General features: G+C 48.4%; 52 protein-coding genes and 2 pseudogenes (2 of these 54 only partly in view). 26 read left to right on the plus strand and 28 right to left on the minus strand.

Features of this window, described 5'->3' with window-relative positions; all coding sequences use genetic code 11:
• On the minus strand, positions 1-72 hold the start of the coding sequence (locus tag QJT81_11350) for a hypothetical protein (GenBank protein WGZ92476.1). Its footprint begins 348 nt before the window's first position; 72 of the gene's 420 nt are visible here — the first part of the coding sequence; it begins with the start codon at positions 70-72; its stop codon lies off the left edge, out of view.
• 13 nt (positions 73-85) lie between these two features.
• Positions 86-925 carry an SDR family oxidoreductase gene (locus QJT81_11355; protein ID WGZ92477.1) on the minus strand — a complete coding sequence of 280 codons (840 nt, stop codon included), beginning with the start codon at positions 923-925 and terminating at the stop codon, positions 86-88.
• Positions 926-1,040: 115 nt separating this feature from the next.
• Here QJT81_11355 and QJT81_11360 point away from each other — a divergent pair, with 115 nt between their 5' ends.
• From QJT81_11360 to aspS, 4 genes are all read left to right on the plus strand, one after another.
• Positions 1,041-1,298, plus strand: coding sequence for a zinc ribbon domain-containing protein (locus tag QJT81_11360; GenBank protein ID WGZ92478.1), 258 nt, complete (start codon positions 1,041-1,043; stop codon positions 1,296-1,298).
• Between the two features lie 158 nt (positions 1,299-1,456).
• The gene (locus QJT81_11365) at positions 1,457-2,101 is read left to right on the plus strand and encodes an outer membrane beta-barrel protein (protein ID WGZ92479.1); all 645 of its coding nucleotides are present in this window, start codon (positions 1,457-1,459) and stop codon (positions 2,099-2,101) included.
• A 92-nt stretch (positions 2,102-2,193) separates the two neighbouring features.
• On the plus strand, positions 2,194-2,757 hold the full coding sequence (locus QJT81_11370) for a porin family protein (protein WGZ92480.1): 564 nt from the start codon (positions 2,194-2,196) through the stop codon (positions 2,755-2,757).
• A gap of 131 nt (positions 2,758-2,888) precedes the next feature.
• Entirely contained in the window at positions 2,889-4,658 is a 1,770-nt protein-coding gene (gene aspS / locus QJT81_11375; GenBank protein WGZ92481.1) for an aspartate--tRNA ligase, read from the plus strand.
• Between the two features lie 162 nt (positions 4,659-4,820).
• Here aspS and QJT81_11380 read toward each other — a convergent pair whose 3' ends face one another.
• The gene (locus tag QJT81_11380) at positions 4,821-6,116 is read right to left on the minus strand and encodes a hypothetical protein (protein ID WGZ92482.1); all 1,296 of its coding nucleotides are present in this window, start codon (positions 6,114-6,116) and stop codon (positions 4,821-4,823) included.
• 172 nt (positions 6,117-6,288) lie between these two features.
• Positions 6,289-8,424 (minus strand): bifunctional 23S rRNA (guanine(2069)-N(7))-methyltransferase RlmK/23S rRNA (guanine(2445)-N(2))-methyltransferase RlmL, encoded by a 2,136-nt coding sequence (gene rlmKL, locus QJT81_11385; protein ID WGZ92483.1) that lies wholly within the window; start codon positions 8,422-8,424, stop codon positions 6,289-6,291.
• A gap of 100 nt (positions 8,425-8,524) precedes the next feature.
• Here rlmKL and QJT81_11390 point away from each other — a divergent pair, with 100 nt between their 5' ends.
• Positions 8,525-9,415, plus strand: a complete 891-nt coding sequence (locus tag QJT81_11390; protein ID WGZ92484.1) for an NAD(P)-binding domain-containing protein — start codon at positions 8,525-8,527, stop codon at positions 9,413-9,415.
• On the opposite strand, the gene lptE is transcribed toward QJT81_11390, so the two are convergent.
• The 4 genes from lptE to QJT81_11410 all read right to left on the minus strand — a co-directional run bounded on the left by lptE (position 9,405) and on the right by QJT81_11410 (position 15,646).
• The gene (gene lptE / locus QJT81_11395) at positions 9,405-9,899 is read right to left on the minus strand and encodes an LPS assembly lipoprotein LptE (GenBank protein ID WGZ92485.1); all 495 of its coding nucleotides are present in this window, start codon (positions 9,897-9,899) and stop codon (positions 9,405-9,407) included. The two genes, QJT81_11390 and lptE, sit on opposite strands and share 11 nt — an antisense overlap.
• Positions 9,899-12,490 (minus strand): leucine--tRNA ligase, encoded by a 2,592-nt coding sequence (gene leuS, locus QJT81_11400; protein WGZ96474.1) that lies wholly within the window; start codon positions 12,488-12,490, stop codon positions 9,899-9,901. The genes lptE and leuS overlap by 1 nt, the downstream gene beginning before the upstream one ends.
• Positions 12,491-12,600: 110 nt before the next feature.
• Positions 12,601-13,206: a hypothetical protein gene (locus QJT81_11405; GenBank protein ID WGZ92486.1), complete on the minus strand. Its 606-nt coding sequence runs from the start codon at positions 13,204-13,206 to the stop codon at positions 12,601-12,603.
• Positions 13,207-13,222: 16 nt separating this feature from the next.
• Positions 13,223-15,646, minus strand: coding sequence for a Tex family protein (locus QJT81_11410; GenBank protein ID WGZ92487.1), 2,424 nt, complete (start codon positions 15,644-15,646; stop codon positions 13,223-13,225).
• A gap of 223 nt (positions 15,647-15,869) precedes the next feature.
• On the opposite strand from QJT81_11410, the gene QJT81_11415 reads away from it, so the two are divergent.
• Complete coding sequence (locus tag QJT81_11415) at positions 15,870-16,397, plus strand: YfbM family protein (protein WGZ92488.1); 528 nt, start codon at positions 15,870-15,872, stop codon at positions 16,395-16,397.
• Between the two features lie 61 nt (positions 16,398-16,458).
• Here QJT81_11415 and QJT81_11420 read toward each other — a convergent pair whose 3' ends face one another.
• Positions 16,459-19,686, minus strand: coding sequence for an efflux RND transporter permease subunit (locus QJT81_11420; protein ID WGZ92489.1), 3,228 nt, complete (start codon positions 19,684-19,686; stop codon positions 16,459-16,461).
• A complete protein-coding gene (locus tag QJT81_11425) occupies positions 19,679-20,770 on the minus strand; it encodes an efflux RND transporter periplasmic adaptor subunit (protein ID WGZ92490.1) in 1,092 nt (363 codons plus the stop codon). The genes QJT81_11420 and QJT81_11425 overlap by 8 nt, the downstream gene beginning before the upstream one ends.
• 101 nt (positions 20,771-20,871) lie before the next feature.
• Here QJT81_11425 and QJT81_11430 point away from each other — a divergent pair, with 101 nt between their 5' ends.
• Positions 20,872-21,507 (plus strand): DUF4124 domain-containing protein, encoded by a 636-nt coding sequence (locus QJT81_11430; protein WGZ92491.1) that lies wholly within the window; start codon positions 20,872-20,874, stop codon positions 21,505-21,507.
• Between the two features lie 450 nt (positions 21,508-21,957).
• Here the strand turns inward: QJT81_11430 and QJT81_11435 are convergent.
• Positions 21,958-22,999, minus strand: a pseudogene (locus QJT81_11435) (IS630 family transposase).
• 127 nt (positions 23,000-23,126) lie between these two features.
• Here QJT81_11435 and QJT81_11440 point away from each other — a divergent pair.
• Genes QJT81_11440 through QJT81_11450 form a run of 3 tightly spaced genes read left to right on the plus strand, consistent with a single transcriptional unit; the run spans position 23,127 to position 25,977 of the window.
• Positions 23,127-23,906, plus strand: a complete 780-nt coding sequence (locus QJT81_11440; GenBank protein WGZ92492.1) for a chemotaxis protein CheB — start codon at positions 23,127-23,129, stop codon at positions 23,904-23,906.
• Between the two features lie 25 nt (positions 23,907-23,931).
• On the plus strand, positions 23,932-25,263 hold the full coding sequence (locus QJT81_11445; GenBank protein WGZ96475.1) for a CheR family methyltransferase: 1,332 nt from the start codon (positions 23,932-23,934) through the stop codon (positions 25,261-25,263).
• A gap of 24 nt (positions 25,264-25,287) precedes the next feature.
• Entirely contained in the window at positions 25,288-25,977 is a 690-nt protein-coding gene (locus QJT81_11450; GenBank protein ID WGZ92493.1) for a PAS domain S-box protein, read from the plus strand.
• Here QJT81_11450 and QJT81_11455 read toward each other — a convergent pair.
• Positions 25,919-27,243, minus strand: a pseudogene (locus QJT81_11455) (UPF0236 family protein). The gene QJT81_11450 and the pseudogene QJT81_11455 sit on opposite strands and share 59 nt — an antisense overlap.
• 125 nt (positions 27,244-27,368) lie before the next feature.
• Between QJT81_11455 and QJT81_11460 the strand changes: the two are divergent.
• From QJT81_11460 to QJT81_11470, 3 genes are read left to right on the plus strand one after another with little or no spacing between them, the layout of a single operon-like run.
• The gene (locus QJT81_11460; protein WGZ92494.1) at positions 27,369-27,548 is read left to right on the plus strand and encodes a hypothetical protein; all 180 of its coding nucleotides are present in this window, start codon (positions 27,369-27,371) and stop codon (positions 27,546-27,548) included.
• A gap of 8 nt (positions 27,549-27,556) precedes the next feature.
• The gene (locus QJT81_11465; protein ID WGZ92495.1) at positions 27,557-27,769 is read left to right on the plus strand and encodes an ATP-binding protein; all 213 of its coding nucleotides are present in this window, start codon (positions 27,557-27,559) and stop codon (positions 27,767-27,769) included.
• Positions 27,766-28,386: a response regulator gene (locus QJT81_11470; protein ID WGZ92496.1), complete on the plus strand. Its 621-nt coding sequence runs from the start codon at positions 27,766-27,768 to the stop codon at positions 28,384-28,386. Before QJT81_11465 ends, QJT81_11470 begins: the two co-directional genes overlap by 4 nt.
• Positions 28,387-28,400: 14 nt before the next feature.
• Here the strand turns inward: QJT81_11470 and QJT81_11475 are convergent, their stop codons facing one another.
• The 3 genes from QJT81_11475 to QJT81_11485 are packed head-to-tail and all read right to left on the minus strand — an operon-like array spanning position 28,401 to position 33,176.
• Positions 28,401-29,936 (minus strand): SpoVR family protein, encoded by a 1,536-nt coding sequence (locus QJT81_11475; protein WGZ92497.1) that lies wholly within the window; start codon positions 29,934-29,936, stop codon positions 28,401-28,403.
• Positions 29,936-31,225, minus strand: coding sequence for a YeaH/YhbH family protein (locus tag QJT81_11480; protein WGZ92498.1), 1,290 nt, complete (start codon positions 31,223-31,225; stop codon positions 29,936-29,938). The genes QJT81_11475 and QJT81_11480 overlap by 1 nt, the downstream gene beginning before the upstream one ends.
• Positions 31,226-31,250: 25 nt before the next feature.
• Positions 31,251-33,176, minus strand: coding sequence for a PrkA family serine protein kinase (locus tag QJT81_11485; GenBank protein ID WGZ92499.1), 1,926 nt, complete (start codon positions 33,174-33,176; stop codon positions 31,251-31,253).
• A gap of 384 nt (positions 33,177-33,560) precedes the next feature.
• Here QJT81_11485 and QJT81_11490 point away from each other — a divergent pair, with 384 nt between their 5' ends.
• Entirely contained in the window at positions 33,561-34,091 is a 531-nt protein-coding gene (locus QJT81_11490; protein WGZ92500.1) for an SCP2 sterol-binding domain-containing protein, read from the plus strand.
• A gap of 150 nt (positions 34,092-34,241) precedes the next feature.
• Positions 34,242-35,543, plus strand: coding sequence for a cell envelope integrity protein CreD (creD, locus tag QJT81_11495; protein ID WGZ92501.1), 1,302 nt, complete (start codon positions 34,242-34,244; stop codon positions 35,541-35,543).
• Here creD and QJT81_11500 read toward each other — a convergent pair.
• The gene (locus QJT81_11500) at positions 35,497-36,186 is read right to left on the minus strand and encodes a methyltransferase domain-containing protein (GenBank protein WGZ92502.1); all 690 of its coding nucleotides are present in this window, start codon (positions 36,184-36,186) and stop codon (positions 35,497-35,499) included. The two genes, creD and QJT81_11500, sit on opposite strands and share 47 nt — an antisense overlap.
• Positions 36,187-36,271: 85 nt before the next feature.
• Between QJT81_11500 and QJT81_11505 the strand changes: the two genes are divergently transcribed.
• The 7 genes from QJT81_11505 (at position 36,272) to QJT81_11535 (ending at position 43,125) form a co-directional block, all read left to right on the plus strand.
• A complete protein-coding gene (locus QJT81_11505) occupies positions 36,272-37,336 on the plus strand; it encodes a methyltransferase domain-containing protein (GenBank protein WGZ92503.1) in 1,065 nt (354 codons plus the stop codon).
• Positions 37,337-37,443: 107 nt separating this feature from the next.
• Positions 37,444-38,790: an NAD(P)-binding protein gene (locus QJT81_11510; protein ID WGZ92504.1), complete on the plus strand. Its 1,347-nt coding sequence runs from the start codon at positions 37,444-37,446 to the stop codon at positions 38,788-38,790.
• The gene (locus QJT81_11515) at positions 38,787-39,548 is read left to right on the plus strand and encodes a DUF1365 domain-containing protein (GenBank protein WGZ92505.1); all 762 of its coding nucleotides are present in this window, start codon (positions 38,787-38,789) and stop codon (positions 39,546-39,548) included. Before QJT81_11510 ends, QJT81_11515 begins: the two co-directional genes overlap by 4 nt.
• Positions 39,548-40,765 (plus strand): cyclopropane-fatty-acyl-phospholipid synthase family protein, encoded by a 1,218-nt coding sequence (locus QJT81_11520; GenBank protein WGZ92506.1) that lies wholly within the window; start codon positions 39,548-39,550, stop codon positions 40,763-40,765. Before QJT81_11515 ends, QJT81_11520 begins: the two co-directional genes overlap by 1 nt.
• Positions 40,762-42,129 carry an MFS transporter gene (locus QJT81_11525; protein ID WGZ92507.1) on the plus strand — a complete coding sequence of 456 codons (1,368 nt, stop codon included), beginning with the start codon at positions 40,762-40,764 and terminating at the stop codon, positions 42,127-42,129. The genes QJT81_11520 and QJT81_11525 overlap by 4 nt, the downstream gene beginning before the upstream one ends.
• Positions 42,119-42,589, plus strand: coding sequence for a DUF3833 domain-containing protein (locus tag QJT81_11530; GenBank protein ID WGZ92508.1), 471 nt, complete (start codon positions 42,119-42,121; stop codon positions 42,587-42,589). The genes QJT81_11525 and QJT81_11530 overlap by 11 nt, the downstream gene beginning before the upstream one ends.
• 11 nt (positions 42,590-42,600) lie before the next feature.
• On the plus strand, positions 42,601-43,125 hold the full coding sequence (locus QJT81_11535) for a chalcone isomerase family protein (protein WGZ92509.1): 525 nt from the start codon (positions 42,601-42,603) through the stop codon (positions 43,123-43,125).
• Here the strand turns inward: QJT81_11535 and QJT81_11540 are convergent.
• The 12 genes from QJT81_11540 to QJT81_11595 form a co-directional block, all read right to left on the minus strand.
• Positions 43,112-44,356 carry a GIY-YIG nuclease family protein gene (locus tag QJT81_11540; GenBank protein WGZ92510.1) on the minus strand — a complete coding sequence of 415 codons (1,245 nt, stop codon included), beginning with the start codon at positions 44,354-44,356 and terminating at the stop codon, positions 43,112-43,114. The genes QJT81_11535 and QJT81_11540 overlap by 14 nt on opposite strands.
• Positions 44,353-46,728, minus strand: a complete 2,376-nt coding sequence (locus tag QJT81_11545) for an ASCH domain-containing protein (protein ID WGZ92511.1) — start codon at positions 46,726-46,728, stop codon at positions 44,353-44,355. Before QJT81_11545 ends, QJT81_11540 begins: the two co-directional genes overlap by 4 nt.
• Positions 46,729-46,731: 3 nt before the next feature.
• Complete coding sequence (locus tag QJT81_11550; GenBank protein WGZ92512.1) at positions 46,732-48,294, minus strand: AAA family ATPase; 1,563 nt, start codon at positions 48,292-48,294, stop codon at positions 46,732-46,734.
• Positions 48,291-49,856, minus strand: a complete 1,566-nt coding sequence (locus QJT81_11555) for an AAA family ATPase (GenBank protein ID WGZ92513.1) — start codon at positions 49,854-49,856, stop codon at positions 48,291-48,293. Before QJT81_11555 ends, QJT81_11550 begins: the two co-directional genes overlap by 4 nt.
• Before the next feature lie 171 nt (positions 49,857-50,027).
• Entirely contained in the window at positions 50,028-52,676 is a 2,649-nt protein-coding gene (locus QJT81_11560; GenBank protein WGZ92514.1) for an N-6 DNA methylase, read from the minus strand.
• Positions 52,677-52,710: 34 nt separating this feature from the next.
• Positions 52,711-53,130, minus strand: a complete 420-nt coding sequence (locus QJT81_11565; protein WGZ96476.1) for a nuclear transport factor 2 family protein — start codon at positions 53,128-53,130, stop codon at positions 52,711-52,713.
• On the minus strand, positions 53,130-53,876 hold the full coding sequence (locus QJT81_11570; GenBank protein WGZ92515.1) for an SDR family NAD(P)-dependent oxidoreductase: 747 nt from the start codon (positions 53,874-53,876) through the stop codon (positions 53,130-53,132). Before QJT81_11570 ends, QJT81_11565 begins: the two co-directional genes overlap by 1 nt.
• Positions 53,873-54,334, minus strand: a complete 462-nt coding sequence (locus tag QJT81_11575) for a DUF3429 domain-containing protein (GenBank protein ID WGZ92516.1) — start codon at positions 54,332-54,334, stop codon at positions 53,873-53,875. The genes QJT81_11570 and QJT81_11575 overlap by 4 nt, the downstream gene beginning before the upstream one ends.
• A gap of 22 nt (positions 54,335-54,356) precedes the next feature.
• A complete protein-coding gene (locus tag QJT81_11580) occupies positions 54,357-54,884 on the minus strand; it encodes a lipocalin family protein (GenBank protein ID WGZ92517.1) in 528 nt (175 codons plus the stop codon).
• 16 nt (positions 54,885-54,900) lie between these two features.
• Positions 54,901-55,278 (minus strand): DUF2237 domain-containing protein, encoded by a 378-nt coding sequence (locus QJT81_11585; GenBank protein ID WGZ92518.1) that lies wholly within the window; start codon positions 55,276-55,278, stop codon positions 54,901-54,903.
• 50 nt (positions 55,279-55,328) lie between these two features.
• Positions 55,329-55,892, minus strand: a complete 564-nt coding sequence (locus QJT81_11590; protein WGZ92519.1) for a hypothetical protein — start codon at positions 55,890-55,892, stop codon at positions 55,329-55,331.
• Positions 55,893-55,902: 10 nt separating this feature from the next.
• Positions 55,903-56,112, minus strand: coding sequence for a TIGR03643 family protein (locus tag QJT81_11595; GenBank protein WGZ96477.1), 210 nt, complete (start codon positions 56,110-56,112; stop codon positions 55,903-55,905).
• 151 nt (positions 56,113-56,263) lie between these two features.
• Between QJT81_11595 and QJT81_11600 the strand changes: the two genes are divergently transcribed.
• From QJT81_11600 to QJT81_11615, 4 genes are all read left to right on the plus strand, one after another.
• Entirely contained in the window at positions 56,264-56,419 is a 156-nt protein-coding gene (locus QJT81_11600; protein ID WGZ92520.1) for a DUF2256 domain-containing protein, read from the plus strand.
• 78 nt (positions 56,420-56,497) lie between these two features.
• A complete protein-coding gene (locus QJT81_11605) occupies positions 56,498-56,620 on the plus strand; it encodes a hypothetical protein (protein ID WGZ92521.1) in 123 nt (40 codons plus the stop codon).
• A 126-nt stretch (positions 56,621-56,746) separates the two neighbouring features.
• Entirely contained in the window at positions 56,747-56,965 is a 219-nt protein-coding gene (locus QJT81_11610; GenBank protein WGZ92522.1) for a hypothetical protein, read from the plus strand.
• A 2-nt stretch (positions 56,966-56,967) separates the two neighbouring features.
• Positions 56,968-57,671: the 5' portion of an SDR family NAD(P)-dependent oxidoreductase gene (locus QJT81_11615; protein ID WGZ92523.1), read on the plus strand. It continues 31 nt past the right edge of the window; the window shows 704 of its 735 coding nt (coding positions 1-704); its start codon is at positions 56,968-56,970; the stop codon falls past the right edge of the window.

Raw genomic sequence — 57,671 nt, forward strand, 5'->3', positions numbered from 1 at the left:
CTCATGTAATGTATCAATAAATTGATCGGCGATAGTTTGTGTAAAAAAAAGGTATTCTAGTACTTCATTCATAATAACATTCAACCTATTGATTTTCTTTACTTGAAATGCGAATTAATAATTGGTCTAGCCAAGTTGTAGGTAGAATCCTACGCAATGTCCAGAATAAATGCGCTGGTACAGTGACTGGATAACGTGCTTTAGGCTTAGGACTTTCCAGTGCATGAATAACTTTCGCCAACACGGCTTCTGGTGGCAGCGTAAACGGCGCAGCAGCCCCTTCTTTTTCTAAGCGGCGTATTGCACCTTGGTATTTATCTCGATGCACGCTTTGATCAATACTTACATGTGTTTTAAGTGACTGCAATGCATTAGACCTAAAACGGCTTTCAATGGGGCCTGGTTCAATCAAGCACACTTTGATATCCGTATCGGCTAGTTCTAAACGTAAGGTGTCTGCGATACCTTCTACAGCGTATTTGCTGGCATTATAGGCTCCCCGAAACGGCAATGCCACGTAACCTAGCAAAGAACTGTTATAAATGATCCGCCCTTCATTGCGCTGGCGTAACAATGGCATGACCATCGTCGTCAATTGATGCCAGCCGAACACATTGGTGGCAAACTGTTGCTCTAGGGCTTCACGTGATAAATCTTCCAATGCACCTACTTGACCATAAGCACCATTATGAAACACCGCATACAGCTCACTGTTAGTACGTAGCATCAACTCATATACGGCATCTTTTACACTTTCAGCGTCAGCCAGATCCAATTGTAGTGTTTTAAATCCCTCCCCTTCCAAGCGTTCAACATCCTCTGCTTTACGGGCAGAAGCAAACACTTGGTAGCCACGTTCGCGTAAACCTTTTGCTACACAGTAACCTATTCCGCTAGAACAGCCAGTAATTAACACATTGCGCATATTTTTTGAGCTCCTCTACACATCAGAAGAGAGAATGTAACGTGATTCATTGAATTCAAGCAACTACGCCCCTATTATTATGAGCTGCTAATATACACAGACTGGAGTCTAAAATATGCCAATTTACGCTTATCAATGTAGTGCTTGTGGTCATGAACTGGAAGCATTACAAAAAATGTCAGATGCCCCGTTAACTGAGTGCCCTGCTTGCCATGCATCCACTTTGGCAAAAACAGTGACCGCCGCCGCCTTCCGTCTCGGTGGTGGTGGTTGGTATGAGACTGACTTCAAAAGCGGCAACAAAAAGAATCTTGCCAGCACGGATGCTCCCTCTTCTGCTTGTGGGACAGGCGCCTGTCCTGCCTGTAAGTAAATAGTTTAAATAGTTGTAGATATCTTCCCTCCTCCTGCGTGAAGAGGCGAAGAAATCTTATCTTGTCAATCCACTCATCGGAAAAAGCATAACTCTCACGACAGACCAGAATAAAATAATCATGGTTGCTTAATTAAAACAATAAAAGGGTACAGACCATGATGAAAAAATCTATTCTGCTTGCGGCAGTCATCGCTACTATTTCACATTCACCGGTATTTGCAGGCGGTTCTTTGTTTGGTGGCTCTGAAAGTGGTGATGCTGGTGCTATTTATGGTGGGGCAAGTATTGGTCAATCCAGTGATAGCACTTGTGACTCTGTTATCGACCAAGCGGGGGCGTTACTGGGCGATTTTGAGTGTCCCACTCCCAGTGGCTGGAAGGTATTTGGCGGTTACAAAGTAACACCAAATCTGGCTGTTGAAGGCGCTTATGTTGACTTTGGTGAAGCATCTACTAGCGGCGCTATACCTGTCATTCCTGGCGTTAATGCCGTTCCCAATGCAACAGATCTCACTGCTCAAGCAACAGGATTCAACGTTTCAGGTGTCGCCAGTACTGAGTTAACTGAAGAACTTAACTTATTCGGTAAAGCAGGCATGATGATGTGGGAAAAAGAAACGACAGCAAAAATTCAAGGTGTCAACACCTTATCAACAACAAATGACGGCGTTGATCTATCCTTGGGCGCAGGTGCTGAATACAAAATCAATGACAACTGGGGGATACGCGGTGAAGCTGAACACTTTAACGGGCTGAATAACAACCTCTATTCCGTTGGTGCAACATTTGCAACATTCTGATTAATTTCCCCCTTTTCTGAACCACTAACCCCCTCCTCCCTTTCTTATTGCAATGCCTTTAAGAAAGGGAACGGTGAAAAGGAAAATCCCTAATGAAAGCTTACAGTTTAATCTGTTTACTCAGTGTGATAGTTAGTCCCACTACTTTACTGGCAGAAGATTTATTTGCTGCCAATGAAACCTCTCCTGGTCAGTTTTATGCTGGTTTTAGCTTGCTAAAGTCTGATGCTGAATGCAGTTTTCAGAATATTGCTTGCGATAGTACTGGCTATAAATTGGCAACTGGTTATAAATTTAATAATAGTTTAGCGATAGAAGGCGGATATTATAATTTATTCAGTAATGACGGAGTAAGTGCAAGCACTTCGGAAAAATCTACTGTCAAGGGTTCAGGGCTTGCGCTATCAACGATTGGTTCTTATGCAGTCGATGATAAAACCTCATTATCTGGCAGAGTAGGGATCATGGCATGGGATGCTGAAGCTAATACTAATGGTATACCCGTAAATGGTATGAACGGTACAGATATACTGCTTGGTGTCGGCGCAGGTTATAAATTGAACGATCACTGGCAGTTACGTGGTGAATACGAACACGTAGGTGGTGATTTAGAAGCTAAGATCTACTCTCTTGGCACAACGCTTTCTACTTTGTAACGGCGCATAGCACATTCCTGTATCTGGCTTGCGTATCAGGCTGTCAGGGCTTAACATTCCCGCCTTTACAGTCAACGTTCCCGGCTTAAATAAAAATCGGGGCAGAATGAAACAAACAGGAATAAGAAGCAATGCGTAGCCATTATTGCGGGCAGGTGGATGAAGCCCTGCTGGATCAGCAAGTTACTTTGTGTGGATGGGTAAACCGTCGCCGTGACCACGGTGGCGTCATTTTTATTGATTTGCGTGACCGTGAAGGCATCGTACAGGTCGTATTCGATCCTGATCGTGCAGAGGTTTTTAATACTGCTGAAAAAGCACGTAATGAATACGTATTACAAGTAGTCGGTAAAGTACGTCGCCGCCCTGCTGGCACTGAAAACGCCAACTTGCGCAGCGGTCAAATCGAGATTCTCGGTGTTGAACTGAATGTATTGAACACATCAGAAACACCACCATTCCAGTTGGATGAAGATAACGTTGGTGAAGAAACGCGCCTGACTTATCGTTATATCGACTTGCGTCGCCCGGAAATGCAGAAACGGATGCAAATGCGTGCGAAAGTCACCGGCTTTTTACGTCGTTTCCTTGAAGACAATGGTTTTCTCGATATTGAAACACCAATGTTGACGAAAGCAACCCCAGAAGGTGCTCGTGACTACCTAGTACCTAGCCGAACTCACCCTGGCTCATTCTTTGCTCTGCCCCAATCACCACAGTTGTTCAAACAATTGTTGATGATGTCAGGTATGGATCGCTACTATCAATTCGCACGTTGTTTCCGGGATGAAGACCTGCGTGCTGATCGTCAGCCTGAATTTACTCAGTTGGATATTGAAACATCCTTTATGGATGACAATGCCATCATGGGTTTGATGGAAGCCATGATGCGGGCAACGTTCAAGGAAACTTTAGGTGTCGATCTGCCTAACCCACTACCACGTATGCCCTACTCCGAAGCCATGCACCGTTTTGGCTCTGACAAACCGGATATGCGTATCCCGCTCGAATTCATCGAAGTCAGTGATCTGATGGAAAGTGTCGAATTCAAGGTGTTCTCAGCACCCGCCAAAGACCCTGACAGCCGTGTAGTGGCAATGCGTTTGCCTAATGGTGGTGAACTGTCCCGTAAAGAAATCGACGACTACACGGCATTTGTAGGGCGTTACGGGGCTAAAGGTTTAGCTTATATTAAAGTCAATGATATTGCCGCTGGGCGTGAGGGTTTACAGTCTCCGATCATGAAGTTCCTGCCAGATGAAACGGTTACTGGCATTATGGAACGAACCGGTGCGCAAACGGGCGACTTGATTTTCTTCGGTGCTGATAAGGCTCGTGTGGTTAACGATGCCTTAGGTGCTTTACGGGTGAAGTTGGGTCATGATCGTGGTCTGATTCAAGGTGAATGGGCTGCCTTATGGGTCGTGGATTTCCCAATGTTTGAGTGGGATGATAAAGATAACCGTTGGGTTGCACTACATCACCCCTTCACAGCACCTAAAGGCACTCCAGAAGAATTGTTGGCAAATCCAGGGAAAGCACTGTCAATTGCTTACGATATGGTACTCAATGGTACAGAAGTCGGCGGTGGTTCGGTACGTATCCACAATATGGAAATGCAGAAATCCGTCTTCAAACTTTTGGGTATTTCTGACGAAGAAGCACAAGAAAAGTTTGGCTTCTTGCTGAATGCATTGAAGTACGGTTGCCCTCCTCACGGTGGTTTAGCGTTTGGGTTAGATCGCTTGATCATGTTGATGACGGGTAGTCAGTCTATCCGAGATGTAATGGCATTTCCTAAAACACAAACGGCTGCTTGCCCATTGACTGATGCACCTGCTGAGGTCAATACAAAACAGTTACGTGAATTGAATATTCGCGTTCAGTTACCACAAAAGTAACACACCAAACCTAGGGTATCCCAAATGTTTACTTACGTAGCGAATGGGATACCCTAGGTTTTTTACTATTTATTTAAAATTCATAAACGTAATTACTTATTAAGTATAATACTAATATTTTCAATAATTTATTTGTAAATAATTAATACATTTATTACGTATTTAGCTTCTCACCAGTTCAAAGAATGTTGCAGGCTTCCCGCTGCGCCCATCAGTACGTTGTTTAACACTACGCTTGATTCTTCCCTGTGTTTCCAATGACTTAAGAAGCGTGTTCATTGCCGCAGATTTGATATTCTGCTGGAATACATTCACTCTGATCTGAGTAGTCGTTAACTTGCCGTGTTTGCGCAAGGCGGCGATAATCTTGCCTTCGTCCTCGTTCTGTTCTCCTTCAAAAATGTAGGCGACACTACCAAGGCAATAATCCCAAATATACGTAGCAGCACGTAAATGTTGTGGCTCTACTTCATCCTTGCAGTCGAGTAAGGCAAAAATACAAGCAATGCGTAACACTTGTACCCGCGAACGCTCGGACATCGGTGAATTCACCTTCGCTAAGGACAGTGCTAATGTTCCCCACAATTCCAGTGATTGAGCCGATAACGTTAACTCATTAACATCGCTGGCGAATTGGATGGCTTTGGCAACCGCATCAGCGTAATGCAGCATTTTGACGACAGGAATGCTTTCAGGAATAGCCACGATCTTGGGGCGGCGCACGCAGATCCATAAAATACGACTGGCTAGTGCTGTAGCGTATTCACTTTGTTCCAGACGCTTTACCAACTCTTCGTAAGTAATGTGTCCGACAAAACAGACATGCGCATCGGTTACGGTAACACGGTTATTTTTAGTCAGTGGTGAAAAGTTACCAGTATCCCAAAAACGGCGAATCGCCGCAGACACTGTATTGCCCTCTCGGCGTGCCGCTTGTAAAACGGCAGCAAACTCTTCTTCTAGAATCATCAGGCGTTTGTCCGTGATGCCTTTATCGGTTGGGTTGCCATCCTCATCTTCTGTATCGGCTGGGTCACGTACAGCCCATGCTAACCCCTCCCCACTCGACATCGGTCTATCACGGTATAGCGCAAGTGGTAACCCCATTTTGCGTAACTGCACATTGACATAATCCTGCATCAATTTTCTAACAGGAGCCGCAGCCGTACCCTTACCCCCGCCAGCAGAACTCGCCGTCACACTGAATAAACGTGGCGGTGCTTCCACATCACCCAATCTCAGAACGGCTTTGTTTCCAAAATAAGCACCTGCCCATGTCAGCAGATGAATAAGCACACCAATAGGATCAGCTTCCGATTGTAAACAAGCATCGAAGGCAAAGCGGCCTGCTACGCCGTAATAACAGCCCTCGTGTGGTATCGGAAATTCCGATGGCGCTTCTTCGATTTCAATGGTGTTTTGCGAACCTGTTTCGGGCAGTTTGATGACATTACTCATAGTGTTGTTTCTATCTGATAACTAAGTACGTTTTTATTATACATTAATATTTATATCAAATTCAATATAAATCATTGTTTTTATTGTAAAATTTTTTATTTACGTAAATACGTTATTAAAAATATTTTAATATTAAATTGTTTAACACTGTTCGGGTAATAACAATGACCTATTAGTGTTTGATTAGCCAACAACCATGGATTTTCGGGTCACGTTCAAAATCTAAGGGCAACGATTGCTTACGGTAGTCCTGCACTGCGTATTTGTTTTCTACTTCAGTATCTAACTTGAACTTACGGAAATTATTAGAAAAAATCAGCGTACCATCAGGTGACAATATGCGCATGGCATCGTCAATCAATGCAACATGATCACGTTGTACATCAAATGTATCTTGCATACGTTTAGAGTTACTGAATGTGGGTGGATCAAGAAAAATCAGGTCGTAATACTCATCACAATCGTATAGCCACTCCAACACATTCGCTTGGATGAAACGGTAACGTCGGTAGGGATCATGTTGCAAATTGTTCAAACTGAAATTGTCTTTTGCCCACTCCAAATACGTAGCAGACATATCCACGCTGTCAACACGATCAGCACCACCGATGGCGGCATGAACACTGGCTGTTCCGGTATAACAAAATAAATTCAGCACTTTTTTATTTTTGGAATGTTGTTGCAACCAATAACGCATAGGGCGGTGATCCAAGAATAAACCGGTATCTAAATAATCGGTTAAATTCACTTTGAAAAGTATCCCGTGCTCAGTGACCGTCAACGCTTGTTCTGCCCTCCCCTGTTTTTCGTATTGATTCTTACCTTTTTGTTGGCGACGTTGTTTTAAGACGATTTTGTTTGGGTCAACACCTAACGCAGCAGGTAATGTCAGCAAGGCTTGCTGTAAACGTTGTTCTGCGACTTTATCGTCAATAGTTTTAGGGGGGGCATATTCTTGGACATGTAACCAATCGGCATAACGATCAACGGCAATTGCATATTCAGGAATATCCATATCGTATACACGATACGCATTTATATCCCTTTGTTTGATAAAGTTTTTTAACTTACGTAAGTTCTTCGTAATTCGGTTAGCAAGGTCATCAGAAATCCAAATGGCAGGATGCTCTTTCTGTACCAACCGCTCAAATGTATAAAGTTTGGATTCGGTTTCACCATTTAAAAAACGGTATTCTTTACTGTAAAACAAATTAGTCAAGGAAATAGGTGCGGCTGCTTCTGCAAACAAAGCCCCTCGATAGCCTGGTGGTAAACTCGTCATCCATGCACTGAGCGCATCATAATGAGGTTTTACTGTGACGATATTGGCATTTATTTCAAAAGGTAAATTACTAATAACCAGAGCTTTGTCAGCTATAGTTGGTGCAGGCATAGCAGTTAGCGAGCATTGCGTCCAACGCGCTGCTGGCAAATCAATAGAACGCCAATCTGCCCGTGCGGCCATTACTGCGGCATCGCGATCGTTACCCCAAAATTCAAAACGTTCAGCATTGGCAAGCCCTGTGACACGACGATCTTGTGCTTCCGCATATAACGTGTTCCATAACTCAGCATCATGCCCTAGCCAACGTTCAGCAACCGTATGTTGACGTAATAATCCTGGGGCAATATCCAACGCCATTAAAGCACCTTCGATCAAAAACGTACCAGCCGCACATTGCGGATCAATCAGTGCCACTGATTCTGCCTCACTAACCACTAACTCAGGCCAACCTGCCCGAATTAATAATGCAGCAGCTAAATTTTCCCGCATGGGGGCATGTGTATCCAAGTCACGATAACCGCGTTGGTGTAAGCTATGCTGATTCAGCTCAATACCGATACTTGCATTACCCTTATGCAAATTTACAACTACTACAAGGTCGGGCGTATTACTAACACTAGGACGTATGCCATGTTGGCTACGGAATTGATCACCAATCTGATCTTTAACCCATTGCGCCCCAAATTGGGTATTGCGAATATCGTCATTCAAACCAAAAAAGCGTACTTTCAACGTACCTTCTGGGCGTAAATGTTGTTGCCAGTCAATAGAATGCAACAAGGTTTGCAATTCTGCTTGATTCTTGCCAAAACCCTGAGCCAGTTGTAACGTGGCACGCGAAGCTAACCGACTCCACAGCATCGCATAATACCCAAAGCGTAAATCGCCCCATGCTTGAACACCTGCATGACCAATTTTTACCGACTCTGCACCGCAACGACTAAGCTCATCAGCCAACAATGGTTCGATAAATTGGGGGCAAGCGAAAAACCACTGCAAAGGCGTTGCGTTATCTGACTGCATATGTTGACCGAGGGTTTGAAATTAAATCGGAATTCTATCATCTTTCGTGCTTGTGCTAACATCTTCCAACACCAAACTTACCCAGAGGATAATGATGCCCATGACTACGCAACCTACTATCGGCTGGATTGGTCCCGGCATTATGGGACGTCCCATGTGCAAACATTTGTTGAGTGCAGGTTTCCCTTTGATAGTTTATGCACGTCGTCGCGAATCAGCTCAAGAATTGCTGGATATGGGGGCTGCATTTGCGCCAACACCGGCTGCCCTTGCAGCTCAAGTCGATATTGCGATATCCATGGTATCTGACACACCTGATGTTGAAGCCGTTTTACTGGGCGACAATAGCGTTATCGAAGGTGGTCAAGCAGGTTTACTCGTGGTGGATATGAGCACTATTTCACCCGTTACAACCCGTAAAATTGCTGAAAAGTTGGCAGAAAAAGGAATTCGTATGTTGGATGCCCCCGTTTCTGGGGGGGATGTCGGTGCAATGGCGGGGACACTGACGATTATGGTAGGGGGTAAAGCAGAAGATTTGGATTACGTGCGCCCTGCCCTTGCGGTCATGGGTAAAACCATCACTCACATCGGTGATCATGGCGCAGGTCAACTTGCCAAAGCCTGTAACCAATTGATTGCAGCACAAACTGTCATTGCAGTAACAGAAGCATTTGAATTGGCGAAAGCGGCTGGGGTTGATCCTGCTAAAATCCGTGCAGCCTTGTTAGGTGGTTTTGCCTACTCAAAGGTGTTGGAATTACACGGGCAACGCATTTTAACAGAAAACTTCCAACCCGGTTTTAAAGCACACTTGCATAATAAGGATATGCATATTGTGACCGATACGCTAACAGCATTTGGTTTGAACTTACCGGGAACACAACGCGCTGCTGATTATATGCAGGCATTAGTGGACGCTGGTAATGGCGAATTAGATTCGTCCGCACTGGCAACCATTGTGCAACACAATGCGAAGGTTATCGGATAGCTTGCAAGCGCAATAGGATTAAACGCACAGCTTCATGGCGCAACTCTTCCTTGATAACGTTTTCTTCTTCGGCTGTGCCTAACACGTACTGACCATCGTAGACTTGGGAACGTTCTGCATTGACAGAACGTTCTATCCCTTCAACCATTGAACGGGTTTTAACGCGGAAGTCAACCGTAAGGCTATGGTTAAACTCACGCACTTGCCTTGTCGAAGAGTAACCCGATACGGAACGGTTTTCACGCACATTAGTAATACTGAGTATTGTGACAGCATCTTGCTCGCTTTGCTCAATATTTGCTCCTGCGTCTTCTAAGCTATCGCGTAAGACCAACCCAAAATCACTGCGCGGATCAACCCCCTGTATGTAAATACCTTGGCTCATCAACTCGGGCAAGGGTTTACTGCCCCGCAGATGAAATGGCTCACCGCCACAACCTAACAGCAACATCGACAGACTTAACAGCAACAACAAAGTCTTCATCAGTTCGCCACAATATTAACCAGACGGCCTTTCACGACAATGACCTTTTGCACGGTCAAACCGTCAAGAAACTTCTGAACATTTTCATTAGCTAATGCCGTTGCCTTAATAACATCTTCAGCCGTATTCGCGCTCACTTGCACTTTACCACGTACTTTACCGTTCACTTGAACAATGAGTTCTAAGGTATTTTGTACTAAAGCACCTTCATCGACAGCAGGCCAACGTGCATCCACAACCGCTTCATTATGTCCTAAAGCTTGCCAAAGTGCATGAGAGATGTGCGGTGTAATCGGTGCAAGCATCAACACAACACATTCCAAAGCTTCTTGGCGTATGGCGCGGCCTTGCATAGTTTCATCAGCAAAACGTGAAATATCATTCAGTAATTCCATATTCGCAGCAACCGCAGTGTTGAACGTGTGTCGACGCGCCATATCATCCCCCACTTTCTGCACACTTTGGTGGACTTTACGGCGCAAGGCTTGCTGTGCATCATCCAAATTCGTCGTATCCAATGGCGCGGTGATACCAACAGACACATGGTCAAACACCTGTTTCCAAAGACGACGTAAAAACCGTTGCGCTCCTTCTACACCAGAATCTGACCATTCCATGCTTTGATCCGGCGGTGCGGCAAACATCGAGAACAAACGCAGCGTATCCGCTCCGTATTTCTCAATCATTTCCTGCGGGTCAGCGCCATTATTCTTGGATTTGGACATTTTGGTAATGCCGCCTGACTGCACCGGTAAACCGTCAGCAATCAACGTTGCACCAATCACACGGGCTTTGTCATCGCGCTCGACCGTCACCGCCGTGGGTTGGAACCAATCCTGACCACCGTTCTCTTTCTCACGGTAGAACGTTTCTGCCAACACCATGCCTTGGGTCAACAAGTTAGTAAACGGTTCATCAGAATCCACTAAGCCGTTGTCGCGCATCAATTTATGGAAGAAACGCGAATACAACAAGTGCAAAATCGCGTGTTCAATACCGCCGATATAATAATCAACCGGTAGCCAATAATTAGCCCGTGAATCCAGCATTGCCTCATCACTATCGGGGCATGTGTAGCGAGCGTAATACCACGAGGACTCAAAAAACGTGTCGAACGTGTCGGTTTCGCGAGTAGCGGGTTTTCCACAGCATGGACAAGCCGTTTGGTAAAATTCAGGCATCCGTTTAATTGGTGAGCCACCGGTTTCATCAAAGGTCACGTCTTCGGGCAAAATCACCGGCAAATCTTTTTCCGGTACGGGTACAGCACCGCAATCATCACAATAAATGATGGGAATCGGGCACCCCCAATAACGTTGCCGTGAAACACCCCAGTCACGCAACCGGAAATTAATCCGTCGCCGCCCCTTACCCTTACCTGACAAATAATCAGCAATGGCTTCAAAGGCAGCGGCAGAGGTCAGCCCGTTAAACTCCCCCGAATCGATCAATATGCCTTTTTCGGTAAACGCGGCGGTATTCAAATCAATTTCACGTTCATCTGCTGGCGCAATCACCTGCTTAATGGGCAAGTCGTAAGCCTTGGCAAATTCCCAGTCACGCTGATCGTGTGCCGGAACCGCCATCACCGCCCCAGAGCCATAAGACATCAGCACGAAATTGGCGACCATGACCGGCACACTCGCGCCCGTTACCGGATGCAGCGCCATGATTCCCGTCGCCATACCCTTCTTTTCCATCGTAGCCATATCGGCTTCGGCGACTTTGACCAGTTTGCATTCTTCGATGAAAGCGGCTAGTGCAGGATTAGTAGCTGCTGCTTTCAGCGCAAGTGGATGTTGTGCCGCAACTGCGACATAGGTCACTCCCATCAAAGTATCTGGGCGGGTGGTGAACACACTTAACTTGCTATCTGAACCTGCCAAACCAAATTCGAGCTCTACCCCTTCCGAACGCCCAATCCAGTTTTCTTGCATGGTACGCACTTGTTGAGGCCAGCCCGGCATCTTGCCGATTTCTTCCAACAATTCATCAGCATAAGCAGTAATTTTCAGAAACCACTGGTCAATTTCACGCTGTTCAATCAATGCACCAGAACGCCAGCCACGTCCATCAATGACCTGCTCATTAGCTAATACCGTTTGGTCAACCGGATCCCAATTTACCGTGGATTTTTTACGGTATACCAGCCCTTTTTCATATAATTGGGTAAAAAACCATTGTTCCCAGCGGTAATAGTCAGGTGCGCAAGTGGCAATTTCACGTGACCAATCAATACCCAACCCCATCGACTTGAGTTGGCTGCGCATGTAACCAATGTTTTTGTAAGTCCAAGCAGCGGGAGCAGTATTGTTTTTGATGGCTGCATTTTCAGCAGGCAAACCGAACGCATCCCAACCCATCGGTTGCAACACGTTTTTACCCTGCATCCGCTGGAAACGTGCAATCACATCACCGATGGTGTAATTGCGGACATGCCCCATGTGCAGCACGCCGCTGGGGTAAGGAAACATGGAGAGGCAGTAATACTTTTCCTTGTTAGGGTCTTCGGTGACTTCAAAGGTACGTTGTTGTTCCCAGAATTGCTGAATTTCCGGTTCCAAGGATTGCGGTTGATACTGTTCCTGCATATTACTCATAGCCTAGGCTTGCTTTTCACTGGTGATCAAAGGGGCGAAGCATACAAAGCCTACTGACAATATGCCAGCAGCTTTGTGGGTAAGCGCGGGATTATAGCGGATTATTTGGGGCAATTCTCCACGCAAAACTGATAAGGCTTCACTGCCCCGCCACAACTGGTATAGCACTGGCGGTACTGCGCATCACATTGGCATTCATTGCTACAAATTAGATCACGAATGCGGGCGGTTTCGCTGCTCAACGTCGGTTTTGCCGGTAACTTATCCGGGCGACTTGGCTCATTCAGCAAGGTCATGCCATTGAGCAGGGAATGGTGGTGTAAGCAACTGGCTGATTCTTTACCGTCGCGGTCACAGGTAAGCCGCCGCAGATCGTGTTGCAATTCACGCTGACGCAATTCCATTTCGTAAAAGCGCAAATCGGTTTGATAACGTTCCATTTCACGTTGCCACGCAGCCAAACGGGTGTCGTATTCACTGAGTTTTGCGGGAAGTTCGGTTTTAGCCTGTTGTTCAGCTTTGGCACTGCATTGACCGTATTGCAGATTGCATTGCAAGTTGCAGGTGCGCGTTTGAGTTTCACAGCGGTTGAGACAACTCAGACCGCCGGTACTTGTCGGTGGTGTGAATTCATAGCGGGTTTCGTATTGCGGCGCACAGCCGGATAACAGCCAAAGACTGAATAAAAATCCCCACCATTTGTTCATCACTCACCTCATTGTTTTATTTACGCATTTTTGCCAAGGCTGCGGCTAAGGCATCCCCCATTGCGGAGTTTGCGGCAGGCGCAGCGTCCTTCATAGTTTTTTTCGCGTTAGGTTGACGGGCATCCGCTTTACGGTCGTTACGATCATGACTGCGTTCCTGCTGCGGACGTGCCGCCACCGGTCGACGCTCTTCACGGTTAGCCACTGCCTTTGCGACGGGGTTTGAGACAGCTTTGGGCTGGGTAGATTCCAAACGCATGGTTAAACTGATTCGCTTACGCTGTACATCAACCTCTTCGACGCGCACGTTTACCACATCACCGGTACGCACGACTTCACGCGGGTCTTTAATGAATTTGTCGGTCAGTTGGGAAATGTGTACCAAGCCGTCTTGATGCACACCGATGTCCACAAATGCACCAAAATTCGCTACATTAGTAACCACACCTTCGAGAATCATGCCCGGTTGTAAATCTTTCAGCTCATTGACGCCTTCACGGAACGTAGCGGTCACAAATTCAGGGCGTGGGTCACGACCCGGTTTTTCCAATTCTGCCAAAATATCGCGAATTGTGGGAACACCGAACTGTTCAGTCACGTAATCGGCAGGTTTAAGCGTGCTAACAAACTCGCTATTTCCTACCAATTCTTGCAATGGCTGACGGTTCACAGCGGCAATCTGCTCAACCAGCGTGTAGGCTTCTGGGTGAACGGCGGATGCATCCAAGGGGTATTCCCCATCACGAATACGCAAGAAACCGGCGGCTTGTTCAAAGGTTTTCGCGCCTAGCCGTGACACTTTCTTCAATTGATTGCGATTGCGGAATGCGCCATTGTCATTGCGGAACTCCACAATATTGTCAGCAATCCCACTGTTTAAACCGGAAACCCTTGCCAGTAATGCGGCAGACGCGGTATTCACATCGACCCCAACCGCGTTTACGCAGTCTTCGACCACTGCGTCCAGCGAACGCGCCAGTTCTGGTTGATTCAAATCGTGTTGGTATTGACCGACACCAATGGATTTTGGGTCAATTTTCACCAATTCTGCCAGCGGGTCTTGCAAGCGGCGAGCAATGGATACTGCGCCACGAATGGAAACATCCAAACCGGGGAATTCACGGGCAGCCAGTTCTGAGGCGGAATACACCGATGCACCGGCTTCTGAAACCACGATTTTAGACAGCTTGAGTTCGGGATGACGGCTAATCAAATCGCCAGCTAACTGATCGGTTTCACGGGATGCCGTGCCATTGCCAATGCTGATCAATTCAACGCTGTGTTTAGCGCATAAATCTGCCAGTATCGCAATCGACTGATCCCATTGCTTTTTCGGCACATGCGGGTAGATCGTGGCAAAATCCAATAACTTACCCGTCGCATCGACAACTGCAACTTTCACCCCAGTGCGAAAACCGGGGTCAAGTCCCAGCGTATTACGTGCTCCAGCAGGTGCTGCTAACAATAAATCTTTCAAATTCGCCGCAAACACGCGGATGGCTTCTGCCTCGGCCTGTTCACGCAAACGTTGATTCAGGTCGGTGCTTAAACGGCTGTGCAATTTTACTTTCCACGTCCAACGTACTGTATCCAGCAACCACCGATCAGCAGCCCTGCCCTGATCATAAATATTGAATGTTTGGGCAATTTTCTCTTCACACGGGTGACTCATACCGTCCGCTACGGCGACATCCAGTTTTAAATCCAGAATACCTTCGTTACGCCCACGGAATAATGCCAACGCGCGGTGAGACGGGATCTTGTTTAGCGCTTCGCTATACGCAAAGTAGTCCGTAAATTTCTGCCCCTCATCTTCCTTACCCGCAATGACACTGGATTCAAAACCGCCCTGCTCCCACAAATATTCGCGCAATGTGCCGCTCAGTTCAGGGTTTTCAGCGAAATCCTCCATGAGGATTTGCCGCGCCCCATCCAACACCACTTTGGTGTCCGCAAACTCCATCTCAGGGTTAAGGTATTTAACGGCTTCGGTTTCGGGGTCAAGTTGCGGGTTGTTGAGCAAGGCTTCTGCCAGTGGTTGGATTCCTGCTTCGCGGGCAATCATCGCTTTGGTGCGACGCTTGGGTTTGTAAGGCAGATAAATGTCTTCGAGTTCGGTGCGGGTTTGCGCCTGCAATATTTGCTGCTCTAACTCAGGGTTCAACTTGCCTTGTTCGCGGATAGAGTGAAGTACCGTTTCACGACGTTTTTCCAGTTCACGTAAGCTGCCCAGACGAGTTTCGAGGTAACGCAGTTGGGTATCGTCCAGCCCACCGGTTTTTTCCTTACGGTAGCGAGCAATGAAAGGAACCGTTGAACCCTCGTCCAATAAGGCGACAGCACTAGCCACTTGCTGTTCTTGAACCGCCAATTCGGTAGCGATACGGGAAAGAATACTTTGCATACGAAACTCGTTGTTGTGATCAATGCCTTGCATCATAACAAAGTCAGGGGAAGGCTCAAACAATGTGAATTGATTCTATTGGTGATGATTATCACAGCTAAAGCAGTTAACGACTGTAATAATCCAACCACAACGCAAGTAAGTAACCAAACATGGCTTCTATTCAACCTATTGATTCTATAAAACAACACGTTGAGAAGCTTACTAACACTAACAAGGTAATTGGCTTGAGCCATTGTTCAAAAAGGGTTTAACTATCATGGGTGTACATTTACATCTTGCTGCCATTTCTGATTTCAATATCAGTCGTCTCATGGCACATCCGCAACTTATCTGGACTTTAGTCACGGCTGAAACCCGCTTTCCTGCATCACGCTATGCTCTAGAGCCTGAGGGCATCACTCTGCGAGAAACCTTGGGTGAATACTGGCATGGCATCCACTACCTCCTATGTGGTCAAGGCTGGAATGGTCAGTTACCGGGTGCTTTTTTGCTGGATGGCGGCAGTTATGTGGGCGATGTGGACTTGGGCTATGGCCCTGCCCGAACATTTGATTCAGGTGAAGTCAAGCACATTACCCAAGCGCTAGTGAATAAAACACCGGAGACATTACGCCAGCACTTTGATACCAATCAAATGTTGGATGAGGATATTTACCCGCCAATATGGGATGGTAATGCTCAAGCGCTGGACGCTTGCCTCCAGCGCTTCCAAGCGATGCAGCATTTTATGCGACATGTCGCCGAAAATGACCTTGGTTTAGCTGTCTATTTGCAAGAAACGTAAATCCCCGTACCACTCGCGCAGCAACGGGGATTACGTCAGATTGAACACGAAAAAGGTGGGGTTAAATCGCCCCACCCACAATAGTAGCTAAACGATTGCGGGCGTACATATAATACATCAGCGGAATCAGTACCAGTGTCAATACCGTGGATACCAATATACCAAAAATCAATGATACGGCGAGTCCACCAAAAATTGGATCATCAATAATAAAGAATGCACCGACCATGGCCGCCAATGCGGTTAATGCAATAGGTTTGGCACGTACTGCGCTTGAATTAATCACCGCATCTTTCAAATCCATGCCGCTTCTCACTTGTTCATTAATGAAATCGACTAACAAGATGGAGTTGCGGACGATAATCCCAGCAAGCGCAATCATGCCGATCATTGAGGTTGCAGTAAATTGCATTCCCAGCAATGCATGACCCGGCATAACACCGATAATGGTTAACGGAATGGGCGACATGATGACTAGCGGAACCATATACGACCTGAATTGTGCCACGATCAACAGGAAGATCAGAATCATTCCTACCCCGTAAGCAATCCCCATATCGCGGAAGGTTTCGTAAGTCACTTGCCATTCACCATCCCATTTCATCCCATACAAATAAGGGTCATCCGGCTGCGCAACAAAGAATTGATTAATCGGATTATCATACACGGACAGTTCTTTAATGCCACTAAAGATCTCGAACATGCCATACAGCGGGCTGTCTGTTGTCCCTGCCATATCACCGGTCACGTACACAACCGGCAGCAAATCTTTGTGATAAATGGAATGTTCCCGTGTGGTTTCCTGCACACTGACCAATTCAGACATCGGCACTAACTCACCCGCCTGACTACGTACACGCAATGCCAGTACCGAATCCATTTTATCTTTCAATGCTACCGGAAACTCGACGCGAATCGGTACTGCATACTTAATACCCTTACCGTGTAAAAACACTACGTCTTCACCACGCAATACCGTATCAATAGCAGAAGCAATCGTATCTTGGGATACACCTAGCAACGCCGCTTTACGACGATCGACTTGTACCACCAAACGCTTTTGCGGGTATTCGACACTATCATCAATATCCACAATGTCTTGGGTTTGTTCAAATATACCTCGAACCTGCTTGGCAACCGCAATTTGTCCCGGATAATCCAAACCATACACTTCAGCCACAATTGGTGACATCACCGGTGGTCCCGGTGGCACTTCGACTACTTTCACATTGGCATTGTACTTTTTAGCAATGTCTTGCAAAGGTGGGCGTACATCTAAAGCGATTTCATGACTTTGACGTTCACGTCCGTGAGCATCCGTTAGATTGACTTGAATATCACCAATATTAGAGCCTTCGCGTAAATAGTATTGACGCACCAAACCATTGAAGTTGATGGGTGCAGCGGTTCCTGCATAAATTTGGTAATCGGTTACCTCATCGACTTTCCCCAAATACTCTGACATTTCATTCAGTACCCGCGACGTTTGCTCCAATGAGGTACCTTCCGGCATATCCAGTATCACCTGGAATTCGGATTTATTGTCGAAAGGCAGCATTTTCAGTACTACTAGCTTGAATACTGCTAGGGAGGCAGATAACACGATCAATAAAGTAATGACTGCGAACAAGGTCGTGCGACGTTTACCACCTTTTTTATCGTCTAGAAATGGGGACATGATACGACTGAAAAAACCGTGCAACTTATTGTTATCGTGATGATGGAGGCTGAAATCAACGTTGGCCAACATTTTTCCTGTCATCCAAGGTGTCACTACGTAAGCGACTGCCAATGAAATCAGCATCCCCATACTGGCATTGATCGGAATCGGCGACATATAAGGCCCCATTAATCCCGATACAAATGCCATGGGCAACAACGCTGCAATCACCGTAAACGTTGCCAATATGGTAGGGCCACCTACTTCATCGACGGCTACTGGAATCACGTCCAACAGCTTTTTCCCACCTTGCTGCATGTGACGGTGAATATTTTCCACCACCACAATGGCATCATCGACCAAAATACCGATAGAGAAAATCAACGCAAACAACGAAACCCGATTTAAGGTGAAACCATAAGCCCATGATGCAAACAAGGTTACCGCTAAGGTAATCACCACCGCAGCACCCACAATCAGGGCTTCCCGCCACCCTAAAGCAAACCAAATCAACAAGGCTACTGCGATGGTTTCAATAATGAGTTTGTGAATCAGCTTTTCAGACTTCGCCTGAGCTGTCTCGCCGTAATTACGCGTGACAGTGACATTCACACCTTCTGGCACGAACGTCCCCCGCAATTTTTCGAAGCGATCAATGACACTATTGGCAATATCGACTGCATTCGTTCCAGGCTGCTTGGCAACAGCAATGGTGACGGCTGGGGTATGGATACCTGCTTGCAATTCTTTATGTGATGCTGCGCTACCTGTTCCAAAAGTGACGTAAGCTTCCGGCGAATCAGAAGTACGTTTTACTTCCGCAACATCGTTAAGGAAAACAGGTTTGCCGTCGAAGACACCGACCATCAGCTCCCCTACTTCTGCCGCGTCCATCAGGAATGTACCGGCTTGTACTTGAATTTCCTCGTTGTTATTCACCAAGGAAACAGCATCACGAGCAGAATTACTGGCGTGTAGCGCATTCCGCAAATCTGCCAGCGAGATACCATGACCAGCAAGTTTTTCAGCATCCAGCAAGACATGAACAATTTGTTGCGGGCCACCAATCGTGTAAATATCACGCGATCCGGGTACGCGCTTGAGTTCGGATTCAATGGCATGTGCCACTTGATTCAATTCATAAGCACCGCGTTTATCATCTTCGGTCCACAATGTCAGCGCAACAATCGGTACATCATCAATTCCTTTCGGCTTGATCAGTGGCGTACCCACGCCAAGATTTTGTGGCAACCAGTCTTGATTGGAAGCAACTTTGTTATATAAACGCACCAGTGCATCCGTTCGATCCTGCCCCACTTTGTATTGCACGGTTAAAACCGACATACCCGGCATGGAGGTGGAATAAATATGTTCCAACCCCTCAATTTCAGACAGCACTTGTTCAGCAGGTGTACTAACCAAACTTTCTACCTGTTCAGCACTAGCCCCCGGAAACGGGATAAACACATTGGCAAATGTCACATTGATCTGTGGATCTTCCTCACGAGGCGTCACCATGACGGCAAATAAACCCAATAGCAAACCAACCAATGCCAGCAGAGGTGTGATTTCCGTGATCAGGAATTTCTTTGCAATTCCCCCTGAAATGCCCAACTTTGGCTCACTCATCGTGTTTTGCCTCCGCTGCTTGTTGCTTCAGGGAAATGGCTGCTTGTACAGGATCAAGTGCGATGGTTTCACCGGCATCGACACCGGCTAATACACTGATATTGTTGTCATCCAGCTTTTTTCCCAAACGGATTTGACGTAATGCAGGTTTGCCGTCTTCATTGATGACATACACGCCAATGACTTCACTACGTACCACCACAGCACTTTCTGGAATACTCACCACATTTTCTTGCTGCCCAATGACAAAAGCCACTTTAACAAACATACCGGGGAACAAGTCTTGTGCGCCCTCTTTTAGATCAATCCTGACTTTAAACGCATTGGTTTTAGGATCCGCGTAAGGAAAAAAGGTCAAGGACTCAACAGCCAACGATTTATTAGAGCCATCCTGAAACACAAAGGCTTTCTTTTCCTGACGAACTTTTCCAATTAAACGCTGGGGTACTTCGACAACCACTCGCATTTTATCCAGTGAAATACCGGTCATGATTGGCGTACCAGGATTGACAGCCTCGCCTAACTGCACATGGCGTTTCGTCACGATCCCCCCGTAAGGGGCAATTAGTGTCGTATAACCCAATTGTTCGCCCGCTTGGGTAACTTGTGCTTTAGCCGCAGCTAACCGCGCTTCCGCCGCTTTTAACCCTGCTTGAGCTGCGTCCAAATCAGCTTTGGGCACGAGGCGTTTCGCATAAATCTCACTGACACGTTTAAAATCTGTTTGTGCTTCGCTATAACGTGCTTGTGCTTCATCCAGTGAAGCTTGCGCCTGCTCTACTCCAGCCTGCTGATTTTTGGATTTGATCCGCGCAATCACTTTGCCCGGTTCTACGTAATCATCCACATCGTAAAACAGTTTTTCGATAACACCACTGGTCTGCGCCGAGATAGTACTTTCATTAACCGCTTCAACATGACCATCCAGATAATACAACTCCGGTGTAACAATCGCGTTAACCGTGGTCGTTTGCAAGGCAATTTGTACCTGTGCGGAAGCGGCTGGCTGTATTTGCTCAGAACTCCCGCAAGCCGATAATGCCGACAATCCGACGATCAGTAACCACTTTGGTAACATTTTCATGGCATACTTACCTTAAAACAAAATGAGAAGTTGACGCATCCTAACAGAGAATATTAGAAAATACTAATATGTAGTTAAAATCAAACATAACAAGGTGATACATGAAAAAAGCAATCTTTATGCCAGTCGTCTTACTAACAGCCATATTTATGACAACCCATGCGGCAGCAGACATGTACAAGTGGACGGATAAAAATGGAGAAGTCCACTACACCCAAACTCCCCCGCCACCAGAAGCAAATGGCAAGAATATTGAAGACGATATACGCCTTTCCACAGGTAAACTCGGCAATGTTATTCCTAAAGAGAATAGCATATCAGAACCCAAAGATGGGTTAGAACAAGCACGTCAAGACGGCGAAAAAAGTGATCAAAAGCATCGTGAGTTCTGTGCTCAACAAGCTGAAGCACTCAAAAAAATGACAGCAAATGCATTAATTAAATGGAAAGATGAGCAAGGTGAACGTTTTCTGACAGCAGAAGAAAAAACCACCAAAATGAAAGAGATTCAGAAAAATATTGACAGCATGTGCAAACCAGAGATGTTTAGTAAAAGTAACAACAAATCAACCAGCCAAACTGAAAAGGCCGTTGACGCACGTCTTACTGATGACACCGATGAAACCTCAGAACTCAACCCCAATAATACAACACCTGATGCTGCAAGCGTTGCTGGCAATGCAACAGAGAATCAAACAAATAAAGCAACAGCAGCTATGTTACCAGCAACTGATTGACTTAAATCAAGAAAATAGAATGCAACCTAGTGAAAACCCTTGTGAAGCCCACTGTTTTCCCACGGTTTTATGTATTGGTTTATTAGCAAATACTAATTACAGTCTGCTCCAGTACTTGCAACAAGAAACGTGTTAAACGCTAAGCTAGGAACGAAAGCAAGTACCAATAAAACAGAACGAACGAAACGATAATAGAATTAATCTGGGGAGTCAGAGCCATCTGACTCCCCAATTTTTTTGGGATTTTCGGCACGGTAAAATTATCTGCTATTCTAAGCTTGTTACAACAAGGACAACACCATGACTACCGACATTGATAGCGAACAAGTCGACAAGAAAGAAGATGACAATCGCACCATTATCGTTGGCATTGGCGCATCAGCAGGCGGTTTAGAGGCATTGAGAGCCTTAGTTCCTAACCTCCCTATTGATGAACGTGTTGTTTATACTTCAACCGCCCATAATTGCAGATTCCTCAAAGGTCTGAAAGTTGAGAGTCAGCAAGGAGTCCAAGGCTTTTTTATGCGTAGTGTGGGTTTGTGCCAAACAGGCATCAATGGCCTGCGCAAACGCGGTAAAGTTTTCATGGTAACGTGAATACAGGCATTCCTTCTTCACAAACTTCCAGAGGCGCTCAATCAGGTTCAGGTTGGGGGAATAAGCGGGTAGGAACAACAGTTCGATCCCGAGTGTTTGGGCGAATGTTTGTACCAGGCTACAGCGCTGGTAACGGGCATTGTCCATCACCAAGGTCACCGGGACATCCAGGGCCAATGCCTTGATTTGCCGAAGCAACTGACAAACACTTTGGGAGTTGATGTAACTGTCATTGGTCACGGTGACCAGTTCATGGGTGACTGCATTCAACGCACCGAGGACATTGTAGCGCTGGCGTCCGGCAGGGGCGCGGATGAACAGCCGGGTGAAACACCACAGGAACCCCAGAAACGGGGCCAGGACAAAATGGGCGGCGTCGACAAAGAAAACGGCGCGTTTTCCGGCCTTGGCCTCCTCAAGACGCGGCTCCAGCTCTTTTTTTAAAAGTCTCCTGGGCAGCAGGGTCGGCTTTCGCCGGTATCATCCCCACCTTCCTGACGGACAAACCCAAGTCATGCAGGAATAGCCGCACGGCTTCCCGCTTGAGTTCAAGGCCGGTTAAGCGCTGTATATCAGCGATCGCCTGACTGATCCGGGTCGGTGGATGCTTCTCAAAATGTTTCTTCAGGGGCTCACGGAAAGGTTCCAACCGGCGGGTTGGGCGACGGAAATCCAGTTGTTCCAAGGCAGCGATCCCACCTTGTTGGTAACGTTTCAAATAACGGGTGACCGTCGTTGAACTCACCTGTGCCAGCCGTTCAATGTCCCCATGCGCCATTCCCTGGCTTTTTAGCCACAACACTTCCATCCGTTGGCGGACGCGAGGGTGGGCATGGCGGTAACGCCCCTCATTCAAGGCGGTTTGATCGGATTCGCTGAAGTCTATCTGGATCATGGAAAGGACGACCGGTTGCCAATAACAGCCGTACTTTGCTTGAGGGCTTCTCATTATTCAACAGCTATTCACGGGCAAAGTATATATTTTGGCACAGCACCTGTATCCTAAACACAGCAGCATGATGGTGCCTATCCTAGCACGCGAAACCAAACTCCCCATTGCTGAATTGCAACACAATCAACCCATCCAAACAGGGATGTTTTATATTGTCCCACCGGCGATGGATGCGTTTTATGCAAGTGGGCGTTTTCATCTGGAAAAAGCCACCGGTATTGGCCCCAAACCCTCTGTTGATCGTCTGTTTGCCTCATTGGCAGAAAATCATGGCAGGCATTCCCTCGGCATCATTCTTTCTGGAACCGGCACGGATGGCACACACGGTATTCGTGCGATCAAAGCCGAAGGCGGCATTACCATTGCGCAACTCGAATCCACTGCCCGATTTGACAGTATGCCGCATTCTGCTATCGGCACGGGGCATGTTGATCTGGCACTGCCTCCTGAAGATATTGCCCAGCAAATCCACGACATGCTGGCGCAGCCGGATATTTCATTCTTATTTGCCAGCAAGCCAGAACCAAGTGAAGATGAGATTCAGGAAATCCTGAGGATGCTGCTTGATCAGACCGGTACGGACTTTCGCGATTACAAACGCAATACCTTGCTACGCCGTATCGAACGCCGCATGACGGTACACAAATGCAAGCAATTGAGTGAGTACGCTGCTTATCTGAAACAAAAACCTGAAGAATTATACGAACTGCACAATGATATTCTGATTTCTGTGACTAGTTTTTTCCGTGATACGGATGCCTATCAAGCCTTACGGCGGGTGATTGAAGATGTTGTGCCTGAGGGTGGGCATGAAATTCGGGTGTGGGTAAGCGGGTTGTGCCACGGGTGAAGAAGCCTATTCCATAGCTATTCTGCTGTCAGAATACCTCGGCAACCGCATTGCCCGGTATAAAATACAAATTTTCGGCACTGATTTATACGATGGCGTATTGACTATTGCGCGTCAGGCACGTTATTCCAAAGCCTCCGTGGCCGGTATTGAACAACGTATTCTCGACAAATATTTCATTCAGAAAGACGGTGAATACCAACTGACCCAGACCATTCGTAATATGGTGCTGTTTGCACGTCATGACTTAGTACGCGACCCACCTTTCTCACACTTGAATTTAGTATCCTGTCGTAATGTATTGATTTATTTCAATCAAACATTGCAGCGCAATGTATTGGAATCCTTCCATTACGGTTTAGAACCTGATGGCATTATGTTTCTCGGCAAATCTGAAACCATTGGTGGTAGTGACCGTTTATTTGTCACCGTGGATCGTAAATCACGTATTTATCGCCGCCGCAGCGACATTAAAGGACACTTACCCTATTTATTGCAGAATCGTTCACTCCGTGAACAACGCAACCAACATTACAGCAATAATCTCCGCGATAAACCCCGAGCTAAATTACAAGATTCCATCGACAAGCTGTTAGTCAATATTTACCAACCTGCCTGCATCATGTTGGATGACCGTCAGGAAATTGTGTATGTTCGAGGAAATGTTGACCCTTATCTTGGTTTTGCGGAAGGTCGGGCGGCCTTGGGGGTACTGGATTTAATTCGTACCGAATTGCGTCAAGATTTACGTGGTCTGATTTACAAAGCGCGGCGTACCGATGAAGCAATTAGCAGTCGCCGTATTAATTTCACCCTTAATGGTGAACCAGTCCGCATCGTCATGCGTACCCGTCATTTCCCAGCGGGCAAACTCACTGACACTGAAGTTAGCGTCGTCATTTTTGAAGTATTGCCCCCCAACGACTACCCAATCACTCCAGAACAAGAAGCATTAAGCGTCAGTGATGCGTTGCGTATCAAAGAATTGGAAGAAGAACTGCGTGAAGTTCGTGAAAGTTTGCAAACCACGATCGAAGAATTGGAAACCTCGAACGAAGAATTGCAATCCACCTACGAAGAAGCCCAATCCACCTACGAAGAAGCCCAATCCACCAATGAAGAACTCTACACCTCCAGTGAAGAATTGCAGACATCCAATGAAGAGCTGCAATCCACTAATGAGGAATTGCGCACGGTTAACCAAGAAGTTAGCGTCAAAAGCAGTGAGCTTGAAACCGCTAACTTGCAATTAAAAAATACCAACGAACAGTTACTACACGAAATCGAAGAACGCAAATGGGCGGAAGCTCGTCTGGAAATTGAACGCGCTAAGTTGGATACCATTTTCCAAAGCTAACCCAACTGGATTAACATTTGCGCGTTGGATGGCACGATTCAGGAGGTGAACCCAGCGGGACCATTGATTATGGAGGCTAAAAATCCAGAACAGTTGATCGGGCACTCGCTTAAAGATTTCGTTTTTCCTGAATACCAAGCGGACGTGGATGCCTGTATCACCCAAATCAGTCAAACTGGCGAATTTCACGCCCGTGAAGTCAAGGTTAGAACCTTCAAAGGCAATGTACGCTGGCTGGAAATACGCCCAGTGTTGATTCATTTGGATAACGATGAATTGCGCATTATGTCGATTATTGTAGACCACACTGATCGCATGATTGCCCAACAATTATTGGCTGACCGTCAACAAGAGCTGGCGCATATCATGCGCTTAAATACCCTAGGTGAGATGGCTTCTGGCATCGCTCATGAACTGAATCAACCTTTATCCGCGATTGCGAACTACATTCGTGGTTGTGAATTACGCATGAAAAGCAACGAATGCAGCATGACGGATATTGTCGATGTCATGCAATTAGTCAGCACTCAAGTACGACGGGCAGGTGAAATTCTACGTTATGCCAAAGATTTTACCCGCAAAGATCAGGATGTCGAATGGCAAGAACACGATATTAACCAGATCATTGAGGGTGTGAACAAAAGTGCGGTAAACCTCATGCCGCCTCAGCGGTGTTTCGCCAATAATGCTTCCATTGCTGGTTTCCCCGCATGACCCTCAACGCCAACATATCCGCCGCATTATCACTTTTCCACCATGCCCCCGATTTTTTTAAGCGTTGCTGGATGATGTAACGGTGTGCACTTTCTATTTCGCCCGACCCCACGGGCAATCCGAGGGATTTTGCTGTCGGGTAATCCAGTTGCTCAATGCGGTTGCTCAGGTAACGGTGACAAGCTCGTACTGGGGCGTTACTGTCTTCTACCGTTTCTGCTTCGAGGAAAGGTTTCAGTGTGTCGATGACCGCTTGAGCTTGACCATCCTGTAGGGCTTTTTTCTGTTTGGCAAACCATTTATCCTTGTCCTTGAGGCATGAACAGCTTGCGGATGCTGCTGATAGGTATTCACAAACATGATAAAAATCAATCAGGTAATGTCCTTGTGTGCCAAATTGTTCATCCACTTGACGGTTGATCCAGCTTGCCCCATCACCCACCGCATGGAGGAACGTGCTTTTTCCAAATCCAGCACGGCAGGCGGTGTCGAATAAGATTTTTCCAGCATCTTCTACCGTGCCACCGAATATTGCGCCAAACGTTGGCGTAGCACTGCCTTTGGCGTGGGCAAGACACAGGCGGGCTTCTTTCCAGCTTTCCTTTTTGCCTTTGCGCTTGTCGGGGGCTGTTTCGTCAATCTCGACGATGGGGATCATGCTGCCGTCCATTTCGGCAATGACATAGGCTTTTCCCAACGTGCTTGGATAGTCTTTTATCAACACTTGGGATTCATGGATGCGTTTGGCGTGACCTTCGGTGATGTGTCGGATGCTGCTGGATGCCAGCCGTATCCCGTAATGTTCTTCTAATTTATCAGGCACTTGAGCAAATGAACAGTCCGCCCCAAAGTCCGTCACCGCCCGTTGCAGCGGGAGCGAACAGCCTCGGCAAACAACCTCGGCACTCTGGCTAAAGGGGCGGACACGCTTGCCGGGAATCCGGTAGACCGGTTCGCTTATGTGGATTTTTCCGTAGGTCGTGTGCCAATGACAGTTTTTTTTCCACTCTTTACATACTTCCCAATGCCTTCTTCACAGGCTGGGGCTGTGCATTTTTCTACACGTTTGTTTGCCCATGCAGTGATCGCATCATTTCCCATTTGGCGCAGTTCTTCTATCACCCGCTGTTCGGCGTCTGCTGCTTTGATAATGTCATCACCGGCATTTTCAACCACCTCGATTAGCCCTTCCATCCGAGCTTTTAATGCGGGGTTGCGGTTCAAGGCTTCTAAAAGTTTTTGGTCGCGGGAGCTAACTGTCAACATGGGAAAGTCCTTTTTCTCTGGTTTTAGGGGATGCCATCTTAGTCTACAGGACACCGCACTTTTGTTCACACCCGATCATTGAAGAAACCTTGCATTTACTGGATACCACGGAACAGTTTAAACAAGTGAAATTGAGCAAAGCGCTTTATCCCAAGTTACGTTTGGTAAATGTCAATAAAATCCAGATCGAACAGGTATTGGTCAATATGATTCTAAATGCCTTGGATGCAATGGAAGAATTTTCACCAGAAACTATTGGTAAACTGCATATCGTCACTGAACCTGTCGGCACACACGCGCGATAAGGGTTTCAGTGATTGATGAAGGCACTGGCCTACCTGAAGACTTTGCCAATAAGATTTTCCGTCCTTTCTATACCAGTAAAAAAAGCGGTATGGGCATGGGGCTACCTATCAGCAGTTCCATCATTGAGGCTCACGGTGGTAAGCTTGAGGCCATTAATAATGCCACTAAAGGCGCTACTTTTAGTTTCACCTTACCGTTAACAGGAACTAACCGTAAATGAATTACGAACCTACCGTCTTTATTGTTGATGATGATCCAGCCGTGCGTGACTCTTTACGTTGGTTGTTAGAGTCCATGCGCTTGAAAGTAGCGACATTTGGCTCAGCCGAAGATTTTCTCAAGTTTTATACAATGCACATGGTGGGCTGCTTAATTTTAGATGTACGGATGCCAGGTATGAGTGGCTTGCAATTACAGCAATTCCTGACCAAGCAAAAATACGCATTGCCCATTCTCTTTATTACCGGGCATGGTGACATTCCAATGGCAGTACGAGCCATGCAAGCAGGTGCAATGTATTTCTTAGAAAAACCGTTTGAAGATCAAGTATTGTTGGATTATGTGCACGAAGCATTAGCTTTAGATGTTGAAAATCAACAATCCCGCATCCGTTTAACCATGACCCAAGCACGTATCGCTAATCTGACCGAACGTGAGCGCGAGGTGATGGAGTTGGTGATCGACAACCATTCCAATAAAGAAATTGCCACCAAACTGGGCGTCAGCATTAAAACAGTGGAGTTTCACCGCAGTCACATGATGGATAAAATGCACGCCACGTCACTGATTGAATTAGTGAACATGGCGCGTGAAGCGACCGATAACGAAAAAATCTAGTCGCTGTTAATGGTTTAGTAGTGCTCGCCAACCAGATGAAAACTTCGCACGGTACGCCCATCGGGTTCTACCGAATGTAAATGAACGTCATACCCCCAAAGCTGATGCACGTGGCGTAACATTTCATTCACATCGTTGTTCAAAGGGCGGCGCTCATTCAACACATGCTGCAAGGTCAGCGAACGATCACCGCGTACATTCACTTTATAGATTTGAATATCCGGCTCCTGCTGACTCAAATTGTATTGCAGCGATAACATTTCCCGCACCCGCCGATACCCCTCGTCATTATGAATAGCCGCTACATCAATGGTATTTTTGCGATCATCATCTTCCAACGCAAAAAAGCGGAAATCGCGTATCACTTTAGGGGATAAGAATTGCAAGATGAAACTTTCATCACGGTAATTGCGCATCACCTGATCCAGGGTACTCAACCAATCACCACCCGCAATATCAGGGAACCAGCGCTTATCTTCTTCGGTTGGATTTTCACAGATGCGGCGAATATCGCTCATCATCGCAAATCCCAATGCATAAGGATTAATCCCACTGTAATACGGGCTATCGAAACCGGGCTGCATCACCACATTGGTATGTGAAGTAAGAAACTCCATCATAAACCCTTCGTTGACTAAACCTTCGTCATACATTTCATTCAGAATGGTGTAATGCCAAAAGGTTGCCCAACCCTCATTCATCACCTGTGTTTGCCGCTGCGGGTAAAAGTATTGCGCCACCTTACGCACGATACGGATAATTTCACGTTGCCAAATATCCAAAGATGGTGAGTTCTTTTCAATGAAATACAGCAAATTTTCTTGCGGATCTTCGGGGAAATGCCGCGCAGCCCTCTCTTCTTCACGCTCACGTCCACGATGCGGCAAAGTACGCCACAGATCATTGAGGTGTTGCTGAATGTATAACTCGCGCTCTTGCTGACGGTTTTGTTCTTCCGCCGCTGAAATGGGCGCAGGGCGTTTATAACGGTCTACCCCGTAATTCATCAAAGCATGACAAGAATCCAGCAGTAACTCGACTTGCTCAACACCATAACGCTCTTCACACTGACTGATGTATTTTTTCGCAAACATCAGATAGTCGATGATTGCTTCTGCATCTGTCCAGGTACGGAACAAATAATTGCCTTTGAAAAACGAGTTATGCCCATAACAAGCGTGCGCAATCACTAACGCTTGCATGGTCATGGTATTTTCTTCCATCAAATACGCAATACAGGGGTTGGAATTGATGACGATTTCATACGCCAAGCCCATGCGTCCCCGACTGTAGTTCTGCTCCACATTGACAAAATGCTTGCCATACGACCAATGGTTGTAAAACACCGGCATCCCGATTGAGGCATACGCATCCATCATCTGATCAGAACGGATCATTTCAATCTGATTGGGGTAAGTATCCAGCTTGAACTTATCGCGGGCAATGCGAGCAATTTCACGGTCATACGCTTCAATGGTTTCGAACGTCCATTCCGAACTGGTCGAAATACAACGTTGTTCACGGTTATTCTCGGTTGCATGTTCAGTCATTAATCGACCTCCTCACCCGCATGTTTCCTAAACAACTCACGGAAAACGGGGTAGATTTCAGCATTATTGCGTACCCGTTGAATCGCAAAACGGTCTATAAAATCGCGTTGCAAATGCTCATACAAATACCACAAGCCTTGTGGATCACGATCCCCAATCTCGATGTAAGTGTAATACTGCACAAAAGGTAATACCGTGTTAATCAGTGCATCGTGGCAACGTTGATTATCCTCATGCCAGTTATCACCATCAGATGCTTGGGCGACGTAGATATTCCACTGGCTCGGTGCGTAACGCTCTTCAATAATATCCCCCATCAAATTCAGGGCGCTGGAAACCACTGTTCCTCCTGTTTCACGCGCATAGAAAAAGGTATTCTCATCCACTTCCTGAGCTTGCGTATGGTGACGGATAAAAACAACTTCGATTTTTTCGTAGTTCTTTTTTAGGAATAAATACAGCAAGAAAAAGAAACGTTTCGCCGTATCTTTGATGTCTTGTGTCATAGAGCCTGACACATCCATCACGCAGAACATCACCGCTTTGGGGGAAGGCTTGGGCAATTTCACTTTGAGGTTGTATTTCAAATCAAAATCATCCAACCAAGGGATTGCATGAATCTTTACATTCAAACGCGCCAGCTCTGTTTGCAATACTGTCCGTTGCGTTTCAGCCAGTTCACTCGCATTGCCCTCATCCAATGCTGCCAATTCAGCCAACACTTCACGGCGACGCCGCCGTTCCTTACCACATAAGGCAATCCGACGCGCATGAGCGCTACGCATGGAACGCACAATATTAATTTGAGCGGGGTTCCCCACTTCGCTCACGCCTGCACGATGATAATCAAACGAATCCGCACTGAGTAACTGGCGTTTAACCATATTCGGTAAGGCGAGGTCTTCAAACAAATATTCCAGAAATTCTTCCTGCGAAATCTGAAATACGAAGTCTTCCATGCCCTCGCCATCAGCAGACGCTTGCCCTGAACCACTCCCGCCGCCCGCGCCCCCGGATGGGCGTTGAATGCGGTCGCCTTCCACAAACTCCTTATTACCGGTATGCACAATACTGCGTTTCCCGCCCTGCCCGTGACGAAACACCGGCTCAGAAATGTCACGCTTGGGGATCGTAATACTCTCCCCTTGTTCCATATCCGTGATGTTGCGACGGCTCACCGCATCCGACACCGCGCGGCGAATCTGTTTCTGATAGCGCTTTAAAAAGCGCTCCCGATTCACCAGACTTTTGTTCTTGCTGTTTAACCGACGATCAACAATATAGGCCATACGGCACTCCTTTGGGTCTCACCGTTTACTGCGATTTACGTACCCGTAAATACCACTCAGCCAATAAGCGCACTTGTTTTTCGGTATAGCCGCGTTTCATCATGCGTTCCACGAAATTGTCATGTTTGCGCTGTTCATCCGCTGACGATTTTGCACCATACGAAATGACTGGCAGCAAATCTTCGGTGCTGGAGAACATTTTCATCTCAATCACACGGCGCAGCTTTTCATAACTCGTCCATACAGGATTACGCCCATTGTTGTTAGCTCGCGCCCGCAGCACAAAGTTAACAATCTCATTACGGAAATCTTTCGGGTTACTGATGCCAGCGGGTTTCTCGATCTTTTCCAGATCGGCATTGAGTGCAGAACGGTCTAAAAACTCACCCGTTTCAGGGTCACGGAACTCCTGATCCTGAATCCAGAAGTCGGCATACGTCACATAGCGGTCGAACAAGTTCTGCCCATATTCGGAATACGATTCGAGGTAAGCCGTCTGAATTTCTTTACCAATGAAATCCACATAACGGGGGGCAAGGTATTCTTTAATAAAGCGGATGTAGCGATCTTGCAATTCGCGTTGGAATTGTTCCTTCTCAATCTGGCGTTCCAATACATACATCAAGTGTACGGGATCAGCCGCCACCTCGGTTGCATCATAGTTAAAGACTTTAGACAGAATCTTGAAAGCAAAACGCGTCGACAGGCCATTCATGCCCTCATCCACACCCGCTGCATCTTGGTATTCCTGAATCGTCTTGGCTTTAGGATCAATATCCTTCAGGTTTTCACCATCGTAAATACGCATTTTCGAGAACAAACTGGAGTTTTCCGGCTCTTTCAAACGTGACAGCACAATGAATTGTGCCAGCATCTTCAAGGTATCCGGTGCACACGGCGATGCTGCCAACGAACTGTTGATCAGTAACTTTTCGTAAATCTTGATTTCTTCGGTGACACGCAAGCAATACGGCACTTTGACAATCGACACGCGGTCAATGAATGCCTCATTATTGCGATTATTTTTAAAGGTCTGCCACTCAGACTCATTGGAATGCGCCAGAATAACGCCGCTGAAAGGAATCGCACCGATGCTTTCCGTACCGTTGAAATTGCCTTCCTGAGTTGCGGTCAACAACGGATGCAGCACTTTGATCGGTGCTTTAAACATCTCTACGAATTCCATCAAACCTTGGTTCGACAAGCACAAGCCACCGGAATAGCTGTAAGCATCAGTATCGTTTTGCGGAAAATCCTCCAGCTTACGAATATCAACTTTACCGACCAGTGAAGAAATGTCTTGGTTATTTTCATCGCCCGGTTCGGTTTTGGATACTGCAATTTGGTTGAGGCGTGAAGGATAACGCTTTACGACGCGGAACTTAGTGATGTCACCACCGTATTCGTGCAAGCGCTTAACCGCCCAAGGCGACATCACCGTTTTCAAATAACGGGCTGGGATGCCGAAATCTTCTTCCAAAATCGCGCCATCTTCCTCCACATTAAACAAACCCAAAGGGGATTCATTAATCGGTGAACCTTTGATGCAATAAATCGGGGCTTTTTCGATCAGTGCTTTGAGGCGTTCTGCGAGGGAGGATTTACCACCGCCCACCGGCCCCAACAAATACAGCACCTGCTTGCTTTCTTCCAAGCCTTGCGCTGCATGACGGAAGAAGGACACGATTTGCTCAATGCACTCTTCCATGCCGTAGAATTCAGAAAAAGCCGGATAGCGACGGATGACTTTGTTGGAAAACATCCGGCTCATACGAGGATCGCGGGACGTATCGACTAACTCCGCTTCACCGATGGCGTACAACATACGTTCAGCGGCGGTGGCATAAGCCATAGTATCGCGCTTGCACAGATCCAGATACTCTTGCAGCGAATACTCTTCTTCTTGCAAAGCTTCGTATCGAGATTGATAGTGATTGAAAATGCTACTCATTGTGTACCCCTTCACGGTAAATACGAGGGCAGGTAACTGCCCTGCGATGTATATACAGACAACTATCTGCTTCTGATAGTGACAGTTTGCAAGTCAAATGCCAAGTGACTGCAAACTGGCTAATGTTGAATTTCCACCTACCTTTTACTGTAGACAACTAATTCATGAAAAAGTGTAATCAGCCCCTTTCTCATGTTCATAATTTAAACTGAAATACCCCTTGCAAACACAAATAGCGGACAAACGGAGGGTCTTCCGTTATCTACGTAAAAAGAACCTTTCCTCGCTATGCTTTATCTGCTATATCAAGGCTGTTGTGTTAACCAATCATTATCATTGGATAACTCAATGCTAATAAATGAGAGAAATGAGGAGGAATTTTACATGTTGAAACAGATGACGCTGGCGTCCTGCCTACTGGTATTGGTTGCCGCCCCCACCCACGCTGCTGAGTTCATGGATGCTGCATGGGCGAAACAAGCCTGCGATGCGTGGAATGCCGATACCACCTTAACCACGGGCTTGATGGATAATGACGGCTATTCCTGGATCAAAAATGATAACAGCCGTGGCTACAAATTGGTGCAAATGTACCGCACTGATTGCGGTGAAAGCACCAAAGTACAATTGAACATCAGTTTGCAGGGTGATAAAGCCATGTGTAACTACGGCGGTGCACCGGATGGCAAAAAAATGGATGCCAGCTACGACTACCTCATGCACGCTACTGATGCAGATTGGGCTTGTATGGGCGAAGGCAAGTTCGGTTGTGGTGCAATGGGGGCAATGAGCACGGGCAAACTCAAATTCACTGGCCCCAAAATGGAAGCCATGAAAGTCATGGGGCCGTTTGAGAACTTCCTGAAACTCACCGGTAAAGTTGCAGGCACTAAAACCGAGTGTAAAGCTAAATAAATCAACATACCTGACGGGGTGTAAGTCTACACCCCGTTTTATGCTATTATCCGCCCCGTCAATACTAGGATGAAACGTATGTCGGAGCAGACTCCTCTTCAGATGCAAAAATCCCTTTTACATAACTTGTCGCAATCTTTGGGACTGCGTGTGCTGATCATCATCCTGCTGGGATTGCTGATGTTGATCCCCTTATTTCTAGCGGAAAGAACCGTTAAAGAGCGTCAAAGCTATTACCAAAACACCTTGAACAATGTTGCTAATCTTTGGGGTGGCAAACAAACACTGACAGGCCCGGTGTTAATCGTGCCTTACGTCGAACATTTCACCAGCGTTGATACGGTTACGGCTGAAAACGGTGAAAGCCGCGTTGTTAGCAAAGACATTTACAACGACCGTACCGCGATTTTGTTACCGGAAAAACTTGAAATCCGCGCCAACCTCAATGAAGAACACCAGCAACACGGTATTTACGATGCCTTGGTGTACACGACGACGATTAGTTTAAGCGGTAAATTTAATCACTCTCAAGTGCTGCAATCCAGCGAAGGTGAACGCCGGATTGTGTGGGATAAAGCGTTTATTGCGCTTGGTTTGACCGATCCACGCGCCATTGATACTGCTTCCACATTTTTTTGGAATGATGGGCGTATCGACTTGGAACCCGGTACGCGCTTGAGCAAATTGCTCCCTACCGGTTTTCATGTGCCGCTCAGTGTTAGCGCTGATAGCGACACCACCAATGAATTTAAACTCAGCATGACCGTGCGTGGCAGTGATGGGCTGTTTTTCGCGCCCGTAGGAGAAAATACCGCCATTCGCATGACATCTGCTTGGACTCATCCCAGTTTTCAGGGTGACTTGCCCCCCAATAAACAAAAAGTGACGGAAGCAGGCTTTCATGCTGAATGGGACATTCCCCATCTCGTGCGCAGTTACCCGCAATACTGGGTGCTGGAAGATCAACAAACTTACGACTTGCACAGCATTAGTGCGGGCGTAAATTTGCATGAACCTGACCCACTGTATACCTTAGTGAACCGTGCCGTAAAATACGGTGCATTATTTATTGGCCTGACATTTCTGATGTTTCTGGTATTTGAAATCAGTCTCAAACAACGCCTGCATGTCTTGCAATACAGTCTTGTTGGCGTTGCATTAGCGCTATTTTATTTGATACTGCTCGCCTTAGCTGAACATATCGGTTTCTTGTATGCTTATATCGCTGCATCAGCGACCACAGTACTGAGTATCACGGTTTACACTGGGTTTATCTTGCACAGCAGCCGTCGGGCTTTCCTGTTATTGCTATTACTGACCATGCTGTATGCCCTGTTGTTCTTCCTCTTACAGATGGAAGATTACGCTTTGTTGATTAGCGCGGGGCTAGTGCTGTTAGCGACGCTTATGATGATGTATGTGACTCGTCACCTGCTTTCCACACCCAAATAACATCGTTACGCGGGTCACGGTAATCGGCCTCCAAACGGCTGATCGGCAGTGCGGCAAACAAGTTAGCAACACGGCGGGGCGGTAACATGGGATGCCCCACCTTAAAACCCGTTTGCGCATTTAACCAAGTGCGCAAACGCGCCAAGGTTGGCATACCCTCCCCATGAAACCGGCTATTGGGTGTATGGATATACAACACCCCTGCTGGCTTAAGTAAACCACACAATTGCCGCGCAAAAGCCTGATCGTTTTGGCAGTAATACCAGCAAATCCGGTTAAAAATCAGATCAAAGCTCGCCGCTGGCAACGCTTGCGTCTCTTCCAGATACCCCAATGACCAATGCAGCGTTACACCCGCATCCGCTGCTTTAGCTTGAGCAAATGTTCTATAAGTGCGGGAAATATCATGCCAAGTCACATCCGCGCCTCGCTGTGCCAATGCTACGCTGTATTGCCCGGCTCCTGCCCCCATATCCAGCACACGCTTGCCTGCTAGGCCACCTAATTTTGCTTCCAGCGAATCCAATAGCACATGATCCACCATACGCCATTCGGCCTCGGCATACTCCAACGCCCATGCCGGATCAACCGGATCCCAACCCTTTTCTGGGCGATGCCATTTGCTGTGCAACCAATTAATCATGACTATTGCCTTCGGTTTTTGTTAATTTTTATGATTTCACAAGATGCCATACCACAGAAACATTTACAGACAAGAGGTTCACAGCATGGATGAATTCACCCTCACTTGGCAAAGCGCCGTCGCTACACACTGCGACCGTTTATTTGTCAATAACATCCCCAAAGCCAGTGAGCATTTGGTAGGTGCTGCCACCATCACTTTTCCGCGTAGCCAATTCAATGACCAGCAACGTCAATTCACGCTCGAACCCAAAGTCGGGCGTTTTTACCCGCACGCTTACGCATGGGAAGCGCTCGGTTGTTCGCGCAGCGATTTTCGCCCGTTCCGCGTCATCGCCACCACCCCAAACACCTTGACGATTGACCCCAATCACCCGCTTACACCTTATACACCCAGCGTAAACACCCCCGCTAATGTGGCGCAAGAGCAAGACATCATGGGGTTATTCATGACCAATGGTTCAGGAATGCAAGCCCCCTACCCCGGTATTGCGCCGGATTACTATGCCATTTACCCATTCACCCGCAAGGATGACCGCACCGATACCGAGTACTACAGCAACCCGCGTTTAGTAACCCATTTGGACAAAACCGCGATAGCACAAGTGACGGCGCTGTACGGGCGCTTGCTACAAACGGGGATGCACATCCTTGATTTGATGAGCAGTTGCGTATCACACCTGCCGGATACGCTTGATGTGCAAGTCACAGGACTCGGCATGAATCAGGTGGAATTAGCCGCGAACCCACGTTTGCAACAATACGTCGTCCACGATCTCAACCACGCGCCGCTATTGCCGTTTGCGGATGCTTGTTTTGATGCAGTGATTTGTACGGTATCTGTCGAATACCTCACACAACCATTGGAAGTGATGCGCGAGTTAGCACGGGTCGTTAAAGTCGGGGGTATTGTCATAATGACGTTTTCCACACGCTGGTTTCCCAATAAAGTGATTGATGTGTGGGCAGAGATGCACCCATTCGAGCGCCAAGGCTTGGTACTGGATTATTTCGTAAAAACGGGGCGGTTCATCGACTTGCATACTGAATCGGTGCGGGGCTTACCACGCCCGATGGATGATCCGCATAGGCGGGAAACAGCCATGTCTGATCCGATTTTTTCAGTGTGGGGAACTGTCGTTCCCACCTAACTCCCGATAACCCCACAAAACCTTCGTTTTTTAGCACTTCCCTGCATCCATCACGCATACTCGACCGTACAAGTAAGGTATAGGTTTAGACAAAGGAAGCGCGGAATATGTACAAGAAAAGTGTGGCAATTATTGGTTCAGGTATAACAGGACTTGCATCCGCATGGCTGTTACACCCACGCTACAACGTCACCCTGTTTGAAAAAAACGCCTACATCGGTGGGCACACCCACACCATCGACGTACCCGAACAAGACCGCCAGATCCCCGTCGATACTGGCTTTATCGTCTACAACGACCGCAACTACCCCAACCTGATTGGGTTATTCGCACAACTCGGCATTGAAACCCGCGACACCGATATGTCGTTCGGGTTTTCGCTGAATCAGGGCGAATTGGAATATTCCGGCTCTAGCCTCAACACCCTGTTTGCACAACGCAAAAACCTATTCCGTTTAAGTCACTGGCGTTTGCTCAAAGAAATCATGCGTTTCAACAAAGTCGCGCACCGCTTGCTCGAAAACCCTGCCGCTGTCACCGCCATGAGTTTGGGTGAAATGCTCGACGCGCACCAGTTTTCCCGCGATATGCGCGAACATTACCTGTTGCCAATGGGTGCGGCGATTTGGTCATGCCCGGTTGACACCATGCTCACGTTTCCCGCGCTCAGCTTCCTCCGCTTCTTCGCCAACCACGGTTTGATTGATCTCCACAACCGTCCCCAATGGCGGACAGTTTGCGGAGGAAGTTCTTTTTATGTGCGCAAACTTCTCGCCGAAATGGGCGACAAAATCACCCTTCAATCCGGCGCAATACGAGTAGAGCGCAGCACCACGCAAGCCAGCGTCTTTACCGACACCGCCAAACACGACTTTGATGCGGTGATTTTTGCCTGCCACGCGGACGAAGCACTTGCTCTACTCGCCCAACCCAGCGCAGAAGAGCAACGCATCCTCGGTTGTTTCCGCTACGAAAAAAATCGAACCTATTTGCACACTGACGCAAACCTCATGCCCGTCAATCGCAAAGTGTGGTCGTCCTGGAATTATCTCGCCACCAGCCAGCCAGAATACGCCAACGCTCGCCAACAAATGACTGCGACCTATTGGATGAATAACCTGCAAGGGCTGGACACCAGCACCGATTATTTCGTCACCCTCAACCCGTATCAGTTGCCGCGTGACCAACACATCATTGCCGAAATGACTTACGAACACCCGATCTTCGACCAAGCCGCCGTCGCCGCGCAGCCGCAACTTGCCAGCCTGCAAGGGCAACAGCAGTCGTGGTTTTGTGGCAGTTACCACCGCTACGGCTTCCATGAAGATGCCATCGCCTCGGCGGTGAAGGTTTGTGCAGATTTCGGCGTTACCCCGGTTTGGGTCAAAGCACAGGAAACGACGACTCCTCAGCCTGTGCTTCCGTTGTCGATAGCTGGAGCGGTCATACCATGAATACACTTGCACCTGCGGCTGTCTTTCCCTCAACAGTCATGCACAGCAGGCGTTTTCCGGTGAGTTACCGTTTCAGCTATCGCGTTTTTAGTTTGTTAGTGGACATCGACCGGCTGGATGAAGTCGGGCGTAACCCACTGTTTTCCATCAACCGTTTCAACCTGTTCAGCCTTTACCAGCGTGACCACGGCGCACGCGACGGCAGTGCTTGGCGCGGCTGGGCGGAAACCTTATTGCGCGAGAATGGCATTGACGCTGCGATTGGCAACATCCAATTGCTGTGTTTCCCACGTATCTTGGGTTATGGCTTTAACCCGTTGAGTTTGTGGTTCTGCCATGACGCGGCGGGCAACTTGCTGGCGGTGATTTGCGAAGTGCGCAATACCTTTGGTGAACACCACCATTATTTGCTACCGGTAGCCGCTAATGCCGCCATCGTCACCGGCAGCAAGCAGAAAGTGTTTCATGTGTCGCCCTTCATGGGGATGGAAGCCCAGTATGAATTTTTCATCCATCCACCGGCTGACACGGTAAAAATTCTGATCCACGAATACGAGGGCGACGAATTGGCGCTGATTGCCAGCCAACAAGGGCAACGCCAGCCGTTTACCACTGGCGTTTTGCTGCGGCAATTTGCACTTATTCCGTTTATGACACTCAAAGTCATGACCTTGATTCACTGGCAAGCCCTGAAAATCTGGCTAAAAGGCGGCAAGTTCTATCGCAAGCCTGCGCCCCCAACGGAGACCGTAACCTAATGCCCTTAGAGACCACCCTGAACCCGCCATTAGCGCCCAGTTTTGATCATTTGCCCACGCTGAAACGCTGGCTGTTGGCAACGTTTGCCCGCATTCAATACGGGCGGCTCAGCATTCATTTGGATGGCGAGTATTACGTGCTGGGGCATTCCGACGAATTGCACGCCAGCATTCACATTCACCGCCCCTTGCGCCTTGCGCTGAAATGTTTGACCAAAGGCGATTTAGGGTTTGGTGAAGCCTATATTGCGGGCGATTGGTCAAGCGACCACCCAGCGGATCTGCTGACCCTGTTATTACGCAATTGGGAGCAATTCGGCAATACACTGGATAGCCGCAAGCTGCTACGCAAACCTGCGAATTGGTTTCACCAACTGCGCCGCAACAGTGTCCGCAATAGCCGCAAGAACATTGCCCACCATTACGACATGGGCAACGATTTCTACCGCGAATGGCTAGACAGCACCATGACGTATTCGTCAGCGTTGTACACCACCCCAGACTTAAGCCTAGAACAAGCGCAACGTGCCAAATACCAACGCATTTTGGATGAATTGCAGGTGCAAGCAGGGCAAACCGTGCTGGAAATCGGCTGCGGTTGGGGCGGTTTCGCGGAAATGGCAGCCGAACAGGGTTGCAAAGTGCACGGCATTACCCTTTCCAGCGAACAATTGGCCTGGGCGCAACAGCGTTTGGAACATTTTGGCGAACAAACCGTGCTGGAATTGCGCGATTACCGCCACCTGGAAGGCACTTACGACCACATTGTCTCGATTGAAATGTTCGAGGCGGTGGGTGAACAGTATTGGGAAACCTATTTCCAAACGTTGCAACGTCACCTCAAACCGGGCGGACGTGCCGTGTTGCAAATCATCACCATTGGCGATGACTGGTTTGAAACCTACCGGTCGCGGGCGGATTACATCCAACGCTACATCTTCCCCGGCGGGATGTTGCCAAACCCTGCCAACCTCGAAAAACTGGTGGCGGGTAGTCACCTCAAGCAGATTAATCAACTGAGTTTTGGCAAGGATTATGCGCGGACACTGCGTGAATGGGATGAACGCTTCATCGCTGCCCTGCCAACGCTACGCCCGCTGGGGTATGACCAACGCTTTGAACGCTTGTGGCGTTATTACCTCGCGTATTGCGAAGCGGGTTTCAACGAGGAACGCATCGACGTGATTCAGTTAACGCTGGAGAAACCCTTGTCATGATGAAAGCCGCCCATTATCGCCAATTGCTGTTTTACGGCTTACCGGGGCTGCCGCTGGCGATGTTGGGCTTACCATTGTACGTGTATTTGCCGTCGTTTTATGCACAAGAATGGCATCTGTCACTGACGGTGATTGGCGTTGCACTACTGGCGGCACGCGGCTTTGATGTCATTACTGATCCGTTGATTGGCTGGGCAAACGACAAGGTAAACAGCCGTATTGGTCGGCGTAAATTTTTCATTTTACTGGGAACACCGTTATTACTGGTAGGGTTGGATTATTTGTTGCGCCCTGTCGGTAATGTCGATGGGCTGTATTTGTTTACTTGGTCAATGGTCACGTATTTGGGTTGGACGTTGATCAGCATCCCTTGGCAAGCGTGGGGGTCGGAAATGACCCACGATTACCACGGCAAAAGTGCTTTATCCGCCAGTCGTGAGGTGTTTGCTATCCTCGGTACGGTGGTGGTGATTAGCTTGCCGTTTTTGATCGGCGCAATGGATAACATTGCACTCACGCTCGACACCCTTGCCAAATTATTGTGGGTGTTATTGCCCTTGAGCCTTTTTCCCGCCTTGGTATGGTTGGTGGAACGCCGCCAAGTGCGTCGGTTCGCGCCCTTGCGCAAGGTGGGCAGCATTCTCTCAGCACATCCCGCGATACGCCAGTTGCTGCCCGCTTATTTTATTAACAGTTTAGCCAATGCCCTGCCTGCTACCTTGTTCATTTTGTTTGTGACCCATGTGTTGCACGCGCCTGAACAGGTCGGCACGGTGCTGATGGTGTACTTCCTCAGCGGTATTGTTGGTCTCCCGCTGTGGTTGTGGCTCGCCCGTCGCATCGACAAAAGTCGGGCGTGGGTATTGGCTCTTGTGTTGTCGGTGGCAGCGTTTGCGTGGGTGCCGTTTTTGGGCGCAGGCGATGTGTATGGGTTTCTCGCCATCTGTGTTGTCAGTGGTTTGGCATTGGGGGCTGATGTGGCGTTGCCTGCGTCAATGCAAGCGGATATTGCTCAGCAAATGGAACATCAGGGCAATCCGCAAACCGGCTTGCTGTTTGGTTTGTGGGGATTGCTGACGAAATTAGCACTGGCTTTGGCGGTGGGGATTGCATTTCCGCTATTGGATTGGGCGGGCTTTGCGCAAGATGCAGCCCTGCAAAGCGATACAACCTTGTTAACCATGGCTTTATTGTACGCCGGACTGCCTGTATTGCTGAAAAGCTGGGTGATTTGGCGCATGTGGCGATTTCCTTTCAGTGAAGTCGATTTTCGGGATTATTGGGAGATGAGTTATGCGAATGCGCTCTATTCTGCTCGCCCTTCTGCTTTTCACAATGAGCGGGTGCAGCAGCATGAAGATTGAAGATTACGCCGCGTTTGAACCAAAGCTGGATCTATTTGCCTATTTTCAGGGCAATACCCGTGGTTGGGGCGTGTTTCAGGATCGTAGCGGTGCGTTGAAACGCCAGTTCGTGGTCGACATCAAAGGCGAGGTCAACAAGGATGGCGAATTGGTGATGACTGAAGATTTCGTGTGGAACGACGGCGAAATCTCCCAACGCATTTGGTACATCCGCAAACAAGACGCACACCGTTACAGCGGGCGAGCGGCGGATGTGGTCGGCGAAGCGCAGGGTGTGGCTTACGGTAATGCGCTCAATTGGCAATACGATTTGAATCTGCCAGTAGATGGCAAAGTCTGGCAGGTGCATTTCGATGATTGGATGTATTTGCAACCCGATGGCGTATTGCTGAACCGTGCGAAAATGAGCAAATTTGGTTTCACCTTGGGTGAAGTGACGATTGCATTTCAGAAAAAGTAAGGAGTAGCGAGATGTTACGGAAAAGTTTATTGCTGGCATTGTGCTGTTTACCGCTGACAGTAGCGGCGGCTGTTCCCGCTGGCTTGCAAACCGCAGGCAAAGGCGAAGCACTTTACCTTGGCATGATCAAAGTGTACGACGCGGAATTGTCGGTTAGCCCTGATGCGAGTCGTGCTACGGTGCTGGATGCAGGGGTTTCGCGCTGCTTGAAGCTGGATTACGCGGTGGAATTGACTGCCGACAAATTCACGCTTGCCGCCGAAACCGTGCTGAAACGCCAACATGACGCGGCAACCTTGGCGCAAGTTCAAGCACAATTAGATCAGCTTCATGCGGCGTATGCTGATGTGAAGGTGGGCGATATTTACCAGATGTGCTATGACGCAAAAGCGCAAACCACCAGCTTGCTGTTGAATGGCAAGGTGATGACGCGGGTGAAATCCGCTGAATTCGCTGAAGTGTATTTCGGGATTTGGTTAGCAGAAAAGCAGCCGATTGCGCAGAAACTGCGGGAACAATTACTCACCGGGCTGTAGATTGACGCAACACCAAGCGCTGCTCGGTCGTATCATACTGGTAATGCGCAATTTGTTCCGTCAGCAATAAGCGAATTGCTTGATCAATCACCTTAAGTGGCACCACAAACCATTCGCGTGGGCTATGCCGCTGCCCTGCCGCATCAAATATATCCAGATTCAAACAAGCCTCGGCAAACAGGGTGTGCAAGAGCCATTCCAGCTTTTGCGGATTCAGGTCATAAGTCTGGTACTCCGCCAGCACCTCGACTTCCGCCAGCAGATAGGTTGGCTCTTGCACTGCATTTTTCAGACGCTGGGTAAGTGCTTGATTGGAAAAACCAATTTTGTGCAGATAAGGCAATTCCAGAATAGCCGGATTGCAACTCAAAGAGCGCAACACATAAATCACCCCAGTCTGTGTGCCGGTTTCACTGACTCCGGCAAAGCCCGCACTAAAACGGGCGTGCGTTTCCGCTTCGGTATCGGTGACGATATAACCCTCCTGATACAGCGCTTTCGCTAGGGAACGGTAGAGCATGTTCGATTCCGTAGCGTTTTCAAACACGCAATACGTGCGCCCGTCTTTGCGGTAACGCCTGCCATTCACCGTTTTTTCTGTTGAAGTGAAGTGGACGCTCACCATTTTGAGCAAAATGCCATTCAACACATAATAAGCGCCATCGACCAATTGCTCGCCCTTATCCGTGAAAGGCAACAGTTTGCGTTTCCCTGCGGCTAATTCGCGGTGTACCTGCTTAAACTCGGCTTCATACGCCGCAAACTCAGCCGGGTTACACGGCTTACGCTTGGCAACATACGCACTGCTGGCGCGGGGTATTACGCTGATATGCTGCAATTGCAAAATACTGTCCGCAGCCGTTTCCTCGGCGGATACGCCCCCTAATAAACCCAGCGGGTCATCCAAAACATCCGCGACCGTTTCAATGGTGGGCATATTAGGGAGCGTAATCCCCGCCAACAAACCAAAACGGTCAGCAGCTTGTAGGGAAACGACCTTTTCAGGGTCATCACGCAACCCTTGCAAACGGCTGTATAGCTTGCGCTCTTGAATATCCCGACTGGCGATAGGTTCACGCCCATGCTGCTCAAAGAAGGTATTAATTTCCTCAAATGCCGCTAATAGACGTTCATCAGCGGAAACCCCGTTGCTGGCATTGGGCTTCACCGCTAACAATCCCAGAGGGTCATTGTGCAGAATGGCTTGCATTTCCTTATCAAAGTCGATCATGCCGGATTTGCCTGTGCTGCTTGTTGGGCTTGGTGCTGGCGGCGTTTATTGCGTAGGTAAACCAACGCTTCCGCCATGCGTTTTTCCAGTGGATCAGAAGCATTAATATGCGGTTCACGCCCGTGTTGCTGCATAAATGAGCCGATTCTGTCACGGTACAAAATCACCGCCTCTTCATCGGTCATCTGAATGCGCCCCGCATCAATGGTTTCCTGAATCACTTTGAGCAAAGATGCTGTCACCGATTTGGATAACACTTCAAAGGCTTTCTGGAACGGGTTTACGCGGTCAATCAAGTCAATGTGCAAATCTTCGATATTGACAAATTTGCCCGCCATGCGCACAAACTTCTTATCGCCGACCTCCTTGATTTCACCGTTTTTGATAGCGGAATCCGCTACGACGTGTTGGCGCACTTCCTCGACTTGCTCATCGTTCAAATCGGGGTATTTGGTGCGGATAACCCGTGGAATCAGCACCTTGTTAATCACTTCCGGGTCAATAAACTCGCCGGGCAGCACTTTCAGCAAGGTACTGTCTTGCAAAATACTCGCCTTCAAATCGTTCAAGTCCGACTCAACAATCGCTTTCACCCGCATAGAGGTCGGCTCTTTGAAACCGCGAATGTGGATAGTCCCCACTTCTGGGGTTTGCGTATCATCGGGGTGCTTAGTCTTGAATTTAAAATTAGGCGCAAGCACTTGTTCCATTAACAGCGAGGCGGTAATCGCTTTCAGCATATTATTGACGGACAGCTTCACCTCGCCATCCGCTGCATCCGGCTGCGCAATCAGGTTGGTAAATTGCGCATGGGTTTTGTTCGGGCTATCGCGGGTAGCACGCCCAATAATCTGAATGATTTCGGTCAACGAACCGCGATAACCCACCGTCAGCGCGTGTTCGCAAAAAGGCCAGTCGAAACCTTCTTTCGCCATGCCCAACGCAATGATCAGATCCATATCATCGGGGCTATTGAGAGTGCGCAGGTAAGCCACGATCTTGTCACGGTCTTTGGGATTATCGTTCACCAAATCCGCCACTTTAATAACCTTGCCATCGGTTTTGCGGCGCACGAATAACACCCCCGTCGCGGAATCCTGCTTTTCCACCTCACCGATAGCATCAAGAATGTAATTCACCTCATCATGCTTTTGCTTGGTCGACTCACCCGCGTTGACATTGGGGATGTGCAAAATGGTTTTCTTGTCCGTATCCAAAATCTGCGCAATCGCGCTCAGGTAACGCCCCTGATAAAAATGATAGCCAATCCCCAACGTTTTCAAGTGGGTATAACCGTTCAATTGCTCGTAATAGTTGTAAGTCACTTTGCTGAAACGGGCTTCATCTTCGGCTTGCAGCACCGGCACGCTATCCCCACGGAAATACGAACCCGTCATGGCGATAATATGCGCGGTGGTATGACTCATCACCGAGCGCAACACTTCACCAAGGCGATTATCGGCATCCGCCGATACATGGTGAAATTCATCAATCGCCAGCAACACGCGGTTAAAACGGCTTTCTTCCACCGCATCAAAGGCAAAACGCAAGGTAGCGTGGGTACAAATCAAAATCGTCGCCGCCGTGTCATCCAAAAACTTGCCGAAAGCTTTGACCTTGCTGGACTCACCACCGGGTGTACACAGGTTGTAAGCGTCATTCACCTCCCAATCCGCAAAGAACCCGTGGGCGCTCAGGCGAGCGCTGGCAAACGAGGCACCGATGGAACGTTCCGGCACGGCGACAATCACCTTTTGCACGCCTTGATTGAACAGTTTATCCAGTGCCAGAAACATGAGGGCGCGGGATTTGCCAGAGGCTGGCGGAGCTTTCAGCAACAGGTATTGCGCGTCACGCGCCTGAAACGCCTTGGCTTGCATTTCACGCATTCCCATGCGGTCAAGCGCGATGCTGTTGCCGGTTTGGGCGTAGGTGACGTTGACGAGATTGGTGGGAGAGGAACGCTGGGAAGCGACGGTAGGGAGGGGTTTCTTTTCTTCCCTTGGTGGGTAATCCACTTCAAACGGTTTGACCTGACCTTTGACGGGGAAAGGTTCGATGGCACGCGCATCCGCCAAAATCCATGCCCAATCGCCGGAATCTTCGCAATCTTGCGCGGTGTTGCGGTCACAGCCTGCGGCTTTGCCGTGTAGTTTGGCATTAAACGGTACGCAATCCACCAGCTTGACGTGCGCGACTGCCATACCAGAGGGGTAAAGCGTGCCATCCCGCATCCGTTGCCCTGCCATGTTCTTACTGGCACCGATCAGCAAATCGCCTCGGTGGGCGTAGTGCCAACTGCGGATTTCCACGGTCTTGCTGCCATCGGCAATTTGACTTGCCCACGGTTGGCGTACCATTAAACATTTCATTTTCTAAGCCCCTTGTTCCCATTCAAACCCGACCAAATTCCGCGCCTGTTCGCTAAATTCCATCCCCAGCAGCATAATCTGGTGTTGCCCATCCCGATACGGCGCGGCGTAATCCTTTTCCTTGATTTGCTGCATCGCGCTACCGTCGCCTTCTATACCCTTGACCATTTTAAATTCGATGATGTAAACCTGCCGCAAACCATCGGGGCGGACAAAACGAATCGCCATATCAATCCGCCCCTGATTGTTGCTGACTTCCACCTGTGTTTCCATGCCCAGCGCACACAAAAAGGCGTAGATCACCGCCGCATAATAGCCTTCGTATTGCGCAATCGGGTTGTTGTTGTAGTTTTCGTAAGCGATATTCGCAAACAGGCTGCGGATATGTTGTTCAAACGCGGGCAAATCACTCTGATACAAGGCATCGCGCACCGTACCTAATGAGTGAGAGGTATCGGTGAGGTAATTGTCCAAAAAGTAGCTCATTAAGCTGTAGCGCACTTCAAGGTTGGGGTAAGTCAGCAAGTAATCCGGCGCTCGCCCTTCACCATTGTTTATCTCCTGTTTGATGGTCAGATAGCCGGTCTGGAACAGCAACGTCTCGATATTCAGACGATCCACGTCAAAATCGCCCAGTTTTTTGTAATCCATGCGCACCGCTTCGAGGTCGGGCAAATGGAAACGCCGTTTTTTCAGCACATCGACCAGAAACGTGGGCGAACCTGTTTCAAACCAATGCGGCAGGTATTTTTTACCTTTATCCAAAAACAGCAGCACATCAAACGGGTTGTAAACGCGCTCACCCAGCCAACCATAGCCGTTGTACCAACGTTTCATCGTGGGCAAATCGACATCTTGCAAGTAATCGGCGAAGGTGTGTTCCAACTCAGTTTGGGTGTAGCCGCACAGGGCGCTGTAACGCGCATCAATGGTAATGTCGTTAAGGTTATTCAAGCCGCTGAATAGCGAAACTTTGGAGAATTTACTAACCCCCGTGAGGAGTGCGAAACGGATACTGGCATCGTTATCCTTGATGACCGAATACAGGTTGCGCAAGCCATTACGCATCTCAACCGCCACGGCGCTGTTGGTAATATTGTCGAGGATCGGCTTGTCGTATTCATCGACCAACACGACCACGTTGCGCCCGTACTTGGCTTTGGCAGCGAGGATAAGGTCGCTAAAGCAACTGGTCACGTCTTCCTGATCAGGGCATTGGATACCCAGCCGCTCTTGGTTGACCCGCAGGATATGCCGGATGCGCCGTTCCAATTCCGCACGACTGGCTAATTCCCCCGCCCCGAAACTGATGGCAATCACGGGGTATGACACCGACCAATCCCAATGCGGGTGGATGTGCAGACCGCGAAATAGCACTTCATTGCCTTGAAACAATTGGTAGAGGGTATCGACCAGCAGTGATTTGCCGAAGCGGCGCGGGCGGGAGAGAAAGTAATACGTGCCGGATTCGACTAACTGTTGCACATACGGGGTTTTATCGACGTAAACGCAATCATCATCCCTGATTTTTTGCAGGGTGCTCACCCCAATCGGTAGTTTTTTCATGTTGCAGACTCCCACTCAAAACCAACCAGATTACGCGCCTGTTCGCTGAATTCCATCCCCAGCAGCATAATCTGGTGTTGCCCATCCCGATACGGCGCGGCGTAATCCTTTTCCTTGATTTGCTGCATCGCGCTACCGTCGCCTTCTATACCCTTGACCATTTTAAATTCGATGATGTAAACCTGCCGCAAACCATCGGGGCGGACAAAACGAATCGCCATATCAATCCGCCCCTGATTGTTGCTGACTTCCACCTGTGTTTCCATGCCCAGCGCACACAAAAAGGCGTAGATCACCGCCGCATAATAGCCTTCGTATTGCGCAATCGGGTTGTTGTTGTAGTTTTCGTAAGCGATATTCGCAAACAGGCTGCGGATATGTTGTTCAAACGCGGGCAAATCACTCTGATACAAGGCATCGCGCACCGTACCTAATGAGTGAGAGGTATCGGTGAGGTAATTGTCCAAAAAGTAGCTCATTAAGCTGTAGCGCACTTCAAGGTTGGGGTAAGTCAGCAAGTAATCCGGCGCTCGCCCTTCACCATTGTTTATCTCCTGTTTGATGGTCAGATAGCCGGTCTGGAACAGCAACGTCTCGATATTCAGACGATCCACGTCAAAATCGCCCAGTTTTTTGTAATCCATGCGCACCGCTTCGAGGTCGGGCAAATGGAAACGCCGTTTTTTCAGCACATCGACCAGAAACGTGGGCGAACCTGTTTCAAACCAATGCGGCAGGTATTTTTTACCTTTATCCAAAAACAGCAGCACATCAAACGGGTTGTAAACGCGCTCACCCAGCCAACCATAGCCGTTGTACCAACGTTTCATCGTGGGCAAATCGACATCTTGCAAGTAATCGGCGAAGGTGTGTTCCAACTCAGTTTGGGTGTAGCCGCACAGGGCGCTGTAACGCGCATCAATGGTAATGTCGTTAAGGTTATTCAAGCCGCTGAATAGCGAAACTTTGGAGAATTTACTAACCCCCGTGAGCAAAACAAAGCGGATATTGGCATCTTGCCCTTTAATCACCGAATAAAAGCTGCGCAAGGTATTACGCATTTCAGTGGCAATTGCGGTAGAACTTTCAATACTGTCCAGAATGGGCTTGTCGTATTCGTCAATCAGTATCACCACATTACGCCCGTATTTGGCTTTAGCAGCGCGGATGATGTCGCTAAAACAACTGGTTATATCGTCAGAATCGGGGCATTGAATGCCTAACTGCTCTTGGTTAATCCGCAGGATATGCTGGATATGCCGTTCCAGCCCCGCGCGACTGGTGAAGTCCCCAGACGCAAAGTTGAGGTTGATGACCGGATATGACACCGACCAGTCCCAATGCGGGTGGATGTGTAAGCCGCGAAACAATGCCTCATTGCCTTGAAATAATTGGTAGAGAGTATCGACCAGCAGCGATTTGCCGAAGCGGCGCGGGCGGGAGAGAAAGAAATATTTGCCCGATTCGACCAGTTGCCGGACATAGGGGGTCTTGTCCACGTAGAGGTAGTTGTCGTAGACAAAATCAGCAAGGGTGCTAATGCCAACCGGTAGTCTTTTCATTTTCGTTCCTTGTGCTGTTATTCAGCGGCTGCGCCGCTTATCCCCGCACCCAGCCGCTTTCAGCGTCGTCCCTCAAGGGGCGAGGGGCTAAGAAGGTTCTTTTCTTGTTCCCCCTCGCCCCTTGAGGGAGAGGGGGCTAGGGGGTGAGGGGTTCTTCTACGTCATTATACGTCATCCCCGCGCTTTCTCCTTGGCGATCATCTCCTCATACAACGTGAACAAATACTCCAGCCGTTCTTCGTCGTTGGTGAAGGGTTTGGCGCGGTAGCATTGTTCGATGGCGATGTCCATGTCTTGGTGGGCTTGGCGCAGACCGGCGGGCATTTTGTCGGGGTCGTAGAGTTGCGCCATCGTCTTTTCGGGGTGTTTTTCGCGCTCATCCAAGACGCGGAAGACGTGATCTTCCAGCTTCTCTTTTTGCTTTGCCGAAATATCAGGAAACGGAAACGTGTTATAACAAAGCACTGATGAATAACTAATATCTTCTCTCATTCGTCCACCAACAGTACGCACCCAAACCATGTGCATTCTTGATGAAATGATAGAAAAAATATGTGTTGGTGGCTCATACAAAACCATCGCTTTATTTGAAATAACAACGTTTTTTTCTAAAAAGCCTATGGGGATATATTCCCTTCTTTCTGATGAAACGCTTGGAATGATTAACGATTTTTTATTTTGGTAACGTATCTCACCAAACAAATGAGGTGTTTCAGCTAAAAGGGCTGTAGATGATTTTTTGCTTTTCAATCTTGTTTCTCTTACAGAAAGCATCCTTTTTCTTATGAACTCAATAGATTTCGCTTGAGAAAGTGATTCATCTGTTATCCACAAACAAAATCTTTTTAAACCTCTTATGTATTCACTTGCTCCCATAAATGGTTTAATCATTTCCTTGACTTCAGGATTCAGCGAAAGCAATTTATTTTTCTCAACATCATCCAATAATAAAAATCCTCCATCAACAGGCTTGCTGCCATAAGTCATTACAGGAAAATTTGATATAGGCAGATTTTTCTTAGATACAATTTGATTTTTACTTTTTATTAAATAAGGGCTTATATTATTTGCTTCGGAACAAATCCCATTCGTAAATAAGAACTTTTGTTTTAATGATGTTTTTCTAAGTCCGACAATAACACAGGTAACACCAGCATTGCCTTTTGCATTATTAGTCCAGTTAAATGATTGATGTGCAAAAAATATTTCAATATCAAGAGAAAAAACAGGACTCCATAATAGTACAACCTGCTCACCTTGAACTATAGAGTTTGTAGATACAAATGCAGATCTAGTACTAGCATTGCTAATAAATTTAGATGCCAATAAAAACCAACAGGCAATATAATCTAGGTTCTTATAATTTTTTATTCCTTTAAAAACGGTTGCCATATCTTCTTTTTGTTCGGCAGATTGCATACTTGAGCCGAGGTAGGGGGGGTTGCCGAGGATGTAGGTTTCGTGGGCGGGGTCTTTGGGGCAGACGGTTTCCCAGTTGAGGCGAGTGGCGTTGCCGCAAACGATGTTGCCGCCGCTTTGCAACGGCAGCGTAGGCTTGGCATCGCCGAAGACTTCGCGGAATGCCATGTTCATTTGGTGTTCCGCCAACCACAGGGAGAGCTTGGCGGTTTCGTGCGCGAAATCGTCCAATTCGATCCCGTAGAATTGCGTCAAACGGATGCCGGATTTTGCGGTTTTCCACTTGGTATTTAACGCCTGCAATTCGCGGAAAATCGCAATCTCCAGCTTGCACAATTCCTTATACGCAATGATCAGGAAATTCCCCGACCCGCACGCCGGATCAAAAATCCGCAAGTGATACAACCGATCCAGCAATTTAACCAGCTTGCCCTCATTGCCCGCAGCCTTCCCCAATTCCTCCGCCAATTCATTCAAAAACAGCGGTTCTATCACCTTCATGATATTCACCACCGAGGTGTAGTGCATTCCCATGTGGCTACGCTGCTCATCATGCACCACCGCCTGAATCATCGAGCCGAAAATATCGGGATTAATCGCTTTCCAATTCAACGCCCCGCATTCCAAAATCAGCTTGCGCGATTTGGCACTGAATTGCGGAACCGGATAATCCTTTTCAAACAAGCCGCCATTCACATACGGAAACGCCTGCAAAAACGCCGGAAATTCGCCGCGTTCCCGCAACGCCAATACCCGAAACAGCTTGTGTAAATAATTCGATAAATCGCTGCCATCGTCCGCCGTGTGCGACCCCACCGCATTGGTAAACTGGTTATCGCTAAAAATGCCGGTATCTTCCGCGAAAAAGCAAAACAATAAGCGCGATAAAAACAGATTCAAGGCATGGCGATCAAACGCCTTATTATCCGCATGAATCAAATCATACAAACGCCCCATGCGCTCCGCTGCTTTCACATCCGCCGGATTTTCGCTTTGGAATTGCTGTTTCTCCATCCCCGCCCAGGGCAAAAAGAAATCAAAATGCTTGGGCAAATCCACCAGTTCAATATCCAGCGTATCCTGCGTTTTGGTATCCACTGCCACCAAATGCTGCATAGTGGTCGCGATTAAAAAGCGCGGCGCGTGGCGCGTAATCGCGGTGTCTTGCTGGATAGCATCAATCAGCGCGTGCAAATCCGAATGGCGCTCATGGCTGAAATACACTTTCTTTTTCCACAACACATCAGTGCCACGTTTGGCAAGGTTGTAATCGCCCTTTTGCAAACGGGTGATGGACGCACGCGGCTGCTCATACGCCAGCAACAAGTCATACAGAAACTGATCAGGGTCAGGATTTGTCACCAATTTGCGTAAATTCTGTTCCAGCGTGTCGATATTCATGCCATGCGTTGCCCGTGATGAAAGAACCGGCATATTACCCCGCAGACAACTTCCCCCGCAACCAACGCACCCCCCACCCTAACACCGGCAACTTGCTGTAAATATGCTCCGCCGGATCCCAATAATCCACATGCTCCACCGCCAAACCCGCATCATTAAACCGCACCACGCTCGTACCGGGGATTTCCCAACGCTCGCCTTTCAAGGTTTGAAAATGGTAATCCCAGCGAATAAACAGCGTATCCCCCGCCAGCGCGTGATCCACAATCATAAAGCGTGAATGCTGGGTAGTCGCAAACATGTGCGCAAAAATCCGCGTAATCGCCGTCAACCCGCGCACATCATTAAACGGGTCTTTGAACCGCGCATCTGCCGCAAAAATTCCTGCCAAACACTCCAAGCCATCTGCCTGCAAGGTCGTAAAGGTCTGCAAATAACGCTCCACATGCCCCATCACGCCGCCCCCTTCGTCAGTTTGAAATACAACCAATATGGCAAGATACGCAGCAATTTCATCAAATACGCAAAGCGTTTGGGAAACGCAATCTCGAAATTCTGACGCGGCAAATCACGCATAATCGCTTGCGCCGCTTCCGCTACTTCCATCAGAAACGGCATCTTGAACGTATTTTTATCCGTCAGCGGCGAACGCACAAAACCGGGGTTAATCACCCGCAACAACACGCCCCGCGCTTTCAACTCCAGATGCAAGGATTCCGCCAAGCTAATCACCGCCGCTTTGCTGGCACTGTAAGGTGCGGATTTTGGCAAACCGCGATACCCCGCAATACTCGCCGTCAGCAAGATTTGCCCACGCCCCCGCGCCAGCATCAACGGCAAAATCGCATCCAGCCCGTTCACCACCCCCAAATAATTCACGTCGCACAACTTACGAAATAGCGCAGGGTCAAAATCTGCGAGCGGCATCGGCGTGTAATCACCCGCATTCAACACACACAGCTCAATGTCACCCAGTTCACGGGTAATCGCCGCTGCTGCGTGATGCAGACTTTGCACATCGGTCACGTCCAGCGGATACGGTGTCAGCAAGGGGTTACGCGCCTGCATGGCCTGCAACGGCTCGATGCGCCGCGCACTGATGGCGACCTTCCAACCTGCCCCTGCCAACGCCAGCGCGAGGGCTTGCCCGATGCCGGAACTTGCCCCCACTAACCACGCGACAGACGGCTGGATACTCATCCTACTGCCACTCCCGCCGCCGCTAGTAACAACGTCACAATCACCGTCAGATGCAGGCGCATTTTTCCGTAATCCGACGCTAGCTTGCCAAACAACAGTGACGCATCCACCACGTAAGCAAACACCACCAGCCCCGCCAATACAAACAACGCCACTTGAATCGGCAGCAGTAACGCAAACCACGCCAACACACTCGGCACGACGCTAAACAGCAACAACTTGCCCAAGTCACGCTCATTCAGCGTATCCTGCATCCCCAGCGCCACGCCCCAATGCACCGCACCGAGGAAACTCAAAATAATCGCCGCATACGCCGCCAGCCACCAATCCAGCCGCACATTTTCCAACAGCGGCAGATCAGACCCCAGCAATAACGCCACCGTCAGCGCAAAAAATGGCAGTAAGCCACCGTAACCTAACCACCACATCACCTTGGGCAAAGCACGTTTGGGTTGCATGGAATTCTCCTTTTCTCTCGCGTCACTGCTTCACAAAAATCAGCTTGTCGGTAGCAAAACCAAGGCTTTTCGCCTTTTCCACCAAGCACTGTTGTACCGCTGCATCCAGTTGCGGGGTACGCGACAACAGCCACAAGTAATCGCGGTCATTGCCCGCAATCAGCACGTATTGGTAATTCGGGTCGAGTTCCACGATATTATAACCGCCGTAGAAGGGGCCAAAGAACGACACTTTCAACTGCCCAACATCTTTTGCGCCGACAAATTTAGCGCGACCTTCCGCCTCTTCCCATTGCTGCTTGGCGGTGTTGTAACCGCGATTCATGACGCGAATATCGCCATCATCACGCGGGCTGTATTCCGCTGTCACCTGCTCCAAACCGCGCTCGAAGGAATGATCCAGCCGCGCCACTTCATACCACTTGCCCAAATAACGCTCGACTTGGAAGCCTGTCACTGGGGTTATGCCGTCTGGAATGCCGACACAGCCGGACAACAACAGTGCCAAACCCAGTAGCCATGCGTAAGATAATTTTCTGCACAACTTCATGCAAAACTCCTTGTAGTTACGACAAATCGACAGCGTGTTGCTTCAGATCATCCAGTGACAATACTTGTAGACAAGCCTGATGGGTAGAACGAACCATCACCCTCGGTGCTTTCCCAGCTCTCAATGCCTCCAACCAACGGCGGGCGCACAAACACCAGCGATCGCCGGGCTTCAGACCCGCAAAGCCATATTCTGGCTGCGGGGTTATCAGATCATTCCCCTGTTCACGGCTGTATTCCAGAAACGCTGGTGTCATCACCGCGCATACCGTATGCGAACCAATGTCCTGCTTGCTGGTATTGCAAGCACCATCACGGAAAAAGCCAGTCAGTGGTTGTGTGCCACATTCCTCAAGTGGTGTACCCAGTACATTGAGTGATTCCATCTTATCCATTGTCAATACTCCCTAAAATAAAGAACCCGAAGCATTAGTAGCGGCAGGCATTACCTATAAGCAGGCAATGCTTTAAACGCCTGCTTATAATTCAACTGCGCAATGCCGGACAAGTGCATCGACTTGCCCAACGAATTCGCCAACGCCGACGCAAACACGCGCTGATAAAACGGCAGGGATGCCACATACACCGGCAACGCATCCTCCAGCGTCGGACTCGCTTGCAACGCCTGCTCCAAGGTTTCACGCCGCGTGCGAATGTAAGCCAGAAACGCTGCATCGCGTGCGGTTTCTTCGCTCAATTCCAACGTCCACGCCAAATCATCATGCAACTCACAGCAGCCGATCACCTGATCAAACGTCGGCACACTCCACTGTTGCGGGAACACCGGCGAAAGCTGAAAACGTTCACCGTAACGATACAACCAATACTTGCGCCCGCGCACAGGCTTGAAACTGAAACGGCTTTCCAGCACAAACATCGACGTAAACAAATCCGCCGTCATCTGCTCCAAGTGTTTCGGCACAATGCGCACACCGCTGCTGGCATTGCCTAACGCCGCTAATACCGGCACTAGCCCTTTGCCTTGTGGATTCGGATTTTTCTGTTTCACGATCTCATTCCTAACGGGTGCGTTGTGATGGGCAGACGAATCGTCCGACCAAAAAGCCGCGCTTGCCCAAATGTTTGGTGGTGCGCCCCGCCATGCGTTTGCGCCACATCCGAAAGCTGGACGGCTGCATCTGTTGGCGCATCAAGTCAATGACCGCCGTTTCGTTTAAACCGTAAAGCGTGTTGATTGCCTCAAACGGGGTACGGTCTTCCCACGCCATTTCCACTATGCGGCTCAAGTCAGCGTCGTTAAATCCAGTCTTGTATAACTTCATTTGGAAAATACCTTGTAAACTCTCCCGATAATAGCACCTAACTTATACATTACTGATAATCAGCAGTAACCCTGCGGTTTAAGGATTCAACACAGTAATGGCACACCACAAACCCACCCTCCCCCACAAAACCTGCCCCGTCTGCCAACGCCCGTTCGCGTGGCGCAAAAAATGGGAAAAATGCTGGGACGAGGTGAAATACTGTTCCGAACGTTGCCGCCGCAGCCGTGACACGGGGGCAGATCATGCGTAGATTGTGCATCGTGCTGGGCGACCAACTTGACCGCCAATCCAGCCTGTTCAACGATTTCGACCCGCAGCAAGATTGCGTTTGGATGCTGAAGAAAGCATTACCTATTACATCGGCGTGCAAAAAGACGTAACCGCGTTGGTTAACCTCCAGCAAGAACTGGCAGCCGCTCAAGCGCGTATCAAAGCGCTTGAACAGTGCTAAGACTTAGCGCTGCAACAATCATTGCTGTCACACTTTTGTATAAATACCCGATACAAAGCATGATTAATTGCAAGTCTTGTCCAGAATCACGACACTCAGGGCACAATCATTAGGAGGAACTCGACCATGCGCATTTCGACCCTTGACCCGATTAGCCTAGAAGATGTTACCGATATTGAAAATGCGCCGTTCGTTGTGGATGGCGACCTCAAAATCTACTTCCAGTCCGAAGCCAATAAAACCGAGTATCTCGACATTCCCATGCACACCGGCGAAAACAGCCCAGGCTTGAAAAAGATTTTCGACGACATCGCCGATTGCCCGATCACCGGCAGCATTAACTAAGCATGACAGCCACGCCGCGTAAGGTGTTGGTGGCAGGTGCGTCGGGCGGCATCGGGCAGGCGTTTTGCCAGCAATTGGCGGCGCAATTTCCCGACATCCACCTGATTCGCTTGGCGCGTCACACCGAAACATTGTTGCCGTTAAACGTTGCCACACAAGACCTTAGCTTCGATCTCACCGACGAAGCCAGCATGATTACCGCGCTGCAAACCTTGCCCGACAACGCCGAGATTGATTGGATTTTCATCGCTACTGGCTGGTTGCACGATCATGATACCCAGCCTGAAAAAACCTGGCGCAATCTGGAAGCGGATCACCTGATACGTGCTTTCAGCCTAAACACCGTCGGCCCCGCGTTACTGGTCAAACACTTGCTGGCAACGCTCAACCCCAAACACCCGACCACCATTGGTATTTTATCCGCACGGGTCGGCAGCATTAGCGACAACCGTTTGGGTGGCTGGCATTCCTACCGCGCCAGCAAAGCCGCGCTGAATATGCTGATTAAAAACTTCGCCATTGAACTAAACCGCATCAAACGCCCCACCATTATCGTGGGCTTGCAACCGGGTACAACCGCGACCGCGCTTTCCGCCCCCTTTCAACGCAATGTGCCACCCGACCATTTGCAAACGCCTGAATTCACTGCCAGCCACTTGCTCAACGTCATGCAAACCCGCCAATTGAGCGATTCGGGGCAACTTTT

Source organism: Candidatus Thiothrix putei (assembly GCA_029972225.1).
Taxonomy (GTDB): Bacteria; Pseudomonadota; Gammaproteobacteria; order Thiotrichales; family Thiotrichaceae; genus Thiothrix; species Thiothrix putei.

What these genes read in the sequence shown, in the direction of transcription:
- QJT81_11355 (WGZ92477.1), bottom strand. Translation starts at nt 925, where the DNA reads ATGCGCAATGTGTTAATTACTGGCTGTTCTAGCGGAATAGGTTACTGT.
- QJT81_11360 (WGZ92478.1), top strand. Translation starts at nt 1,041, where the DNA reads ATGCCAATTTACGCTTATCAATGTAGTGCTTGTGGTCATGAACTGGAA.
- QJT81_11365 (WGZ92479.1), top strand. Translation starts at nt 1,457, where the DNA reads ATGATGAAAAAATCTATTCTGCTTGCGGCAGTCATCGCTACTATTTCA.
- QJT81_11370 (WGZ92480.1), top strand. Translation starts at nt 2,194, where the DNA reads ATGAAAGCTTACAGTTTAATCTGTTTACTCAGTGTGATAGTTAGTCCC.
- aspS (WGZ92481.1), top strand. Translation starts at nt 2,889, where the DNA reads ATGCGTAGCCATTATTGCGGGCAGGTGGATGAAGCCCTGCTGGATCAG.
- QJT81_11380 (WGZ92482.1), bottom strand. Translation starts at nt 6,116, where the DNA reads ATGAGTAATGTCATCAAACTGCCCGAAACAGGTTCGCAAAACACCATT.
- rlmKL (WGZ92483.1), bottom strand. Translation starts at nt 8,424, where the DNA reads ATGCAGTCAGATAACGCAACGCCTTTGCAGTGGTTTTTCGCTTGCCCC.
- QJT81_11390 (WGZ92484.1), top strand. Translation starts at nt 8,525, where the DNA reads ATGACTACGCAACCTACTATCGGCTGGATTGGTCCCGGCATTATGGGA.
- lptE (WGZ92485.1), bottom strand. Translation starts at nt 9,899, where the DNA reads ATGAAGACTTTGTTGTTGCTGTTAAGTCTGTCGATGTTGCTGTTAGGT.
- leuS (WGZ96474.1), bottom strand. Translation starts at nt 12,490, where the DNA reads ATGCAGGAACAGTATCAACCGCAATCCTTGGAACCGGAAATTCAGCAA.
- QJT81_11405 (WGZ92486.1), bottom strand. Translation starts at nt 13,206, where the DNA reads ATGAACAAATGGTGGGGATTTTTATTCAGTCTTTGGCTGTTATCCGGC.
- QJT81_11410 (WGZ92487.1), bottom strand. Translation starts at nt 15,646, where the DNA reads ATGATGCAAGGCATTGATCACAACAACGAGTTTCGTATGCAAAGTATT.
- QJT81_11415 (WGZ92488.1), top strand. Translation starts at nt 15,870, where the DNA reads ATGGGTGTACATTTACATCTTGCTGCCATTTCTGATTTCAATATCAGT.
- QJT81_11420 (WGZ92489.1), bottom strand. Translation starts at nt 19,686, where the DNA reads ATGAGTGAGCCAAAGTTGGGCATTTCAGGGGGAATTGCAAAGAAATTC.
- QJT81_11425 (WGZ92490.1), bottom strand. Translation starts at nt 20,770, where the DNA reads ATGAAAATGTTACCAAAGTGGTTACTGATCGTCGGATTGTCGGCATTA.
- QJT81_11430 (WGZ92491.1), top strand. Translation starts at nt 20,872, where the DNA reads ATGAAAAAAGCAATCTTTATGCCAGTCGTCTTACTAACAGCCATATTT.
- QJT81_11470 (WGZ92496.1), top strand. Translation starts at nt 27,766, where the DNA reads ATGAATTACGAACCTACCGTCTTTATTGTTGATGATGATCCAGCCGTG.
- QJT81_11475 (WGZ92497.1), bottom strand. Translation starts at nt 29,936, where the DNA reads ATGACTGAACATGCAACCGAGAATAACCGTGAACAACGTTGTATTTCG.
- QJT81_11480 (WGZ92498.1), bottom strand. Translation starts at nt 31,225, where the DNA reads ATGGCCTATATTGTTGATCGTCGGTTAAACAGCAAGAACAAAAGTCTG.
- QJT81_11485 (WGZ92499.1), bottom strand. Translation starts at nt 33,176, where the DNA reads ATGAGTAGCATTTTCAATCACTATCAATCTCGATACGAAGCTTTGCAA.
- QJT81_11490 (WGZ92500.1), top strand. Translation starts at nt 33,561, where the DNA reads ATGTTGAAACAGATGACGCTGGCGTCCTGCCTACTGGTATTGGTTGCC.
- QJT81_11500 (WGZ92502.1), bottom strand. Translation starts at nt 36,186, where the DNA reads ATGATTAATTGGTTGCACAGCAAATGGCATCGCCCAGAAAAGGGTTGG.
- QJT81_11505 (WGZ92503.1), top strand. Translation starts at nt 36,272, where the DNA reads ATGGATGAATTCACCCTCACTTGGCAAAGCGCCGTCGCTACACACTGC.
- QJT81_11510 (WGZ92504.1), top strand. Translation starts at nt 37,444, where the DNA reads ATGTACAAGAAAAGTGTGGCAATTATTGGTTCAGGTATAACAGGACTT.
- QJT81_11515 (WGZ92505.1), top strand. Translation starts at nt 38,787, where the DNA reads ATGAATACACTTGCACCTGCGGCTGTCTTTCCCTCAACAGTCATGCAC.
- QJT81_11520 (WGZ92506.1), top strand. Translation starts at nt 39,548, where the DNA reads ATGCCCTTAGAGACCACCCTGAACCCGCCATTAGCGCCCAGTTTTGAT.
- QJT81_11525 (WGZ92507.1), top strand. Translation starts at nt 40,762, where the DNA reads ATGATGAAAGCCGCCCATTATCGCCAATTGCTGTTTTACGGCTTACCG.
- QJT81_11530 (WGZ92508.1), top strand. Translation starts at nt 42,119, where the DNA reads ATGAAGATTGAAGATTACGCCGCGTTTGAACCAAAGCTGGATCTATTT.
- QJT81_11535 (WGZ92509.1), top strand. Translation starts at nt 42,601, where the DNA reads ATGTTACGGAAAAGTTTATTGCTGGCATTGTGCTGTTTACCGCTGACA.
- QJT81_11540 (WGZ92510.1), bottom strand. Translation starts at nt 44,356, where the DNA reads ATGATCGACTTTGATAAGGAAATGCAAGCCATTCTGCACAATGACCCT.
- QJT81_11545 (WGZ92511.1), bottom strand. Translation starts at nt 46,728, where the DNA reads ATGAAATGTTTAATGGTACGCCAACCGTGGGCAAGTCAAATTGCCGAT.
- QJT81_11550 (WGZ92512.1), bottom strand. Translation starts at nt 48,294, where the DNA reads ATGAAAAAACTACCGATTGGGGTGAGCACCCTGCAAAAAATCAGGGAT.
- QJT81_11555 (WGZ92513.1), bottom strand. Translation starts at nt 49,856, where the DNA reads ATGAAAAGACTACCGGTTGGCATTAGCACCCTTGCTGATTTTGTCTAC.
- QJT81_11560 (WGZ92514.1), bottom strand. Translation starts at nt 52,676, where the DNA reads ATGAATATCGACACGCTGGAACAGAATTTACGCAAATTGGTGACAAAT.
- QJT81_11565 (WGZ96476.1), bottom strand. Translation starts at nt 53,130, where the DNA reads ATGGGGCATGTGGAGCGTTATTTGCAGACCTTTACGACCTTGCAGGCA.
- QJT81_11570 (WGZ92515.1), bottom strand. Translation starts at nt 53,876, where the DNA reads ATGAGTATCCAGCCGTCTGTCGCGTGGTTAGTGGGGGCAAGTTCCGGC.
- QJT81_11575 (WGZ92516.1), bottom strand. Translation starts at nt 54,334, where the DNA reads ATGCAACCCAAACGTGCTTTGCCCAAGGTGATGTGGTGGTTAGGTTAC.
- QJT81_11580 (WGZ92517.1), bottom strand. Translation starts at nt 54,884, where the DNA reads ATGAAGTTGTGCAGAAAATTATCTTACGCATGGCTACTGGGTTTGGCA.
- QJT81_11585 (WGZ92518.1), bottom strand. Translation starts at nt 55,278, where the DNA reads ATGGATAAGATGGAATCACTCAATGTACTGGGTACACCACTTGAGGAA.
- QJT81_11595 (WGZ96477.1), bottom strand. Translation starts at nt 56,112, where the DNA reads ATGGCGTGGGAAGACCGTACCCCGTTTGAGGCAATCAACACGCTTTAC.
- QJT81_11600 (WGZ92520.1), top strand. Translation starts at nt 56,264, where the DNA reads ATGGCACACCACAAACCCACCCTCCCCCACAAAACCTGCCCCGTCTGC.
- QJT81_11610 (WGZ92522.1), top strand. Translation starts at nt 56,747, where the DNA reads ATGCGCATTTCGACCCTTGACCCGATTAGCCTAGAAGATGTTACCGAT.